Here is a 57,671-nt window from a genome sequence, read left to right on the forward strand (position 1 = left end):
ACTGCTGCACGTTCCAGGGCGTTTCATCCTTTCACGAAAAACGATGAAGCGCCCTAACCTTTTTATATTGGCGCGCGTCCGGCCCGAAACCCGTAAAAACCACGTTTCGGCAAAGCGCTGTGGTTTATATTGGCGCGTTTTGTCCGAAACCCGGGAAAATCGCTTTTCGGAAAAAGCGCTCTGGCACAGGGGACCTTCATGGCGGACTTTCGGCAAAAAGCCGTGCCTTCACCGCTTTCGCCCTTCCTGACGATCTTTCGCTGGCCGATCACCATGGCGACCTCCATCATCCACCGCGTTACCGGGGTGGGCCTGGCGGGCGGCGCGATCGTGCTGGCCTGGTGGCTGGTTGCCATCGCCGGTGGGCCCGAAAGTTACGGACAATTCTATCGTCAGGCGATCACACCGCTGGGCAGGGTGTTTCTCTACGGCTTTGCCTGGGCCCTGAGCTATCACTTTTTCAACGGCATCCGCCATCTATGCTGGGACTTCGGTCGTGGCTTCGAGATAAAAAACGCCAACCGCTCGGGACTGATTGTCATTGTGGCATCGGTTGTGGCGGTGATCGCGATCTATCTGATCGTCCATTTCGGCCTTACGGGGTACTATGATGAGCCTTGAAACGCCGCTGCATAAGGTGCGTGGTCTGGGGTCAGCCCATTCTGGTGTCGGCTCCTTCGCCTATCAACGTGTTACCGCACTGATCCTCATCCCGCTGACGCTGTGGTTTGCCATCACGGTGATCGGCCTGATCGGTGTCCGCGAGGTCTCGGCCCTGATATTCCTGTCCAGCCCGATGCATGCCATTCTGATGGCGGCGTTCGCACTGGCGGGGCTGTCGCATCTGGCGCTCGGCCTGCGTGAGGTCATCACCGATTATATTCAACATGGCGGTATCAAACTGATCCTGCTTTTGGCGGTGTATTGCTTCTGCGCGGGCACGGGACTGGTCTGCTGTTTCAGTCTGTTGCGCATTTCTCTTTAAAGCGTCTTGTACATCAAGGCGTCTTGAGACGGGGACCCGACATGCACGCATATCCTTTTACCGATCATACCTTTGACGTGGTGGTGGTCGGCGCCGGTGGCGCCGGATTGATGGCGACGCTGGAATGCGCCCGCCGCGGCCTTAAAACGGCCTGCATCAGCAAGGTTTTTCCTACCCGCAGTCATACCGTTGCCGCCCAGGGCGGGGTCGCCGCCGCGCTCGGTAATATGGGCGAGGATGACTGGCGCTGGCACATGTATGACACGGTGAAAGGGTCAGACTGGCTCGGTGATCAGGATGCCATTGAATATCTGTGCAAGAACGCGCCCAGCGCTGTTTATGAGCTGGAACATTACGGCGTGCCGTTTTCGCGCACCGAAGAAGGCAAGATTTATCAGCGCGCCTTTGGCGGTATGACGGCCGATTTCGGCAAAGGCACCGTGCAGCGCACCTGCGCCGCTGCCGACCGCACCGGCCACGCCATTTTGCAAACCCTCTATGGCCAGTGCTTGAAGCAGAAAGTCAATTTCTTCATTGAGTATTTCGCCCTCGACCTGATTACCACCGATGGCGCCGTACGCGGATTAATGGCGTGGAATCTGGCCGATGGTTCGATCCACCGCTTCCGCGCCCATCGGGTTATTCTGGCCACCGGCGGTTATGGCCGGATCTATTTCTCCTGTACCGGGGCGCACACCCAAACTGGCGACGGCAACGCCATGGTCCTGCGTGCGGGCCTGCCGGTGCAGGATATGGAGTTCATTCAGTTCCACCCTACCGGTATTTATGGCGTCGGCACGCTGATTACCGAAGGCGTGCGCGGCGAAGGCGGCTTTCTGACCAATTCGGAAGGCGAGCGTTTTATGGAACGCTATGCCCCCCATGCCAAGGACCTGGCCTCGCGCGATGTGGTCAGCCGTGCCATCACAATGGAGGTACGGCAGGGCCGGGGCTGTGGCCCCAACAAGGACTATGCCAATCTGCATCTGGCCCACCTGCCCGCCGAACTGATCGCCGAGCGGCTGCCCGGCATTGCCGAAAGCGCCCGGATCTTCGCCGGTGTCGATGTCACCAAAGAGCCGATCCCGGTGCAGCCCACCGTGCATTACAATATGGGCGGCATCCCGACCAACCACTGGGGCGAGGTAGTCACGCTCAAAGACGGGGATCCCGAAACCATAGTGCCTGGTCTGATGGCGGTGGGCGAAGGGGCCTGTGTCTCGGTCCATGGTGCCAACCGGCTGGGCTCGAATTCGCTGATCGATCTGATCGTCTTCGGCAAGGCGGTCGGTCAGCGCTGCGAGGAAACCCTGAAAGGGCACGACCTGCCCCACCCCGACCTGCCCAAGGATGCCGGGGATGAATCGCTTTACCGTTTTGACCGCTTACGCAATGCCCGGGGCGGCACCCCCACCGCCCAGATGCGCCTTGCCATGCAGAAGGCGATGCAGGAAGACGCCGCCGTTTTCCGCACCGAAGAAACCATGGCCAGCGGTGTGAAACGCATCCGCGATATCTACGCCGGGTTGCCGGATATCAGCATTTCCGACCGCTCGATGATCTGGAACAGCGATCTGATCGAAAGCCTGGAATATGAAAACCTCATCGCCCAGGCATCGGTAACGATCAATTCTGCGCTGGCCCGCCAGGAAAGCCGCGGCGGCCATGCGCGGGAGGATTTCCCCAAGCGCGATGATGAAAACTGGATGAAACACACGCTGTCCTGGTTCGATGCCCGGACAGGTGGTGTCTGCCTCGACTACCGGCCCGTGCACACCTATACCCTGACCGGCGAGGCCCAGTATATCCCCCCTAAAGAACGGGTATACTAACCCCAGATTACACAGGGTTTACAACCACCACCGCGCTGTTCAGCGTCCGTTCAGACTGGTAAGTCCAATCTGGCGCTCTATGTTACGTGCATAGGGTCAACCGGTTAAGGAGCATGACTATGACCATAAAGTTTCGGGCCGCCGCCCTGGCAACCGCGATGGCTGTCACCATGATTGGCGGCAGCGTTCTGGCAGCACCAGCCAAAAGCGCGGCCCCGCCGGATCAAGACCCCTATGGCTATTATAGCAAATATGACCATGACGGCTATTACGACCGCGATGGCAATTATGTGCGCTATGCCGATCAGAAGCGCCGCCCCCCGGCCCCGCCGCCGCAAGCCAGCAGCGAGCCGCCTCCAGCCGTAGTCTATGAAGATACCCAGTATGCCGAGCAATGCCGCAAGAGCAACAATGCCGCCGGAACTCTGTTCGGCGCACTGGCTGGCGGCCTGATCGGCGGCGCGGCCAGCCATGGCGGTGGCGGCGCGGTGGTCGGCGGCGTCATCCTGGGCGGGCTGGTCGGCAACGCACTGACCCGCGATATGCCGTGCGAGGACCATCCCCGTGCCATGCGGGTCTATGCCGAAGGGCTCAACGGCCCGGTCGGCGGCACCTATCGCTGGAGCAATGATGACGATTACGGCGATTTTGTCCCGCGTGAAGAGTTTGTCCGCCGGGGCTACACCTGCCGCAGCTTCACCGAAACCAGCTACATCCATGGCCAGCGCTACACCCGCTCGGGCACAGCCTGCCGGATGAACGATGGAAACTGGCATTTCGACTAATGGCCCAGTTAAGCATAAACACGTTTAGGATAGGATGGGCGGCGGTGGATTGATCGCCGCCCAATATCACGTTAAGCCAAGGTGCAGTTCAGTAAACTTTTTCAAAGCCGTGTTGGACTATCATAGGACCAGCAGCGCGGCGCGGATCGTAAAACCATGGCGGATAGTTGGACCATCAATGTCGGCGGGCAGATTTATGGCCCCTATACGACGCAGGAAATGGGCAGCTTCACCAGCGAAGGAAGGCTGGCCCCCTATTCTCAGGTCGCCCCCAGCGGCAGCAACGACTATCACCCGGCCAACAGCTTTGCCGAACTGGCTGCGCTGTTCATGGCGGTGGGGGCCAGTCAGACCACCCCAGCGGCCACAGCTGAGGATGCTGGCGGGCTGGCCCGCTATGTTATCGTCGCTGACATGAAATCGCGCTCCATCGCCGGGATCGAAAGCGAGATTGCGCAGTTCGGCACGTCCTATCCGCTCACATCGCAATCTTGGCTGCTGGTCAGCGAAAGCCCGCTCAATCTGGTCCGCAATGCGCTGATGCAGCAGATCGGCAATGTCGATCATCTGTTCATTGTCGACATCACACACAATAAGGCAGTGTGGTTCAATTACGGCCCCGAAGCCGAAAGCCGCATCCGTCAGGCCTGGCTCAAGGTTTAAAACACATACTTCCAGTGTGATCGCCGCTATTTTGGGCGCGGGGCCGGTTCTTTAGCCAGCCCCCCAATAGATCCGCCTGCACGATTAACCATGGCGGCAATTACTGTGCCGCCATGGTGCACATGTCGCAAAAAATACACCTCCAGAACGTGGGCTTCTTGCTAAGATTCTTCCTGTCAGTGTGATTCTCATTGTTGGAGCAACCTGCGCAAAAGTGGAATCCGGTTTTGCGTCTAACGTTGCGACAAGACAGAGAACCAGAGCGGCAGACTGATCGCATATGAACGACCGTCGCTCTGGTCATTGGGTTTCTCATTTTGGCGACGGGGGGCAATGAGCAGACTTCGCCGCGGACATACCAAACAAACGGAGCTGGGCCATGTGGCCCTTGGTGCCCCGGTACACTGCCATCACCCCAAAAATCTGACCATATCGCTGCGCAAAAACGCGTTGATCTTCAACGCCATTTCCATCGAGGGTATCCCATGGCCAAGCGTCAGGCGCGCTATAAGGCGCGTGTGTTTTCCTATGCCCAAAGCGAAAATGTCCATTGTCTGTTTCCGCCCACGGTAACCCGCCGCGAAAGCGAGCCCCCCACCCGCGACCGCAAATATGTCAAAAACATCCGGGCGATGAGCGCCGTTCAGCAAGCGCTGATCGACGCCATCGATGAAAGGGCCGTGGTGCTGGCCTTGGGCCCTGCCGGAACCGGTAAAACCTATATTGCCATCGCCAAGGCGGTGGAGGCGCTGGAAGCGGGCCGCATCTCACGTGTGGTGCTGTCACGCCCGGCGGTGGAAGCGGGGGAAAGCCTGGGCTTTCTGCCCGGCGATATGCAGGAAAAGCTCTCGCCCTATCTCAGGCCGCTCTATGACGCGCTGACCGAGCGGCTCGGCACCAAGCGGCTCAAAACCATGCTGGCCGAGGGCGTGATCGAAATCGCCCCGGTCGCCTATATGCGCGGGCGCACACTCAACGACTGCTTCGTCGTCATCGACGAGGCACAGAACTGCACCTACACTCAGCTCAAGATGCTGCTGACACGGCTTGGCTGGCGCTCGACCATGGTGCTGACCGGCGATCCCGATCAGACCGACCTGTTACCCGGCATCTCGGGACTGGCCGATGTTGCCAGCAAGCTTGAGCAGATTGAGGATATCAGCGTAATAAGGTTAGGCGAAAACGATATCGTTCGCCACCCGCTCGTCGCGGGGATGCTGACGGTACTGTAACTGTTATTGCGTGGCACCCGGAAACCGCGTTTTTCCGGGTGCCACGCGCTTACAACCGAAGCGAAATCATGAGTTATTCCGACAATAGTGGCCTGGATGGCGAAGAGGTTTTTCGTAAGCGTTCGGCCTGGATTCTGCCCCTGGGCGTGATGGTGACCGTGTTTGTGCTCGCCGCTGCGATGCTGCTCTATTACCTTGCGCCGGGCGGGGCGGATCTGTTTCGCGAACCCATCGCCCCGACATCCGGCACCACGGATGTCGAGCTGATCCTTGCCGGAAAACACTTACGTATCCCCGAGAACTATCTGGAATATGCCAGCACGCGCAAAGGCGGCACGGTGCGCAAGATCGACTTTTTCGCCCGCGCCCCGCGCATGACGGGCTGGTCCAACTGGCGCTCGGAAGATTTCACCGATAACAGCCCGGATTCCCCGATTGTCTTCCTCACCTTACGCGAGGATAGCAACCGCCTGAGCGAAGCTGAGCGTCTGAAACGGGTCTATGGCGACTATCTCATCCCAAATTCGGCCCACCCCGGCCCCTTTGGCCTGACCCAATATGGCGTCAAAGCTGATACCGGCTATCGCGGAGATGATTTCTATGTCGGCGAGGGCAGCAATGGCCCCATCGTGCTGCGCTGCAACCGCCAGAGCGCCGCGGTGCCCAGCCCCAATTGCCTGCGCGAAGAACTGGTCGCTGGTAAACTGGCGCTGACCTACCGCTTCAAACGCACCCAGCTGGCGCATTGGCGCCATATCACCGAAGATATCGACACGCTGGTGAACGGCTTTCTCGCCCCGGCACATTAGGTCACAATCCAACATACAAAAAACACCCCGATGCATCAGCATCGGGGCGTTTCCTTTTAAGCTTGGAACAAGCGCTTACTTCGCGACCAGACCGCGCTGAACCAGCAGCGGATGGATCAGCGGATCACGGCCGGCAAAGGCGTGATACATCTGGGCCAGATCTTCCGAATTGCCTTTCGACAGGATCATATCGCGATAGCGCTGACCGTTTTCACGGGTCATGCCACCATGGCTCATGAACCAGGCATAGGCATCGTCATCAAGCATTTCAGCCCACAGATAGGCGTAATAGCCCGCCGCATAGCCATTACCCCAGATATGCAGGAAATAGCTTGAACGATAGCGCGGCGGCACCTCGGCCAGCGCCAGCTTGGTGTCTTTCAGCGCCTTGGCTTCAAAGGCATCGACATCGGCCACCTTGGAGCCTGCCGCAATCGTATGCCACTGCATGTCGAGCGAGGCTGCCGCCAGCAGTTCCGTCAGCATATAGCCCTGATTGAACTTGGCCGCTTTCTGGATCTTGGCCACCAGCGCTTCAGGCATCGGTGCCTTGGTCTGATAGTGCACGGCATAATGCTTGAACACATCCGGATCCGAAGCCCAATGCTCGTTGAACTGCGACGGGAACTCGACAAAATCGCGCGACACATTGGTGTTGGCGATGGTCGGATAGGTCTGGTTCGAGAACAGACCATGCAGCGCGTGACCAAATTCATGGAACATGGTGGTCACGTCGTCGAACGAGATCAGCGCAGGCTGCCCCGCCGCCGGTTTGGCAAAGTTGGCGACGTTATAGACAACCGGCTTGGTGCCCAGCAGCTTGGACTGGCCCACCAGATTGCTCATCCAGGCGCCACCCTGCTTATTGTCACGCTTGAAATAGTCGAAATACATCAGGCCGATGGAGGAGCCGTCCTTATCGATCACCTCAAACACGCGCATATCGGGGTGATAGGTCGGAATGTCCTTACGCTCTTTGAAGCTGATGCCGTACATCTTGTTTGCGGCATAGAACACGCCATTTTCGAGCACATTATTGATCTCGAAATAGGGCTTCACCTCGTCCTGGTTCAGATCATACTTCGCCTTGCGCACTTTCTCGGCGTAATATTCCCAGTCCCACGGCGCCAGTTTGAAGGTGCCGCCGGTCTTTTTGATCATCGCCTGAATGTCGGCGGCTTCGCCTTTGGCCTTTTTCACCGTGGCCGGCACCAGCTGCGCCAGCAGCTTATCCACCCCGGCCGGGGTCTTGGCCATCTGATCGGCCAGCGCTAACCCGGCAAAAGTGTCAAAGCCCAACAGCTTGGCCTTCTCGGCGCGCAGTTCGGCAATCTGGATGATGGTGGCGCGGGTATCGGCATCGTCACCACGCTCGGCACGATTTACCGAATGTTCGAACAGCTCAGCACGCGTATCGCGATTTTCCAACCGCTCCAGTACGGGTTGCTGCGTGGTGTTCTGCAGCGACAAAACCCACTTGCCTTTCAGGCCACGGGCCTCGGCTGCCGCAGCGGCCGCCGCGATCTCACCATCGCTCAAGCCCTTGAGCTTGGCCGGATCATCAATCACCAGTGCGTTATTCTTAGCCGCTGCCAGCAACTTCGTCGTGTAGGACGCACCAAGCTGGGCCAGCTTACCGTTAATTTCTTTCAGGCGGGTCTTGTCGGCCTCGCCCAGCTTTGCACCGGCAAGCACGAACTGCTGATAGTACACTTCAACCAGATGCACCGCATCGGGGGTAAGCCCGAGTTGGTTGCGCTGGTTGTAAATCGCCTCGACACGGGCAAACAGCTTCTCGTTCAGATAGATCGCATCGCTATTGGCGGTCAGCTTGGGCGCCTCGACATCCTGAACCTTCTCGAGCGCCTCGTTCGAGTTGGCACCGATGACGGCAAAAAAGACCTGCGACACACGGTCCAGCAGACGGCCCGACTTTTCCAGTGCCACGATGGTGTTATCGAAGCTCGGCGCGGCAGAATTGTTGGCGATGGCGTCAACATCGGCCAGACGCTGCTTCATCCCCTCTTCCAGGGCTGGTTGATAATCGCTGTCCTGAATCTTATCGAATTCAGGCGCCTCGAAAGGCAGCGGGCTCTTTTCCATGAAGGGATTGCTGCGTACCGGCGCCTGGGGCGGCGGTGGCGGCGGCACGGCGCAGGCTGTTAAAAGCAGCGCCCCGACCGCCGTAACGGTCAACATTGGCATCCAAGACATGAGTGTCCTCTTGTGTTAAGATCGCGGCCAGCCCTGACGGAAAAGCCGGCCAGGCCCGCACCCCTTTGGGGCCGAACCAGCTGGGGCGAGAGATTACCGGCAGGCAGATGGATCTGTCTGCAAGAAAATCAGCAATTGACCAGACGCTTTACCATCGTTACAACCCCCAACCTCAACGGATCATGTAGGAAAGCCTATGCCTAATATCGCCTCCGCCAAAAAGCGCGTCAGCACAGCGGCCAAACGCACAATTATTAATCACTCCCGCAAGATGCGCATCGGTACCTTCGTGCGCAAAGTCGAGGAAGCTATTGTTTCCGGCGACAAAGCTGCGGCGGTGACGGCTATGAAGGCTGCCGAGCCTGAAATCATGCGTGGCGTCACCAAAGGCGTGCTGCACAAGAACACCGGCGCCCGCAAGGTTGCCCGCTTGACCAAGCGCGTCTCCAAGCTGTCGTAATCCTTAAGCTAATACGACGACACTCCTACGCCCCGCTGCCAAGATTTTGGCAGCGGTAGGCGTGTTTTGTCATTTATCAATTACCTTAACCATCCGTGAATACATTGGGTTTTATTTACAGAATAGCAAAATGTTACATTAACTAGAAATTGTAACACAACCTACAGGCAGTACTTTTGGTTAAGTGACTGATTCGTTTTGCAGAAGTGTCACCGTTCATTTTTCCGTATAAAGAACATACGCTTAGCTACCCACAGGAAAATATTTTTTACGGTTGATTCGTTCCCGTTCCCTTTTTATCCTCTTGCGGTCAGACAGCCATTGCGCATATGTTTGACTTGCGAAGGACGACAAGAGAACAAGTCATGTTGAAGAGAAATACCAATAAAAAACTCCGAAATGACTGTTCTCGTGGGATTTTTCCGTCACGTTCCAGTAAAGTCTCTTAATTACTAAAGTTAACCGTGCAGTAATCGAGCATGTACGGTGCGTGATTTCTATTGGGGGAATGCGATGACGGATACAGGCATTTTCTTGGCGTCACACGGTGATGCCAGAACCGGCGTCATTGCCGGTGTGCAGACCGGGGGCAAATTACAGTCAATGTGAGAATTTTGTGGCGCTTTAGTATCAAGCGCCGAAGGAGGAAGCCGTCATCGGACCGTAAAGGTTCGCGGCCATACGTATCAGTTAAGTAACAGCTTCATCTCAGCACATTCAGCAGCATTACTTCGAATTTCAGCACTGGGGGCATGTCGCGTGATGATGCTTGGCAAAGCAGCGGATAGCATAATGGGACATTTTGTAGGAAAACCGGCCAGTGTAAATTGGCAGAACGTCTGGGGCAGCGCGCGTGAGCGTTTACGCCGCGAACTGGGCGATCCGGTTTTCGATGCCTGGATCAGACCTTTGACGCTGGAAGGTTGCGATCGGGATGAACTTCGGATTGGCGCCACCAAACCCTTCGTACGCAACTGGGTCGCCAACCATTACGTCGCCCGGATTGAGCGCGCCTTCATCGCTGAGGGGGCTGAACCGGCCTCGCTGTCGATTGTTGTGGCTGCCCGCCAGCCCGATGCCAAGCCGGAAATTGTCCGCGCTGCCCCGGTTCAGCTGCGCCCGGTGAGCGTGCCCAACTATACCCCGGCCCCGCCGACGGAAGAACCGCCCACGGCCCAGCAAGGCCTGTGGACCCGGATGCTGCACCCCCAGCAAACCTTTGATACCTTTATCCCCGGCCCGTCGAACGAATTTGGCTACAGTGCGGCCCGCACCTTTGCCGAAGGCCGTGGCAACGAATTTCTCCTGCTCTACATCCACGGCAGCTTTGGCTTTGGCAAAACCCATCTTCTCAATGCTGCGGCGCTGGAATTCCGCCGCCATGACAAGAAGGTGCTGTTCCTGCGCGCCGAAGACTTCATGCGCCATTTCCTGGGTGCGCTTTATCGCAAGGATACTCTGGCCTTCAAAGAAGAGCTGCGCTCGGCCGATGTGCTGATCATCGATGATCTGCAGCATATCTGCCGCTCTTCAGCTACCTCGTCGGAGTTCCTGTTTACCGTCAACGCCTTTGCCGATCTGCAGCGCAAGGTGATCATTGCTGCCGACCGCGCCCCTTCCGCGCTGGAAGGCCTTGGTGCCGATGTCCGCTCGCGCATCATGGGCGGGCTGGCGGTTGAGTTGAAGAAACCCGATCGGGAGACCCGGCTCAATATACTAAAGACACGCGCGGTGGATTTCATGAAGCACCGTCCGACGGTGTCGATCCCCGGCGATATTCTGGAACACATTGCCGAAGCCGATTACTCGCCGCGTGAAATGATTGCCGTGCTGACCAAGCTGTGCACCTATGCCGATCTCACCAAGAAGCCGGTGACGATGGAGATGGCCGACGAGACCATCGGCATGCGTGGTACCGCACCGTCCGCCAAAACCTCGATCGAAGACATTCAGCGCAAAACCGCCGAATTCTATAAGCTTGAAGTGCGTGATTTCCATTCGGCCCAGCGTGCCCGCCGTGTTGCCCGCCCCCGTCAGGTGGCGATGTATCTGGCCCGCAAGCTGACCACCCGCTCGTTGCCCGAAATCGGCCGCCGTTTTGGCGGGCGTGATCATACCACCGTGCTGCATGCCTGCCGCCGCATCGAAGCCTTGTGCAACGAAGACGCGATGTTCAAGCAGGAAGTCGAATTCCTCAGTCAGATGCTGTCCAAGCATCTGTAAGAGATAAAAAATCAGGAACGCCCTAAAAAACGCGGCTCTTTAAGGGCCGCGTTTTTGTTTGCCCGCCTTATACGTCCGCGGCCTAAGATGCGCGCTTGACAGTTGCAAACATCCCTTGTGAAACTCGTGAGATGTTTTTAACCGGCTTCAAGGAGCACAAACGATGCGTAGCACGCGGATGGATGCCAGAGCGGCGGCGATTGTAGTAACGGCGCTTTTGTCCAGTGCAGCCCTGACCGGCGTGGCCGCCCAGGCGGCCCCGGCAGCCAAAACTGCCCCCGTAGCCAAAACCGGCAATGCCGACGCCCAGCTGATTGCAGCGGCCCAGAAGGGTGATCTGGCACAGGTGCATCAGTTGCTGGCCGCCGGTGCCAACGTCAATGCCAAGGCCGCCAATGGCACCACCGCGCTGATGATCGCCGCCCAGTATGGCAAGCGTGACGTGGTCAAGGCGCTGCTCAAAGCCAAGGCCGATGTTGCGATCAAGCGCGCCGATGGTGTCACCGCCCTGTTCTGGGCGGCACAGCTCAATCACGCCGATGTCGTCAAGGATCTGTTGGCCGCCAAGGCCGACCCCAATGCCAAAAACAGCGATGGCGACACGGCTTTATTTGAAGCGACCCAGAATGGCAATCTGGCGCTGGCCCAGGCGCTGATCCACGCCAAGGCCGACGTTAATGCCCAGATGTACAACGGCTATACCCCGCTGATGACTGCGGCGACCGGCGGACAAAGCCCCATTCTCAAGCTGCTCATCGCTTCGCACGCCAATATCAATGCCCGCGCCAAGGATGGCTCAAGCGCGCTGATGCTGGCGTCCTATTCGGGCTATTACGACGTCATCGCCGATCTGATCGAAGCCGGGGCCGACATCAATGCCAAGCGCCCCGATGGCCAAACGGCGCTGAAACTGGCCATTGCCGGGGGCCATAGCGAGCCGATCAAATTGCTGAAGCAGAAGGGCGCCAAGTAAGCCCTCACCTGCAGCGAATCAGCATGACAAGCCAGCCCAAAGACCACCGGATTCCCGCCGGGCGCGTACAACAGCGTTCTAGCCTTATCCGACGGTCTTTGTTATGGTTTCCTACTTTCGAGTCTCGTCACTGTAATGGCACACAGATGCCCCTGCAGGCAGGCGGACCAAAGGCTTCCAAGGCCCCGGAAGGTTTAAGGGGCGGCATTTCGTGAACGGGCGGCAGACCCATGAAGATTAACGTCGAACGGGGCGCATTCCTTAAAGCGCTCGGCCATGTCCAGAGTGTCGTCGAACGGCGCAACACCATCCCGATTCTCTCGAACGTAATGATCGAGGCCAGTCAGGGGCAGATGAAGCTGACCGCGACGGACCTTGATATCGAGATCGTCGAAACCATTCCCGCCGACGTGATCAAGCCCGGCTCGATCACCGCACCAGCGCATATTTTCTATGACATCGTGCGCAAGCTGCCCGATGGTTCGCAGGTTCAGGCCGAACTGTCTGATACCGAAAACAATCGCCTGTCGGTTTCGGCCGGTATGGTGCGCTTTGAGCTGGCCTGCCTGCCCAAGGAAGATTTCCCCCAGATGGCGGCGGGCACACTGCCACACCGTTTCCGCCTGGGTTCGGAAGAGCTGCGCTGCCTGATCGACAAAACGCGCTTTGCCATCTCGACCGAGGAAACCCGGTTTTACCTCAACGGCATTTACGTCCATGCTGCCAAGGATGGCGCACAGCCGACCTTACGTGCGGTGGCGACCGACGGCCATCGTCTGGCCCGCTATGAGCTTGAGCTACCCGAAGGCGCCAGCGATATGCCCGGCGTGATCGTGCCGCGCAAGACGGTGAACGAGCTGTTGCACCTGATCGACGATGTTGAAGGTGCGATTGAAATTGCGCTGTCCGACACCAAGATTCAGTTCTCGCTCGGCGCGGTTGAACTGACCTCGAAGCTGATCGACGGCACCTTCCCCGATTACCAGCGGGTTATCCCGGCGGGTAACGACAAGGTGCTGGTGCTGGATGCCAAGGAATTCGGCCTGGCGGTCGACCGCGTCTCGACTATCTCGGCCGACAAGACCCGCGCCGTGAAGCTGGCGGCATCGACCGACAAGGTGACGCTGTCGGTGGTCAACCCGGAATCGGGCACCGCCACGGAAGAACTGACCGCGACCTATAGCGCCACACCGCTCGAAATCGGTTTCAATGCCCGTTACCTGATCGACATCACCGGCCAGATTGAAGGCAAACAGGTCCGTTTCCTGCTGTCCGACGCCGGTTCGCCCACCGTGATCGAGGATATTGACGATCCCCGCACGCTGTATGTGCTGATGCCGATGCGGGTGTGATGACACCTGACACAGAACCATCTGTAACCGCTGCCGGGGTCGATGCCCCGGCAGTTGCACATCATCACCCCAGCCCTGATCATCCCGGCTCAGATCACCCGGGCCTGGCCGTCAAAGAACTGCGCCTGACCAATTTCCGCTCCTATGGCGATGCGGCCCTGAATGTCAGTGGCCGCCCGGTGGTGCTGGCGGGCGCCAATGGCGCGGGTAAGACCAATGTGCTCGATGCCCTGTCGCTTCTGGCCCCCGGGCGGGGCTTACGCGGGGCCAAGCTGGCCGAACATACCCGCCGCGGCCCGATTGTAACCGGGGATGCCACCGAGGCTGGGGCGACGTTGTGGGCCGTGTCGGCCAGTGTCAGCCGTGGTGCAGAAACCTTTGACATCGGCACGGGCCTGACCATCGGCCCGGGCGGCGGCGAAAAACGCGTTGTACGCCTCAACGGTGCCCCGGCGGCCAGCTCTGCCGACCTTGGTGAGATTGTCCAGATGGTCTGGCTAACCCCTTCCATGGACAGGATTTTTACCGAGGGGGCGAGCGGTCGGCGCAAGTTTCTGGACCGCCTGACGCTGGGTTTTGATGCCGGCCACGCCCGCATCGCCGCCCGCTATGAAACCGCCATGCGGGAACGGGCCCGGCTTCTGAAATACGGCCCGCGCGATCCGGTCTGGCTCGACGGACTGGAGGCGACCATGGCCGAAACCGGCGTCGCGCTGGCCCGGGGCCGGGCGTCGGCGGTTGCCCGGCTCAACGCCATGCTGACGACGCGGCGTGAAGCCGGGGCTTTCCCCGCCGCCGCGCTCAGTCTGGAGGGGGACGCCGACCGGGTGATTGATGAAGCGGGTGATACCGCGCCCCAAATCGTGCGCAAAAAACTGGCGGCCAACCGCATCGGTGATGCCGAGGCCGGACGCACAGGATTTGGCCCGCATTTGAGTGACTTAAGCGTACGCCACACCGCCAAACGGGCCGAGGCGCGCGCCTGCTCCACCGGCGAGCAGAAGGCGCTGCTGATTTCTATCGTGCTGGCCGATGCGTGGGAAATGGCCGCCACCGCCGGTCACCCGGCCCCGGTGCTGCTGCTGGATGAAATAGCCGCCCATCTTGACCGGACGCGGCGCAAAGCCCTGTTCGACGAAGTGCTAGCCCTTGGCGCACAGGCGTGGATCACCGGCACCGACATGGCGCTGTTTGAAGACCTTGTACCCTACGCTGATGTCTTCACGGTCGAAAACAGCCGGTTCACCAGGGGGTAACCCGCGGACAGATCATTACCGGCGACGTTACAACTGTGTAAGTATATTTCAATAACCCGTATTTTATTTGCGCGAAACGCCCTGTTTTCTGTGTTTTTTGCCGGTAAAAAGTTCATCCCGGCATACCAGCCCCACAGACGCGCCGGAACGCACGCCATCTGCCGATGCTGTCACAGAGCTGCTGCGTGGAAGCCGAAAATTTGGTGTGGGTCAGCCTGTAAAAAAAAGCTGCGGCAGCACGTGCCGCCGCAGCCACCGATGCAGTTATTTTGGGGTTATAACACACTGGCTCGGTTTAAATTTTAAATCATCATTCGTCCATTTCAGCTTGTCGGTTACGTCACCCATCAAACCTTTCATAACATCCTCATCCTCGGACAGATCCATCCACGCTCGTTGAAGGGACAGAGCAAAATTAATCTTTTTAAGATCCACCCACATCAAAGCCGGATGGAAAGTCAGATCGACGAAATAGCGCATATCGGTTGGATCGGCGATGGTACGGAAACGGGTTAGCGACGCATACGGAACAAGCGAATTCTCAGTCGTAAAAGGCTGTGCGACATTGCGCATGACAGACTGAAGTTTCAGCACCGTCTCCATGATACTTTGTTCTTCATCTTTTAAACTCAGTGAATTCTTTACCTGAGATATCGGCAGATTGCGCTGCAGGAACGTGGCGCGGACGAACCGATCATCGGAAGCGCTGGTCGCGGGGATCGGCCAGCGCCCACCGAAACCGATATAATTGTGCAGATTGGTTTCCTGATCGGGATATGGTGGCGAGTTTGTCATCACCGCCGGATATTGCGGATTCTTCCATTTAGCCGGATCAGAATTTTCGATATAATAGTAGTGAATCTCGCCATCATTAACGATTTCTATAACGGCGGAATCGCCGCTGGCATCAGCGACCGCTATATGCATAGTGGCGGGCTGATCTCCGTTAGGCCTAGGGATCATGCCGCTTTCGATCTGAAATTTTCCGCTCTTCATCTCATTGATGACAGCTTCGACCGATGTAAAATTATCGAGAAAATATTGCGCACCAAGAGCCAGAGATAATCCCGGCACCCCGGTATCGCAGTGCGCATAAGAGGCTTCGGTCAGCCACAAGGCATTGATCACCAGCCCCTTCTCGTTCATGCCATCGGCCACCCCCATATTGAAGGAACTGATGACGACACTGCCGTATTTTGATGTCCACGTGAATTTACCGCTGCCGAGGCCGGAACGCGTAATATGTCGCGGAAACGCCCATAGCTTAGAATGCATATCCTCAGGCCAATCCATATTGCGGCCAACCACAACTTTCTGATTGGCATCTTTCCACAGCACACGCGAGCAGGCGGCGCCGGGTATAGCCGTGACCATTGCGGCAGCTATCGCCACCGCAGCAAAAAGCAGATGTTTGGTTTTCATGTCGGTTTCTTTCGCAGTCAGAGGAAAACGCAATCACTCACGACGGCGCGACACTAGAATGCGATCACTGGAGAAATATGACTTACGTCAAAAGAGGTGCTGCATCTTTGCTGCTATGGATAACAGCCCCCCCTGCGATGGGTAAATATGATCTGATATTGGGTCAATGCAGCCAAAATGCCGTCAGTTTGCGGCGAACGATAAAATCCGTACAAAGATCATACCTTAGCGGCGCTGACTCGCTCCCTTGCGCCGCACGGGTTTGACGGGGGCGCGGGCAGCCGCCGCCATCCCCAGTCGGGCCCAGCGCAGCATCTCGTCCGGGTCAGCGGGGGCCGCATCCGGAATGGCGTAATAGGACAGCGCCACGGTACGCGGCTCGCCACCCCGGCTGGTCTGATAGGTCAGCGGACGAAGCCCTTCCGCTTCAAACAGCGGGCGGGATATATCATCCACTTTGATGAAGATGGCATCATCATCCACCAGCGCGAACATGCGCCCGGTGTGAAACAGTGCGGTGCAGCCAAACATCCGCCGCGGACTGACCGGCCCAAGCGGTGCGATACTATCCATCAGGTATTCGATAAATTCACGCGGGATCATGTCAGGGCACACCAAATTTCGGCCAAGACTAGCCCATCAGCGCCATGACAGACAGGGGGGAAACGAAGCTGATGCCACCACCCTTACGCAGCGCGTTTTCGTAACAACCCCCTGATGACTGCGGGGATATGCGGCGGCTTTTCAGGAAAATACGATCTGGCAAAAGCCGCAGGCCCTCTATAGTCTGAAACGATGAGCGAACTGGCCCCCGGTATTACGCGCATCCCGGCGCGATCTGAAGAGATTTGCGACGGCGTGGTCCATGCCATCGGTGTGTTGTTCGCCCTTGTGGTCAGCCCGCTTTTGTTGTGGCATGTCAGCGGCCTTGCGGCCCGGATCAGCCTGACGGTGTATTGCTGCGGCCTGATGGCGATGCTGGGGTTTTCAGCGGCCTATAATATGACGCGGCGCGACCACCCTTTGAAGAAAATTCTGCGCCGCATCGATCATGCCGCCATTTTTATCATGATCGCGGCCACCTATACGCCGCTGGCCGTCAACCTGCTGGCCCCGCCCTGGGGCGCGGTGATCCTGATCGCGATATGGTCGTCCGCCATCCTTGGCATGACCATCAAGCTGGCCTTTCCGCATCGCTATGAAAAGACCGGTATTGCACTGTATTTGCTGATGGGCTGGATGGTGGTGGCGGTGATCGTGCCGCTGTACCATGCCATGGTGCCGGTGAATTTCTGGCTGCTGATGGCAGGCTCGGCGGTCTATTCCCTCGGCGTGCTGTTCTTTGTGTTCTATCGGCTGCCCTTTAACCGGGCCATCTGGCATGGACTGGTTCTGTTGGCCGCAGTGCTGCAATTTTCCAGCCTGTGGGGCGAGTTTGCCCGTTAGCATTGGGTGAGGACAACGTGGTTACCATTTAAGGATGATCCATTCGCAGAGTAATAATAAAAAATCGCAGCATCTGCGTATTACTCGACTGATGAGCAACGCTCTAAAGAGTTTCCGCACTGATTTGGGGAGGCTAAATTGGATATAACAAACTGGTTAGTTCCAATTTTTTCGTTACTTGGTGCAGCTATAGGTGCCAGCATAGGGGCATGGTTGCAAAAGCGGTATAGCCAACCAATCGAAGAGCGCAAGCAGCTGGCGCTTCAGAAAGGGCAAGCCTTTACAGATTATTTTCGATCTATAGCCGCATCTGCACACGGTGTGCGCAATAGAGATATTTTATCAGCGGCTGCTGATGCTAAAGTTCGAATTTGTCTCTACGGCTCTTCAGATGTTATCGAACGTTTGAGTAAGTATGATGAGATAGGAGCCAATACAGCCGCCCCTGGAGCTAAAGAGATATTAATCTCCCTGCTCAAATCTATGCGAAAAGATATAGGCGGGGATGAGCTGAGTATTCCCACAAAAACTTTAGAAGTTGTCATGTTTGGCAAGTGAAGTTCAGCCGCCGCATTCTACGCCAAGGCGGGCACTGCCCGCCTTGGCGTACGGCAATAGCCTTATGCCTTCACCGAAAAATGCTGTCTGGCTTCGGCTTCAATGGCATCAAGGTCGGCGCGCATGCCCGCGACGACAGCTTCAACTTCTGCCAGCGTGTGGCATTCCGTACTGAGCGGAAAACTGCCAAAGCACCGGCCGGTAAACACCTGTTTGGCGTTGATGCAGTAGGTATTCTCGTCTTTTTTATTTTGCCATTTCGGCGTCAGTACCAGAATTCCGGCCTTATTCATTTTAGTCTCCGCAGGGTTTTAGAAAATATTTTCAATATACCGGGGCATTATAACAGACTTACTTTCGTTTCGGTTGCGCTATTGACGGTATCGCATAATAAAAAAGGCGGGCTGAGCCCGCCTTTTTTGCATCATGGATGTGTTAAGACTTAAACGTCGAGCGAGGCGTTCAGCGCATTTTCCTGAATGAATTCGCGGCGCGGTTCGACCACTTCGCCCATCAGCTTGGTGAACAGATTGTCGGCATCGTCGGCATGTTCGACCTTGACCCGCAAAAGCGTGCGGGCGTTTTCATCAAGGGTGGTTTCCCACAGCTGCGAGGGGTTCATCTCGCCCAGACCTTTGTAGCGCTGCATCGCGAGGCCCTTGCGGCCCCAGTCGATCACGGCTTTCAACAGCTCGCTCGGCGAGCAGATTTCGAGCACCTCTTCCTTGCGGGTGAGCTTGCCGAATTTTTCGTAATAGGTGCGCAGCTCGTCGGCCAGCTTGCCCAGCTTGCGGGCATCCGAGGAGGCGATCAGATCGCCGTCAATCGCCACCGATTCACGCACACCGCGCAGCTCGCGCCAGAATTTGAGACCGCCATCGGTGGTCGGCTCGCCAAACCAACCTTTTTCGGTTTCGTCGGCCAGCGTGTCGAGACGCGCGGCAATCTTTTGCGCGATCGCCTTGGCCTCGTCCGGGTTGACCAGACGGTCAGGATTGAACGCCCCGGCGATCGCCGCCTGTTCCAGCAGGAAGCGCGAATAATGCGGCGGGAAATTGCCCAAAACCTGCGACACCAGACGGGCCTTGTCGACCAAAGCTGCCAGATCGGCACCGGTCAGCACTTCGCCATTGAACAGGGTGAACGTCGCCCCGGTGAGACCTTCACCGATGAGATATTCTTCGAGCTCTTTTTCGTCCTTGATGTAGCGTTCGGACTTGCCACGCGTCACCTTGTAGAGCGGCGGCTGTGCAATGTAGATGTGGCCGCGTTCAATCAGCTCCGGCATCTGACGATAGAAGAACGTCAACAGCAGCGTGCGAATATGCGCGCCATCGACGTCGGCATCGGTCATGATGATGATCTTGTGATAACGCAGCTTGTCGGCGTTGAATTCCTCGCGCCCGATGCCGGTGCCGAACGCCGTAATCATATTGGCGATTTCCTGGCTGCCCAACATTTTGTCGAAGCGGGCGCGTTCGACGTTGAGGATCTTACCACGCAACGGCAACACCGCCTGATTGGCGCGATGGCGGCCCTGCTTGGCAGAACCACCGGCCGAGTCACCCTCGACCAGGAAAATCTCGCATTTGGTTGGATCGCGTTCCTGACAATCGGCCAGCTTGCCCGGCAGCGACACGCTGTCGAGCGCGCTTTTGCGCCGGGTCAGCTCGCGCGCCTTGCGGGCAGCTTCACGGGCCAGCGCCGCTTCCATCACCTTGCCAACCACGTTGCGGGCTTCGGTGGGATGCTCTTCAAACCACTGACCCAGCTTGTCAGTGACGATATTTTCGACCACCGGGCGCACTTCCGAGGACACCAGCTTGTCCTTGGTCTGCGAGCTGAATTTCGGGTCCGGCACCTTGACCGACAACACGCAGGTCAGACCTTCGCGGCAATCATCGCCCGACAGATCAACCTTGTCTTTTTTGCCGACCATTTCGCCGGCATATTTGGTCACCACGCGGGTCAGCGCGGCGCGGAACCCCGCCAGATGGGTGCCCCCATCACGCTGCGGAATGTTGTTGGTGAAGCACAGCATGTTTTCGTGATAGCTGTCGTTCCAGGTGATCGCCGCTTCGACCGTCATACCGTCGCGCTCGCCCATCATATTGACCGGGGTGGGGATCAGCGAATTCTTGGTACGGTCGACATAGCGCACGAACTGTTCCAGCCCGCCGATATAGTGCAGCTTGACTTCCTTGGGCTCGACCCCGCGCTTGTCGGAAAAATAAATCGTGACGCCGGAATTGAGGAAGGCCAGCTCGCGCAGGCGATGCTCCAGCGTGGCAAAGTCAAATTCGGTCTTGGTGAAGGTGCCGGTGCTGGGCATGAAGGTCACTTCGGTGCCGCGCTTATCGCCATTGGGGCCGACCAGCTTCAGGGGGGCTTCGGCATCGCCATGGCGGAAGCGCATATAATGCTCCTCCCCCTCGCGCCAGATGCGCAGATCAAGCCATTCCGACAGTGCGTTGACCACCGAAACGCCGACGCCATGCAGACCGCCGGAAACCTTGTAGGCGTTCTGTTCGAACTTACCGCCAGCATGCAGCTGGGTCATAATGACCTCGGCCGCCGAAATGCCTTCTTCGGAATGGATGGCGGTGGGAATGCCGCGGCCATTATCGCGCACGGTACAGGAGCCATCCGCGTTGAGGATCACGTCGATGCGGTCGGCAAAGCCGCCCAAAGCCTCGTCGATGGCGTTGTCGACCACCTCGTACACCATGTGGTGCAGGCCCGAACCATCATCGGTGTCGCCGATATACATGCCGGGGCGCTTGCGCACCGCATCCAGTCCCTTCAGCACCTTGATGCTATCGGCGCCATAATCCTGGGATTCCTGATCCGACAAGTCACTCATAGTTCTTAGATCCATTTCTGCGGCGAAAAAGTGTTTTTTCGGCCGTACCAAACTTAACCGGCGGCGATACCGATTCCGGCACCGATCATTACCACGGATGCGGCGCGATTGATGCGTTTGCGTGCCCGCTTATCGGCCAATTTTTCGCGCATGGTTGCGGCGCAGGCCGCATAGGTAAACATGATCGGTGGCATCACCAGAACGCACACCAGCAATAGCTGAAAATATCCGATAAGGCGAATTTGCCCGATATCGACCACCGCCGGCAAGAGGGCGGCGAAAAATGCAATCGCCTTGGGGTTGCCAAGCGAGATGCCCAGTTGCGAGAAGAAGCTCTGCCGGGGGCTTTCGGGGCGAAAAACCAGCGTGGCTTCGACCGGTGCCCGCCAATAGCGCACGCCAAGATAGACCAGATAGGCCCCACCGGCGATTTTAACCAGCAAAAATGCCTTACCCATGCCCTGGGCCAGCACGGCCATGCCCAGCACCGACAAGGTGATGAAGAAGATATGGCTCACCAGCACGCCACCAATGGCGGGTATGGCGGATTTTAAGCCGCTGCCGAGCGAGCGGGCAACAATCGACACCACCCCCGGCCCCGGAACGGCGATGAACATGGCATAGATGCCGCAATAGACCAGAAAGGCGTGCAGATGGAGCATCAGCTGACCGCCACGCCCACCCCTGCCCCAGCCATGATGACGGCGGCCCCCCGGTTTAGGCGGGTGCGGGCCTTGACGCTGGCCAGAACACCGCGCAACCGGGCGGCCAGCGCGGCATAGGTGAGGAAAATCGTCGGGATCAGCACCAATGTTGCCACTGACAGCTGCAAATAGCCGATCAGGCCGACATGGTTGACGTCGATCACCGTGGGCAGCAGCGCGACAAAGAACGCCATCGCCTTGGGGTTACCCAGCGTGACCATCAATTGGGCCGTAAAGCTTTTGCTGGCGGTCTCCGGCTCGATATCGGCCATGTCCTTGACCGGGGCGCGCCAGTAGCACCAGCCCATATAGATCAGATAGGCCGCGCCAGCCAGTTTGACGACCAGAAACAGCCCGCCAAGGGTTTGCGCCAGCACCGCCATGCCGAACGCCGACAGGGTCATATAGATCCAGTCACCCAGCACGGTGCCAAAAGCTGCCGGAATGGCACTGCGAAAACCGCTGCCCAGCGCACGGGCCACAATGGCAATGACGCCGGGTCCGGGAATGGCAATCGCGATGGCGTAAACGCCGCAATAGAGCAGAAAAGCGTGTAAGGAAATCATGGTGTTACAGTGGTGCGGGCGGTGGTCGGTGTCAAGGAGGCGGACAGCATACCTTTTTGCCGGGCAGGCAGAAAATGCCCGGAGAAGGTTGCCCGCGTCCCTTATGGGCGGTGGGGCTGGCCGGAATTCGTGGATTTCCCGCCAGGGTATAATTTGTGCATGAAGCCCCCCCCGAATGATGGGAGCGTCATGATGAGCAATGCATTTTACCTTTCTTTCACGGGTACGCAGTCTGCAGCTTCGTTATCCGCAATGCAGGCCTTTGAAAAACGCTGTGGTGTAGGTGGGCTGGAAAATCTGACCAATGTCGATTTTTCCGGTCTGTTGTCATCCCAGATGCAGGATGATCTGGAAACGATGGAGCAGACCAACCGCATCATCACCGGGCCGGAAGATCTGGCACGGACCTATTTTGAGTATGATGCGATCTCGGCCGAGATCAGTCCGAGAATTGCTGATGGTACCAGCATCCCCTACAGCCTGACGGCAGATGACTATGCCTTCCTGAAACAGGCAACGGGCTATAATTACGTGACGATACAGGGTTACGGTTCAATGTGGCTCGACGACAATGGCAACTACGCGAATATCACCGAGGCGCAGTTCTATCAGTTTGGCGTTCTGGCCGACCGCATTGATACTGCCCGTGGTTTCGGGGAGCTTTCCGGTGGCATAACGCAGGGATTTATCAAACAGGTTATCGCCAATATGAAGCAGTGTAGTTGCGGCATCAGCGCAGAACTGGAAGACCGTCTGTTGAGCCTGTTGCCAGACACGGATTCTGTTTTTCCGCCGCAAACGGTGTAGTTCTGATCTGCAGGGGTGCTTTAAAATCGTGATCCCCGCTGCCGGTATGACAGCGGGGAATGTCCGTACCAATCCTAACGATAGACCAGCCCGCCATCGACCAGAATGCCCTATAACAGCTACGTAATTCGGATGTACTGGCAGAAGACATTCCCACTGCCGTACTAAGTTTTAATTCCTATTCCTTACCATTTTTATCAAATATAAAACAGCTTTTGCCCGCTTGGTAACGGAACGTAGAAATTTTGCCGCTTATACATAAGGCCAAGCACCGAACCGGTCCCCGGTCTTTCAAAGTCGTATCACGTCATCAACTTCATATGTGTTTGGTTCGGAGCGATCCGGGTTGGGCTTTGCCGTAGAACGCGGCCGGAAATGGGTTTTCCGGTTTAGCGCTGGGACACGCTTGGAGACATTGTATGGAAGTGAGCGGAACGGAACATGACGAGCTTCTGACGGCGTATATCCGTGCGCATCGTCCGGCGCGGATTTTCGTTCAGGGCTACAAGGCGGCCTATGCGCTGGTAGCCGTTTGGGAGCACCGGCTTTATCTGGTGTTTGAAGGCGAAGTTGCAGGTCACCACATCCTTGGCGTGCTGCAGGAAGCCGTTAAAGCAGGCTTGCTGCCAGATGATAATTTTTCTGTCCTGGTCAACATGATGACCTTCACCGGAGCACTCGACTGGGCACAGATGGCCAAGATTTCCGATGTCATGCCCACAGGGACCTGCACCACCAACAAGAATGCCTATGTCGTGCGCGACGTCATTACCGCCTCGCTGACCAAGATCAATGCCACGCGCTTTCCACGCACCCAGCATCACGCCTTCCACGATGAAACCAAGGCGCTGGCCTGGCTCGGCTGGGACTGAGACCGAGCTTTGCATGCGCCCGATTGATCGCACCGGGTAAAGCAGTAATAGTGCGGTAATGACACACCCGCCCCACGGCCATCGCATCGGCCTGATCCAGATTCACACCGCCGTTCTGATTGCCAGTGGTGTGGCGTTGTTTGCCAAATATCTGCCAATTGGACCTAGCGGCCTCACCGCAGGCCGCACCGCATTTGGCGCCATCGCGCTGATGCTGTTTGCGTTTGCCACCGGCACGTCGTTGCGCATCCGCGACCGGCGCGATTTATTCCTGCTGATCCTGTCGGGCATATTGCTGGCCACACACTGGTTTGCGTTCTTTCAGTCGATCCAGATTTCCAGCATTGCCGTGGCGCTGATTTCCACCGCGACATTTCCGCTATTCACCACATTCCTGGAACCGCTGTTCTTCCACGAGCGTTTGCGCAAACGCGATATTGTCACCGCGCTGGCCACCTGCGGCGGGCTGGTGCTGGTCGCCCCCGGCTTCGATCTGGCCAACCATGTCACGCAAGGGGCGCTGTGGGGCGTGTTCGCCGCCTTTGCCTATGCCTCGCTCACCCTGCTAAACCGGGGCTATAGCCGGCGCCATGCGGCGGCTACGATCTCGTTTTACCAGCAGGCGGTCGCCGCGCTTTGCGCCCTGCCCTTTGCGTTTTCGGGCTTTGTCGCCATCCCGGCAGGCAGCGTGCTGCATGTCATCGGGCTGCTTATCATCCTGGGTGTGGTGTTCACCGCGCTGGCGCAGGGGCTGGTGGTGGCCAGCCTCAGGGTCATCAAAGCGCAAACCGTCGGCGTGCTGTTCGGGCTCGAGCCGGTCTATGGCAGCCTTTACGCGTTTCTTCTGCTGGGCGAGGTTCCCACCCTGCGCACCGTCATGGGCGGCGCACTGATCATGGCGGCGGGGATCTGGACATCCCTCGCCCGCCGATAAAGCTATACCGGGTCATAACACAAACGAAAACCTCGCCGGCAGCATCTGCCAGCGAGGTATCGAAAACTGTATACGTCAGAAGGACTTTAAGCGGCGGCGGCGACAGGGGCGGCCTTGGCTTCAATCTTCTTGACGATTTTGCGCTTCAGGTCCAGGGCGCGCGGCGACAGCACGTCGGCCTTGGCCTTGAGCAGGAAGGGATCGAGACCACCGATACGATCGAGCGTACGCAGGGTGCTCATGCAGATGCGCAGCTTGAAGCTCGCACCCAGGAGTTCACTGGCCAGCGACACCACCTGCAGGTTCGGACGGTAAATCCGCTTGGTCTTGTTGTTGGCGTGGCTAACGTGATGGCCGACCAACAGGGCTTTTCCGGTCAATTCGCAGCGGCGAGACATGGCATGCATCCTTGAAAGCTAAATAGGCAAAGGAGGCGTCCTAATAAGTGCGGGCGGGCGTAAGGTCAAGGGCAACCACCATCAATTTGAAGAAAAACGCCCTAAATGCACGAAAGGTTAACTTTACAGGCCGATTTGACTGCCTATTGTCGCCTGTGTCACCCTGTTACGAGGCCCAAATCCGTGTCCTATCCCCCCAATACGATTCGCCGTTACAGCCGCGTTGCCGGTTTGGTGCTTAGCTTTACCAGTCTGCTGGCAGCCCCGGCGCTGGCGGCAGGTGGTACCAGCACATCTCAGGGGATGGCTCAGGGGCCGGCCACCAGCCTGGAAATGGCGATGTCACTTTATGCTGGCGGTATAAGCCTGGGTAAGGTCGATATGGACGCCAAGTTTACCGGCACCCCTGCGGCGGGCAAATACCATGTTGTCTCCAACCTGCAGACCAGCGGCGTGGTTAACGTTTTCTGGCAATCGGAGATTCAGGCCACTGCATCGGGCAAGATCGAGGGGCATCTGCTGGCCCCCGAACTCTATGACTCGTTCTATACCGGCCATAACGAGAAGCATCAGGAAGTCGCCCTGACCTATGAAAACGGCTATCCCGCCCGGCTTTATACCAACCCGCCCTATCCGATCAAAGGCTACGAGGTAAAGCCAGAGGAGAAGAAGGGCACGTTCGATCCGCTGTCAGCAATGGTTTACATTGTTTCGGGCGCGGGTGCGGCGGGGAACCCCTGTGCGGTGACCGCCCCGGTGTTCGATGGTCGCCGCCGCTATACGGTGAGCCTGAGCAAGGTCAAGGATATCGAGATCAAGCTCGACAACGGCCTGTACAAAGGCCCCGGCGTACAATGTGAAATCATCTATAAGCAGATTTCCGGCTACAGCCCGCGCGTGCTCAAAGACGCCAACTTCCCCCATGTCTATGCCTGGATCGCCAGCTTCAACGCTGGTGGGCGAACCTTCAATGTGCCGATGCGGGTATGGGCCAAGTCCCCCTATGGCATCGTCGCGGCGGTGACGACCTCGCTTAAAATCAATGGCGCCACACCGAAATAACAACCAAAAGAAGTAGTCGACAGGCATTCCCCTTCCGTCTTACTCTGTGCCTAAAAGAGACGGGGGAATCATGCAATATCGTGTACGCTGCGCGGGAGCTGCCGCGCTGGCCGTGATGTGTTTCACGCTATCGGCACAGAGCCAAGAACAGGGACAAGCGCAATCGGCAACGCCCGCGCCAGTTAACCATCCGCCGATAGAAGCCTTCGCCCAACTGCCGGAACTATCACAGCCAGCCCTGTCGCCCGATGGCAAACATATGGCGGTCATCCGCCCCTACAAGGGGCGTCCTGTTGCGGTCATCTATGATCTGGAACACATAGAACACTTACCAAGTGTCATCCCTTATGACAAAGGTTTCATCTCTGCGGTACAATGGGCGCGCAACAACCGCCTGCTTGTCACCATCACCCAAAATCTCCGGGTCAGAGGGGACGACGTCAACGTCTGGGCCCGATTGATTGCTATCGACAGCGACGGAAAAAATCCGGTCATGCTGCTCAGCAAGATGGATGACAGCAATTATAACTACAACGTCGCAATTATTGATGATTTAAACAGCGACGATCCCGACAGCATCGTTATGCCGCTGACACGGTTTAGCGCCTATGATGGTAAAACCTATCGCGCTCTGTTCACTGTCAACCTGAACAGCGGTTATTCAAGCCCTCTCGTTCAAGGCGGACATGATACCAAAAGGTTCTTCATGGATGGCCATGGCCATGTTGTCGCCAGACTGGATCGGACAGAATCCCCGCTGGCAGAACACCTTTATCTCTACGAAAAGGAAAAATGGGTTGAGACCGCCAGCTTTGGTGCGGAAAGTGGAAGAACGTCAGGCATTGTTGGCCTGAATGAAACCGGTGATGGCTTTGTACGCATCATTACCAGCGAGAATGCGGCACCAACGCTAGCGTTAGAAAATGCACCGCTAACCGACAGCAACAAAGCATCCGTTATTTTTCAGGACCCACGTTACGATATTGACGAAGTCTTGACTGATCCATGGACCGACCGTGCCATCGGCGTCAGTGTTATCGCGGACACACAACAAGATCAGTATTTCAATCCGGAAATGAAGGCATTACAGCGTGGCCTTGAGGCCGCGTTCCCGGGGTTAGCTGTACACGCCGTAACCTGGGATGCCACAAAACAAATGGTTATCGCCGCGGCGGAAGGGCCGCAGATGCCACGCCATTACTTCTTGCTTGACCGCAAAACACATGTCGCCAAATCAATCACCGGAACATATCCGGGGTTGGAAGCCGATCAGCTTGGCAGTGTAAAACCTTATCCCTACAAAGCACGCGACGGGCTCGCCATTCCGGCCTATCTGACCCTACCGCCGGGCAAGGCCCCCGAAGCGTTACCAACGGTCATCATGCCCCATGGCGGGCCGATGGCGCGCGACGCCATGGGATTCGACTGGATGGCACAGTTTCTTGCCAACCGCGGTTACGCCGTGCTGCAACCCAATTTTCGGGGATCATCCGGGTACGGACAGAAATTTGAAGAAGCCGGATATGGCCAGTGGGGCCTGAAGATGCAGGACGATATCACCGACGGGGTGAAGAAGCTTATTGCCGACGGCATTGCCGACCCCAAACGCATCTGCATTGTCGGCGGCTCCTATGGTGGTTATGCCGCATTGGCGGGGGCCGCCTTCACGCCGGAACTTTATGCCTGCGCCGCCAGTTGGGCCGGCGTTACCGACCTGCGTCAATTCTTAAGAACCCGCGCGACAGATTATGGCCAGGATTCCTGGATGATCTCAAGCTGGTCGCATTATATTGGCGACCGCAGCGACGATGCCGACAAACTGGATGCCGTCTCGCCCGCGCTGCATGCCGACAAGATCAGGGCACCAATACTGCTGATGCACGGTACAGACGACAGCACCGTGCGCATTGATCAGAGTGAGGATATGGCCGCTGCGCTCAAAAAAGCGCATAAAACCTATACTTTTATTCCGATTAAAGGCGAGACCCACTATTTTCAAACCGCCGAAAGTCGGGTGCTCTATCTGACCGAGCTGGAAAAATTTCTCAAGGCCAATATCGGTAACTGACGCAAACCCCGTCGCCACGAAATGCTGTGGCGACGGGTTTTTCGCACCATTCTTACGGATCAAGCGCCGCCAGCAGCGGCACCACCGTGGACGAAACCGGTGTGGCAATGCCATATTTAACCGCCTTGCGCACGATAACGCCGTTGCGCGCATTCCATTCCATCGCCCGGCCCGCCATGCGGTCGGCATAGATCGAATTGCTGTTACCCGGCTCGCGATCAGCCTCGGTTAAAAAGGCGGCAACCTGCCGGTCGATCAGATCTGTCGCGATCTTAGCCCCTTCGGCCTGAGCGACAGCGACACATTCGGACAGGATGGCCCGCGCCAATCCGGTAATGCCACGCTTGCGGAACACGCCCATGGTCTGACCGGTCAGCGCCAGAATAGCCCCCGGCGCGTTGACGCACATTTTTGTCCAGGCGGCGGTGATCCAATCCGCCGACACCTGTGCATTTATAAAAGTACCACCAAATAACGCAGCGAATTCCGCACTGGGGGGATCTTCTGGTGCGGTCAGGATAGCGCGGCTGTGCCAGACCACCGTGCCGGGCGCGGTGCGATCCACCGGCAGATTGACCACCACCGGCACCACCGCCGCATCATCGGCGACATAGGGCCGGACGGCCTCGCGATGCTCGACACCATTTTGCAGCACCGCCAGCTTTTCCGCCCCATGTAACCAGGGTGCCGCCGAGGCCACCTGATGGGCTTTGACGCACAGCAGCACCCAATCGGGTTTGCCTTGCTCGCCAGGGTGCAGCACGGTGCGGACGGGATAGGTTTTCACCGCCTCGCCACGTTTTTGCAAAGACAGCTGATCAAAAGGGTGACGCACACAAAACGTAACCTGATGACCAGCCTCGATCAGGGCTGCGCCAACCACGCAGCCAACGGCACCGGCACCGACAATGGCGATCTCGGCCATGATGACCCAGCCCCTTCCTTTCGGATTTCCAGGGGGTAGTCTAGCCGAATTCTTCTTTTACGGGAAGCGCTTGACCGATTTACGAAAGGATGCCGCCAATTCAATATGGTTTGACCACAGGAACTGATCCACCGCGATCAGATCGGTCAGCCGATAGCCGCCCGCGATCAGAATGGCCGCATCGCGGGCAAAACTCGCCGCATCACAGGAAACATAGGCCAGATAGCGCACCGACGACGTGGCCAACACCCTGGCCTGCGCCTCGGCCCCACCCCGTGGCGGATCGAGACAAACACCGTCATAGGCCTTCAGCTCGCGCTCGGTCACCGGCTGCTTGAACAGATTGCGCTTTTCCACCGTAACCGGCTTGAAACCGGGCTGACGTGCCGCCACCGCCAGAGCGGCCAGATGGTCGCCCTCCAGTTCAACGGCATGCACCGAAACCTTTTGCGCCAACGGCAGGCTGAAAGTGCCACAACCGGCAAACAAGTCGGCGACCTTCCTGGCCTTGACCAGTGCGGCCAGAACAAAGCCCTGCAAAGCCTGCTCGCCGGGCAAAGTCGGCTGCAAAAAGGCTTCCGGCGGCAGGGTTACTGCCGCAAGCCCCAGTCGCACCGTTGGAGGGACAAGAGAAATCTGTGCCACGCCATCGCGGCTGAGACGGGCAATTTTCAGCTTCTGTGCCCAGCGGGCCAGCAGCGCCAGCGTCTCTGTATCATTCTTGCGCGCCCAACGCAGCGAGACATCCATGCCGCCGTCCAGCTGGGTCAGCTTCAGTTCGGCACTTTCGCCGTTGTGCAGCAGCTCGTCCAGCATCGCACGCAAACCGCCGATAAAATCGACCAGCGCCGGGGTCAACACCCGGCATTCCGTCATATCGACAATGTCATGGCTGCGGGCGGCATGAAAACCGATTTTGGTGCCGGCCTCGGTTTTGAGTGCCTTCACCGTGGCACGGCGCCGACTTTGCGGCGGCACGATCACCAGATCTTCCACCTCGGCAGCCACGCCGGAACCGGCGAGCGCCGCCGTTACGGCCGCAAGCTTCAGTGCACGATACTCGGTCTGCGACTTATCCTGAAAGGCGCAGCCGCCACACACGCCAAAATGGCGGCAAAGGCTCACGCTTTGACCGCCGCGACGAGGAATTCGGTATTGCCGCCACCGCCCTTGATCGGGCTTTCCATTGTGCCCAGCACCTTCCAACCCGGCTGCGACGACAACCAGGCCGACGTATCATGCACAGTATCTTCCTGCGCCTGTTCGTCGGTGACGATGCCGTTCTTGCCAATCAGCTCACGACCAACCTCGAACTGCGGTTTGATCAGGGCGACCAGAAAGCAACCCGACTGGGCAAAATGCAGCGCCGGGGCCAGTACCAGCTTGAGACCGATAAAGCTGACATCGGCAACAATGCCGTCCAGCGGGCTGGTGACCTGCTCGGCGGTCAGAAAGCGGGCATTAACGCCCTCCAGTTTGACCACGCGCGAATCATGCGCCAGCTTTTCACGCAGCTGACCATGGCCGACATCGACCGCGAAAACCTTATCGGCCCCACGTTCCAGGAGGACCTCGGTGAAACCACCGGTTGACGCACCAATGTCAATACAGACCCGCCCCTGGGGCGAAATCGAGAAATAATCAAGCGCACCAAGTAACTTCAGTGCGCCACGTGAGACATAAGGGTGGGCCCGTTCATAGCTCACGGCGGTACCCGGTTTTATCGTTTGAGATGCTTTTTGCACAGTGTTTCCGTCGATAGAGACCTTCCCGGCATGAATCGCGGCTTGCGCCTCAGCTCGGGTCGAAGCGTAACCATTCTGTACCAGATAAACGTCGGCACGTAAGCCCGTCATGCAATCTGACTGATCGATGCGGCTTCATCTTCACGCCCCAGCGCACTTAACACCGCCGCAGCGATGCCGTTGGCATCAAGCCCTGCATCGGCATACATGCGGGCCTGGGTATCCTGGCACTGGAAACGGTCAGGCAGCGTCAGCGGGCGGAATTTGACCTTGTCGAGCAAGCCTTCCCACGCCAGGAAATGCATCACCTGAGTGGCGAAGCCGCCAATGGCGCCCTCCTCCACCGTCAGCAACACTTCATGTTCACGGGCCAGACGGCGGACCAGATCACGGTCAATCGGCTTGGCAAAGCGGGCGTCGGCCACGGTAACCGGCAGACCATAGGCCGAAAGCTTATCGGCCGCAGCCAATGCCGCTTCCAGACGGGTACCCAGACTGAGGATCGCGATGGAATTACCTTCGCGCACAATCCGGCCCTTACCAATGGCCAGCGGCGTGCCCACAGCCGGGCGCTGCAAGCCCATCCCTTCGCCACGCGGATAGCGCACCACACTGGGGCCATCATCAATCGCGGCCGCGGTGGCCACCATATGCATCAGCTCGTTTTCATCCGACGGCGCCATCGCCACGATACCGGGCAAAGACGTCACAAAGCCAAGATCGAAAGCCCCGGCATGGGTGGCGCCATCGCTGCCGACCAGACCGGCACGGTCAAGGGCAAAGCGCACTGGCAAGGACTGGATCGCCACATCATGGACCAGCTGGTCATAAGCCCGCTGCATAAACGTGGAATATATCGCGCAGAACGGCTTCATCCCCTCGGCTGCCATACCGGCTGCAAAGGTCACCGCATGTTGTTCGGCAATACCAACGTCGAAGAAACGATCCGGGAATTCCTTAGCAAAACGGTCAAGGCCGGTGCCCGACGGCATTGCCGCGGTGATGGCGCAGATGCGCGAATCCCGCTGCGCCTCGGCCACCAGAGCCTCTGAAAACACCTTAGTATAAGACGGTCCGCGCGAGGCCGGGATCTTCTGTTCACCGGTCAGCACGTTGAACTTGTTCACGCCGTGATATTTGTCAGCGCTTTTTTCGGCGGGCGGATAGCCACGCCCCTTCTTGGTGACGACATGCAGCAGGATCGGCCCATTGGGCATATCGCGCACATTCTCAAGCACCGGGATGAGATGGTCGAGATTGTGGCCATCGATCGGGCCGACATAATAGAAACCCAGTTCCTCAAACAGCGTGCCACCAGCCAGAAAGCCACGGGCATATTCTTCGACCTTGCGCACGCGATAGGCCAAGGGTGCCGGTAGTACGCTGGCCGCCTTCTTGGCGAATTTCCGAATCCCGCGGTAGGACCGACTGGAAACCAGGCGGGCCAGATGGGCGCTCAGCGCGCCGACCGGCGGTGCAATCGACATATCATTGTCGTTCAGGATGACGATAAGGCGGGCATCCTGCGCCCCGGCATTATTCATCGCCTCATAGGCCATGCCGGCACTCATCGAACCATCGCCGATGACGCAGACAACATTATGCTTCTCGCCCTGTAGATCGCGGGCAACCGCCAGACCAAGGCTGGCCGATATAGAAGTAGAAGAGTGGCCCGCGCCGAAAACGTCATATTCGCTTTCGCTGCGCTTGGTGAAACCGGAAATCCCGCCACCCTGACGCAGGGTGCGCATACGCGCCCGCCGACCGGTGAGGATTTTATGGGCATAAGCCTGATGGCCAACGTCCCAGACCAGTTTATCGCACGGCGTATTAAAGACGTAATGCAGCGCCACCGTCAGCTCGACCACACCAAGGTTAGACCCCAGATGGCCGCCCGTTACGGAAACCAGATTGATCAGCTCTTTGCGCAGCTCATCTGCCAGCACGCGCAAATCGGCCCGCGACATGGCGCGCAGCTCTTCCGGCGTATTCACTTTATCAAGGTGCGGAGTATTGTTTGTTGCACCCATATTATGTCTCTCCCTACCTGCGCCCGCCAGCAGCGCAAGTCTTGCATTAATAACGTTCCCTTCCCGGCAAGAAAGTCAGACTTTCTCCGAAACAAATCAAGGCTGGGACGGAGGTCAAGCCGGCTGGCCCTATCTGTTTTCCCGATCCGGAACCAGAATGTCACACTTTGATGTCACACTCAGATGTCACAATAGGGGTGATAAGGTGACTTTTTGGTTTAATCAAGGCTGGCTGGCGCGCTAACCGGGGCACCACCAGCACTGCCGACAATTTTTTCAAGGCGTAACGAGGCATCCTTAAGCTTTTCTTCGCAATAGCTTTTCAGGCGCTGCCCGCGTTCGTAGAGTGCAATCGACTCTTCCAGCTCTGCCTGCCCGCGCTCCAGACGTGAAACGATTGATTCGAGCTCGCGCAGCGCCGCCTCGAAACTCGGCATATCTTCGTTTGGTACTATATCGGCCACCGGCACACTCCTGACGCTTCAACGCACACCTTATTACCCTTCAACGTGGCGTCACGCAAAGCCCTCATAATCCCGAATCCCGCCGGGGAGATTCCCTGCACTACGCGATACATTTGGTAATTGTGATATTTCAACCGCCAGCAATACGATTACTTTTTAACCACATCGATTACCATACAAGCACAACGTATCCTCTAAGAGTTGTAACCTATTGTTTTTAAACAATTTTCTACTCACATCCAAATACGTTGTAAAAATTACAATTTTGCATTATATTACGTAATTAAGTTTTCCAAAATTGTGCCTAAAGTTTAGCTTAGTGTCCAGTCTGCTGCTTTTTGCAGCATATATGCAACATGCACGTTTTACCATCACACAGGCATGCAGACAACTTTTGACGGCACCCGAAGGCACAACCTAACCTCGTGAGTAATGGGTACTGTTTTGCAACGACGAATTGCTTAGCTACGGCCCCTCGAAGTGGGGGGGGGCCGTTTACCCGAAACTTTATGACATGGGGATACACGTGCAAAAATCTCATCTTAAATTCCGTTCAGCGCTTTTAGTGAGCGCAGCAACCCTGGCGGCAGTTGGCCTGTCAGTGGCGAGCATGAACGCGGCAGACGGGGAACTGGAAACGGTCGTGGTGACCGGTTCCCGCTTACCCTCGCCAAACCTTTACAGCGCAACGCCAATCACGGCGATCAGCCAGGATGAAATTAAATATCAGGGCACGACCAGCGTCGAAACGATGCTCAACAGCCTGCCATCGGTATTTGCAGGCCAGACTTCGGCCGCATCAAACGGCGCATCAGGCACGGCGGAGGTCAATTTACGCGGCCTTGGGGCCTCCCGTACACTGGTTCTTATCGATAGCAAACGCCTGATGCCTGGCTCGCCGGATGATCCGGTTGCCGACCTGAACTTCATTCCGACCCCCTTGGTTGAACGTGTTGAAGTAGTGACCGGTGGCGCCTCGACGGTTTATGGTTCTGATGCCATTGCCGGCGTCGTCAACTTCATCATGCGCAAGGATTTTGAAGGCGTTGAATTTGACCTGCAGGGCGGCATTGCTCAGCACGCCAATGGCAACAAAATGATGCGCGGCATCCTGGCCGACTCGGGCTACGATGCGCCAGCTGGCACGGTGTGGGACGGCGAAAATACCGAAATGACGGCTATTTTCGGCGCCAACACCAAAGACGGTCGCGGTAATGTTACCGCCTATTTTGGCTATCGCGCCCAGCGTGCGGTGACCGAATCCCAGCGTGACTGGTCGGCCTGCGCCACCTCCGTCAACTACTACACGATGTCGAGCTACAGCTGCGGCGGTTCGGGCACCATTCCGGCTGGCCGTTTCAAAGTTGCCAGCCAGAGCAGCGGCGTCAAGGCCGTGGGGTCATCAACCTCCAAATACAGCAGCAGCACAGATGCCTGGAACTATGCACCGTACAACTATCTGCAGCGTCCCGATACGCGGTATATGGGCGGTGCCTTTGCCCATTATCAGGTCAACAAATATCTGAACCTGTCCAGCTCGTTCATGTTCATGGACGACCATACGGTGGCCCAGATTGCCCCCTCGGGCATTTTCTACGGCACCTATTATTCGGTGAACTGCGACAACCCCTACCTGGCGATGAACAGCAGCCTGCAGAGCTATATGTGCGGCTCAAACGCTGGCAGTGACACGGACGTTTCAACCTATATCGGTCGCCGCTTTACCGAGGCTGGCGGGCGTCAGGATGACCTGCGCCACACCGATTATCGTTTAGTGCTCGAAGCCAATGGCGAAATTCTCGACGGCTTCAGCTATGACATCTCGGGCCAGTATGCCACAGCGATCTATACCGAAAACTATCTGAACGATATGTCTTCTGCCCGCATTGCCAAGGCACTGCAGGCAACAAAAGATGCAAGCGGCAATATTGTCTGTAAATCCTACATGGACGGTACTGACACCAGCTGCGTTCCGGTCAATGTGTTCACAACGGATTCACTGACCTCCGACATGATTAACTATCTTAAAGCCCCAGGCTTTAAGCAGGGCCACACCACAGAAACCGTGATCAACGCCAACATCACGGCCGATCTGACCCAGTTTGGTGTCAAGTCGCCGTGGGCAGCTTCGGGTCTGGCACTGAACTTCGGCACGGAATATCGCCGTGAAGAACTGGTTCTGAAGAACGATCTGGAATTCCAGACCGGCGACCTGACTGGTCAGGGCAGCACCCAGCCCAACGTTTCGGGTGGTTTCTCGGTGGAAGAAGGCTTCATCGAAGGCCGTCTGCCGCTGGTCAGCGACAAGCCGTTTGCCCGCGATGTCTCGGTCGAATTTGGCTATCGTTACTCCAGCTATAACGTGCAGGGTAACGTCGATTCCTACAAATACGCCCTCGACTGGCAGGTGATTGACGATATCAAGCTGCGCGGCTCCTATCAGCGTGCCGTGCGCGCCCCGAATGTCAACGAACTGTTCTATCCCAACTCCACAGCCCTGTGGAGCGGTACGGATCCCTGCGCCGGTGCGACCCCGGGGTATTCGCTGGCCCAGTGCGAACGCACCGGGGTTTCGTCTTCGGATTACGGTAAAATCGAACAGTGCTCATCGGGCCAGTGTGGTGGTTATTACGGCGGCAACAAAGCCCTCAAGCCGGAAACGTCTGACACGGTCACACTTGGCTTTGTCTTCACCCCGACCTTTATCAATGGCCTGACCGCGTCGGTCGACTATTACCACATTAAGGTGAAGAAGCTGATCGGCACGATTCCGGAAAGCATCATCATCTCCAAGTGCGCCAACACCGGTGACAGCCAGTGGTGCGACCTGATCCATCGCGGCACCAATGGCGTTCTGTTCGGTTCGGGGACCGGTTCGGGCTATGTTGAAGCCACCAACATCAACACCGGCTATCTGCTGACGGAAGGGCTGGATATTTCTGTCAATTACCAGTTCGATCTGGAACAGGTTGGTCTGCCGAACTACGGCACTTTGTCGACCAGCCTGATCGGCACCTATCAGCCGCGTTACATGGACCAACCCTATGACGGTGGGCATACCTATAATTGCGCCGGCTATTTCGGCCTGACCTGTGGTACGCCGAATCCGAAATGGCGTCATACCATGCGCGCCACGTGGGAATCGCCATGGGACTTCAGCGTGTCGGTGGCCTGGCGCTATTTCGGTCGCGTTGACTTTGATGGCAACAGCACCGACGTTTCGCTGAACGATGGTTACGCGTACGACAAAATCGACTCCCATATCTCTGACTACAACTACTTTGACATCGCCGGTCAGTGGGCGATTGCCAAGGGCGTGACGGTCAGCGCCGGTATCAACAACATCCTCGACAAAGATCCGCCGATTGTTGACTCCGCCAACCTGGCAATTTCCGCACCGTCGGGCGGTAACGGCAACACCTACCCGGGCGTCTATGATGCGCTGGGCCGGACGATGTTCCTTAACCTCACGATCAAACTCTGATCCTGACGCAAATATCTCTTCAGACGGCGGCCCAATGGGCCGCCGTTTTTTTATGAAAGACTTTCAGCGACCGGCACCGTCGCGCTACAAGCGATCAAAACGTACAAGGAAATGATTTCATGCCCAGCCCTATCGAAGACAAAGCCCGTGCATTGGCCGCCGCGCAGGACGCCGTACGAGAGGGTGATATCAACCGAGCGGTAGCAATCGCAACAGAAGCACTGAGCCGCGGCCATGAAGACGCGCTGTTCTTTAACCTGCGCGCCTTTGCGTTGGAGCAGCAGGGACGGCTGAATGAAGCCTTAAGCGATCTAACCGTGGCGGCCAGGCTAGATCCGGCGGACGCCATGGTGCAAAACGCGTTAGGGTTGTGCCTGACCAAACTGGAACGTTGGCAGGATGCCATTGCCGCATTCCAGAACGCCATTCGTGTCGCCCCCGATTTTCATTTTGCCCATTTCAATCTGGCCATGGCGCAGGAACGGATTGGCGAGCTGGAAGACGCCCGTCAAAGTTATGCCCGCACCCACGAACTGGACCCGAAAGCCGCCGAGCCGCTGGCACGGCTGGCGGCGCTGGCATCCCGCCGCGCCGACTGGACGGAAACAGAAAGGCTGGCGAACGAAGCGCTGAGCATTGAACCCAAGCACGCGCTGGCCAAAACATCGCTGATTAAAGCGCGCATGGCCGCCCATGATTATGGCACGGCGGAAACGATGATCGAAGCGCTGCTGGCGGATCGGGCCACGCCGCCGTTTGATCATAGTTTTGCCCTTAGTCTGAAGGGCGATCTGTGCCATACGCAAAAGCGCTATGCGGAAGCCTTCGCCGCCTACACCAGAAGCAATGAAGAACGGCGCAGATTATTCGCTGCCAATTTTACCCGCGATGATGGGGTTACCGCCTACAATTACAGCCGCTGGCTTTACGATTATTTCAGCAAGGCCGATACGAACTGGCAAGTTGCCAGCAAGCCACGCCCCGCGAGCGCCGTACGTGGCCATACCTTTCTGATCGGCTTTCCCCGCTCAGGCACTACATTGCTGGAAAATATTCTGGCGACCAACCCTGCCATTGTTAGTCTCGAAGAAAAAGAGGTTCTGGTCGATGCCGTACGCGCATTTCTGACCCAGGACGGCGGGCCGGACCGCCTGGAAAAAGCAGGCGAAACCGAGCTGGACCACTACCGTAAGGCTTACTGGAAACGCGTTGCCGGCCATCTTGATGTTGCCGGAAAGATCTTCATCGATAAAGAGCCACTCGCCACGATTAAGCTGCCAGTGATCGCCAAACTGTTTCCCGGTGCCAAGGTATTGTTCGCCATCCGCGACCCACGCGATGTGGTGCTAAGCTGTTTCCGGCGCCAATTCGCACTTAATCAATCGATGTATGAGTTCCTGACACTTGAAGGGGCGGCGAAATTTTATGCCTCGGTGATGGAGCTAGGCGAAGTTTACCGCGAAAAACTCGGCCTTGATTGGCATGTAGTCCGGCATGAAGCTGTGGTTGACGATTTTGAGGGCGAAACTCGTAAAGCCTGCGATTTCCTCGGTGTCGACTGGACAGAAGAAATGCGCCACTTTGCCGAGCGGGCCCGCAAAAAGCCGATTGCTACGCCCAGTGCCACACAGGTGCTACGCGGGCTTAACCGCGATGGTATGGCGCAGTGGCGCCATTATACCAAAGAATTAGAACCCGCCCTTCCCCATCTCAAACCATGGATCGAAAAATTCGGTTACCCGTCGAAGTAATACCGATTTTCTATAACAAAAACCGTAACGGCAAGGCCGTTACGGTTTTGATGCATCAAGTCAGCGATAAAGACGCTTAGCCGCCCACCTTCCCCGCTTGCCCACCACGGGTTTGAATATCCTCGATGGCTTTTTGCGAACGTTTTTGGATTTCGTCCCACTGGGCTTGGGTATGGCACTCCCGACGGACACCCAACCGGGTACCGGTAGGCGCTGGTAACTGATGGCAAACCTGCGTCTTGTTATCAGCCGCCGCAGAAGGCGATGGCGGCACACTGGCAACAGGCTCGGCCAGCTTTTGATGATCGTCATCAGCCCAAGCGCTACCAACAAATGCCCCTGACAAAACGCAAAAAACACCAGCACACAAAACAGCTTTCAACATTAGCCCCTGTCCATTTAACGGTCTGAAGACTATTCCACCAAATTTTGCCAATGAAAATAGACCTCAGCAGCCATAGCCATGAAATCTGGCAACCAACATTTCCTCAGCCGTAAAGCGCTCCCCTCCCTCCATGCCCAACAAAGAGGATTTTCTGTATCAGGCTGGTCATCCACGCATTGCCTTTAAGCACGAAACCAAACGCTACAGGCAACCTTCGCATGTGCAGCATGATTTTACATTTCCCGGAGGAATAATGCTCAAATATAGTGCATTAAAAGTTACTACCGTCCCAAGATTGCAGCAATGATCCCACGCGCAGAGCAACACAAACGGATTATAATTTCACCATATCGCACATTATTTAGACACGGTCAGCCCACAAACTAACTAAATCATTGTTATAATTAGTAAATTCAACGCATTGGTGCAAAAACATTATTTCACATTTACTATTTTTTGTGCAATTTAAAAACTACAAAGTGCACTATTTTTAGTCTTTCATTTCTATACAGCCTATTTTTGCATCATAAATACAACATGCCCCATTCCATACCATGTTGCAGTGCATTCATGTTTTGACCATCCCGGGCTTGGGCCATAGCCTTTTAGGCAATGGGTCGTGCAGTGCGTCAAAAAAATTGCACCTCGGCCAGACGCGTTAAACCGGCCGAAAAAACGCCCGTAACACTAAAGCCATGGGGATACATGTGAAGAAGTACAACATGAACATTCGTTCAGCGCTCCTGATGAGCGCGGCGACAGCGGCAGCGATCGGACTGTCCCTGACGAGTACAAGCGCCGCATCCGATACTATGGAAACTGTGGTGGTAACGGGTTCGCGCATTGCCTCCACCGATGCCATGTCCGCCTCGCCGCTGACCGTCATCACCACCGACAGCATCACCAAAAGCAAAACGGTTAGCTTAGATCAGGCGCTGAACAAATTGCCGGAAGTGAGCCAGGTCAGCGCAGACCAGAACTCCATTTCGCCCGGCGGTGCCGCCACGGTTGACCTGCGCGGTCTGGGTTCCAACCGCACCCTGATCCTGATCAATGGCGAGCGTATGGTCTCGACCTTTGCCAATGGCGGCCAGGCCCAGGATATGGCCGGCGTTCCGATGGGCATGATCGATCATGTCGAAGTACTGAAAGACGGTGCGTCGCCGATTTATGGTGCGGACGCCATCTCGGGCGTTATCAACGTCATCACCAAGACAGATTTCACCGGTGCACAGCTCAATGTCGGGGGCGGCATCTCGAACCACGGCGACCACGCCACCAAGCAGTTCTCGGGCACCTTTGGCGTTGCCAGCGACAAGGGCAACATCATTGCCAGCCTTGACTATTACACCGAAGACCCGGTTCGCCAGTCGGCGCGCAGCTGGGCCCACGGCACCTACACTTCGTCGAGCTATGTCCCGCAGGGTCAGTATGCCTATGCCGATGATACGGGTGTCACGCATTATCTCAGTGGTAATGATGATGGTTCTCTCACCAGCGAAAGCGGCAGAAGCCATTTTAACACTGGTATGAATCCGTACCTGATCCAGGCCCGTTCTGTGATCAACGCCACGGTCAATGCCAACTACAAGGTCAACGAAAACCTGACCCTGTTCGTCGAATCCTATTTCACGAACCGTAAGGCAGCGGCTGACCTGAATGCAGAACCCGTCGGCGCAGCCACCACAGCCAAATGGCAGGACGGCCTCATTCTGCCGTCGACCAACCCGAACAACACCACGGGCGAAGATCTGACGATCTACAAGCGCCTTACGGAAGTTGGCGATCGCTATTTCACCGATAACGTCAACACCTTCCAGGAACGCGTTGGTGCCAAGGGCAATCTGTTCGGCTGGACCTGGCAGGCCGGTTACATCTACGGTCAGTCCGACAGCTCGGATAACGAACGTAATGCCATTAACCTGACCAAGTTGCAGGAACTGGTTGGCAATGCGACCTGCGAAACCGGTGCGCCGTCCAATTGCGGCAGCGTTACCCTGTCGGGCACCAGCAGCCTGACCGCAGAAGATATTTCCTATATCAGCTACACGTCGTCATCGTCGTCGCATTATGTGCAGCAGATTGCCTATGGCGATATTTCGGGTGAACTGCCGATCACTTTACCGGGTGGTAAGGTCGGGCTGGCCGCGGGCATTGACTACCGCAGCGAATATGTCAAATCGATTCCGGATGCGATTGCACAGATGGGTGATGCAGCCGAAAGCAATTCGCAGGTCACCCAGGGCGGTTACAACGTCAAGGAAATCTACGGCGAAGTGCGTCTGCCGGTGTTGAAGAATGCTCCCTATGCACAGGAGCTGAGCTTCGACTTCGCTGGCCGCTTCTCGCACTATTCTTCCTCGGGCGACGGCACGGTCTATAAGGGCAGCGTGAACTGGGCCGTCAACGACACGGTGCGTTTCCGTGGCTCCTATGGCACCGGTGAACGGGCACCGCAGGTTGGTTCGGAAATGTTCCTCGGCAACAGCACCAGCGCTGACGCCTATACCGATCCTTGCGAAAGCCCGTCCAATGCAACGGTTATCGCAAACTGCACCACCTCCTTCTCCAAGGCGGGTTTGACCTACAACAAGGGCGCCTTCAGCCAGACCACCCCGCAGCTGACCGCCACGCTGAGCGGCAATGCCAATCTGAAGCCGGAAAAGTCGGTTCAGTATAATCTGGGTGTTGTGCTGACACCGGACTTCCTGGTGCCAAACCTGTCGATCACCGTTGACTATTACAACATCCACCTCAACGACATGATCGGTACAGTGGACGCCAATACGGCTCTGTCGATGTGCTATAAGAGCGACGGATATTCGAGCCCGTATTGCAGCTATTTCGCACGTTCGTCGTCGGGGCAGATCTCGTCCTACAGCGAACCCTATGTCAATCTGGGTTGGGCCCATACCGACGGTATCGATTACGGCGTCAACTATGCCACGGAAGATCTGGCACCGTTCATTGGCCTGCCCGATGGTACGCTGTTCAACTTCGGCCTCAAGGTTAGCTGGCTGAACAAGTTCCGCGAACAGAACGCCGATGGTTCGGTCACCGAATATGCCGGCAAGTGGGTCGACAATGCCTCGAGCTATGCCAATCCGAAGTGGAAGGGTAACTTCGACCTTGGTATCACCCTGCCGTCTGGTACGTCGTTCGACATCACCGAACGCTTTATCGGTGCCCAGAGCTATTATGACGCCGAGTATCGTTCGGATCCGGATATGCATGTCCCGGCGCTGCTGTACACTGACCTGTCCTTCACCCTGCCGTGGGATAATTATTCGGCCACGGTCGGTATCGACAACGTGTTCGACAAGGATCCGCCGCTGGTCGAAGACACCTATGTCCAGACCGTCAGCAACCAGTACGACATGGTTGGCCGCTATTTCTATCTGAAGCTCAGCGCCAAGCTGTAAGCCTCGCTTCAGGCACGTAAAAGAAAAGGCCGCAGATCATTCTGCGGCCTTTTTGTTTTCTGTTGCTTTGGCGGCAGATTTTAGCGTGGCACCTGCGCTGTAAGCGATACCCCCGGCGGAATTTCTACCGCTTCACGGACATCGCGCACCATCGGGGCATCCAGCAGCACCGACAATTTGCTTAAGGCCTGCACCGAGGCAGAAGCCCCACTGAACCACTGGCGCATAGTCTCGAACAGCCCCTTGTGATGGGGGTAACGTACCAACACCAGACGGGTATCTGGCCCGATCTTGGCCAGTTTCTTGGCCGCCTTCACCGCCTCATCAAAGCTGCCCAGCGCATCAACCAGACCGATGGCCTTGGCATCTTTGCCGGACCATACCCGCCCACGGGCAATGTTCTGCACCCTGGCCAAGGGTAAATGCCGCCCAGCCGCCACTTTACCGGTAAAATCGGCATAAATCGCATCGGCTTCGGCATTCACTGCGGCCCATTGTTCGGGGGTATAGGCGGCATAAGGCGAGTTCATCAGCGCATTATGACCGACACTGATCTGTTCGGTCTTGATGCCCAGTTTGGCCAGCGTTCCGTCTACAGACATTTTGCCGGTAAACACCCCGATCGAGCCGGTAATCGTGCCCGGCTCCGCGATGATACGATCAGCAGACAGCGAGATGTAATAGCCGCCCGAGGCCGCCACCGCCCCCATACTGACCACTACGGGTTTACCCGCCTTCTGGGCCTTTTTCACCGCGTCCAAAATCTGATCGGAAGCCGTGACCGAACCGCCTGGCGACGCCACGCGTAAGATGATGGCCTTGACCTGATCATCAGCGGCCGCATCGCGAATAGCTTCGGCAATGTCATCACCACCAACATTTTCGCTCTTGCCGAACGGATCGCTGGCCGCATGGCCATCGATGATCGCCCCGTTCACCTCGATCAGTGCGATGCGGCCTTTGCCTAAGGAAGCCCCGCCATGTTTGGCACCCAGATAATCTTCAAACGCCACCGTCTCGCCATTGTCGGTGCGGGCCAGTGCGGCATGTTCGGCATCATCGTCATAGCCGATCTTGTCAATCAGCCCGGCCTTTTGCGCGGCTTCTGTCATCTGCGGGCTTTTTTCCAATGCCGCAGCCAGCTTGACCGGCGTGAGGTGGCGGGCATGGGCCGCCTCGCCCACCGCACTGTCGTACCAGGCATGCAGCAGCGCATTCATCTGCTCGCGGTCGGCCGGGCTCATCCCCGCCGCGGTGTACATGTCGGCGGCACTTTTATATTCGGCGCGCTTGGCAATTTCCGGCTTCACCCCGATCTTGTCGAACAGCCCGCGCAAATACATCCGCCCGGCCCCGACACCCGATGGATTGAACGGCGATTTGGGCTGCATCCAGATCTCTCCGGCGGTGCTGGCCAGCAGATAATCGCCCAACCCTTCACCGGTAAAACCCTGGGCGTGAACGACGACGAACTTGCCACTGTGGCGCAAACGCTGGAACGCGGCGCCCAACTCCTCGGCCGTCGCGATGGGCATACCGGCCCCGCCCAGACGCACCGACACCCCCTTGACCCTGGGATCACGCGCGGCGGCATTTAGCCCGGTGACGATATCCATGACCGAGGCGTGATGCGGGCCAAAACTGTACGCAATCGAGGTGGAATCTGTCGGGGTTTCGCGCAGATCAAGGCTCAGCACCATATTTTTGGGCAGGCCATCGCCCTGGGCCAGACCGTACAGCGCCGCGGCGGCCACCAGGATCACAATACCCAAAAACAGTTTGATCAAACCGTTTAGCGTGCCGGTCAGGATTGATGCGGCCCATTTCAGGAATTTGATCATATTTTTGCCTTTTAATTCCTATTGATGAAAACAATCAGGGGGCTAGCTTGGCGCATCTTGCCAAAGCCCCGCAAGCCCTGCTGCCTCGTTCCGGCGCGGTTTTTCGCGATTTTTCTTGTCAGACGCGCGCACTTACGATAGTGAGGCGCCTTCAAACCGGCTTGCGGTCGGAAAGCCACCCCATTTCGATGGGGTGTGTTGCGCATGGTGCGCCGTCTTTTCCGATCCATTGCGAAAGCTGCTTTTACCCGGCAGTGACGCACCGCGGGCCATTGAAGGGACAAGGATATGGCTCTTTACGAGCATCTCCTGATCGCGCGCCAGGATATCAGCGCGCAGGCGGTCGACGCCCTTGCAACCCACCTCAAAACCATCGTCGAAGGCGAAGGTGGCGTGGTTGAGAAGCAGGAATACTGGGGCCTTCGTGGCCTTGCCTATCGCATTAAGAAGAATCGCAAGGGGCATTATGTGCTCCTGAACATCAATGCGCCTTCCAAGGCCGTGGTCGAGCTGGAACGTCAGCTCAAGATCAATGAAGATGTGCTGCGCTTCATCACCGTCAAGGTGGAATCGTTCGAGCAGTCCTCGAACAAGGCCCGTCGTGACGACAAGCCTGAAGCCAAGCCGGAAGCTGAAACCGAGGAGGCTGCAGTATGAGTTTTCAAAGTGGTGGTTTTTCGGGTGAAGGCGCCGGCGCGCGTCGTCCCTTCTTCCGTCGCAAGAAGACCTGCCCGTTCTCCGGTGCCAATGCGCCGAAGATCGATTACAAGGACACCAAGCTGTTGCAGCGCTTCATTTCCGAGCGTGGCAAGATTGTGCCCTCACGCATAACGGCAGTTTCGGCCAAGAAGCAGCGCATCCTCGCCAAGGCGATCAAGCGCGCCCGCTTCATGGCGTTACTTCCCTATGTCGTGGAATAGGAGCTAAAACACATGCAAGTGATTTTGCTCGAACGCATCGAAAAGCTCGGCCAGATGGGCGACGAAGTGAAGGTAAAGGACGGCTTTGCCCGTAATTTCCTTCTGCCCGAAAAGAAGGCCCTGCGCGCGAATAAAGAAAACCGCGAATATTTCGTTACCCGCAAGGCTCAGCTCGAGGCGGAAAACCTGCAGCGCAAGTCGGAGGCCGAAACGGTCGCCGAGAAACTTGCCGGCAAGTACTTCACCCTGATCCGCCAGGCCGGTGACCGCGGCCAGCTCTATGGCTCGGTGTCCACCCGTGACATCGCCGAAGCCATCACCAAGGGCGGTTTCACTGTGAACCGTACCCAGGTGCCGCTGGATCGTCCGATCAAGGATATCGGCCTGGTGCCGATGACCGTGGTGCTGCATCCGGAAGTCAAAGTGTCCGTCACCATCAACGTGGCGCGCAACGAAGACGAAGCCGAACGTCAGGCCAAGGGCGAAGACGTCCTGACCACCGAGCAGATCGAGGAAGCGGCTGAAGCCGCCGCCGCGGCTGCCGCAGTCTTTGAAGAAGGCGCTGAGCCTGAAGACGCCGTGGAAGAAGACACCGAAGCCTAATCGGCTACTCTGTTAAAAAGCCGCGTACCTTAAGGTACGCGGCTTTTTTTATGCCGGAATGGGTGGCGGGTTAGTGCATGAACAGCGGCGAAGCGCCGGTCCACACCGCCGGACCACTGCGGTCGAGCGTAACCAGCGCGCCGGACGCGCCGAAGCGATATTTCAGGCGGAACATATAGGCGCTGACATTGGTCTGACCAAATTTCTGATAGTCATAAGAAGCCCTGAGACTGAGCGGAAAATCGCGGAAGAACAGATATTCCGCCGCAACATGGCTTTCGCGCACGTTGAGGCCTTCAACCGAGGTGTAATCCCCACCCAGCGACAGCCCAAGATCAGGAATGAAGTAATATTCTGCCGCAACACCGGCAAAGCCACCGGTGCTTTTGCCGTCGCTCTCATTGAGCGAAGTCCAGCCACCTTTAGCCCGTAGCGTCAGTTCCGGCCAGAAATACCATTCACCGAACAGACCATAACTCTGGCTGTGCACGCCATCGGCCCATTCGGGCACGCCATGGGCGGCGGTAAAGCCGAAACTGCCCTTGCTGTCACGCCAGAAACCATCCAGCGCGCCACTCCAGCCGTCGGTATTCTCCCCCTCAATGCGCAGGCGGTCGCCGCCGACATCAAGCTGAACATTGAGCCCCGGATTACCGAAGGACGCCAGCACCGAGCCGGTCGCGCCAAAACTGTGGGCCGCTTCCCCTTCACTGCGATCACGGGAATAATCGACGCTGAGCGCGCCGGATAACTGGACATCGCCCAAGGATGCCGCCTGCCCCGCACTGAAAGAGCCCGCCAGGGAAGCCGCCCAAACGGCGGCCGCGGTAACCAGAAAGCGCTTCATGACATCCTCGTTTTCAGAATTTCGCCATCCAGGGTCAGCGCGATTCGCCACCACCGGATAAGGCGGACTATGGGCCAAATTTCCCCGTAAGGTAAACCGGAACCTCGCCTTGCCATACGGCAGCGATCCATGCCGATAGCCCACCCCACCCCGATAAATTCACTTTCCACCGGGCCGGGCAGCCCGAAAGCGGGACAAAGGATTAAAACTTAAGCCATAAAGGCCGTTTTCATGGGGTAAAAACATGGTAAGGCATAGCCCCTCCGTTGCCATTAGCCCGCGCGCGGGTTAATTAACATGCCCGCTCAAGGCCCAAGGTCTTAAGTTAAGCGCTTCAATTGTATCCGTTACTCACGCGAAAGGATTAAGTTCCGTGTCCGATATCTTCCGCGAAGTCGAAGAGGATGTTCGCCGCGAACGGCTGGAAAAGCTGTGGAAGCAGTATGGCGACTATGTCATCGCTGCCGTGGCCGTGCTGATCATCGCTGTGGCCGGGTATAAAGTCTGGCAGCATTATCATGCCTCCCAGATCCAGAAAGCTTCGGCCTCATTCGTGCAGGCCATCGAAAGCGCCAATGGCGGCAAGACCAAGGACGCGATCAGCGACTTTGCCCAGATTGCCAAAACGGCACCCCACGGCTATGCCGTGACTGCCGAATTGTCCGAGGCCAACGCCTTGCTGGCCAGTGGCAAAAAAGCTGAAGCCATTGCCCTGTATAAGAAAATTGCCGACAAGAATGACGATGAGCTGGGCCAGACCGCGCGCGTCCGCGCTGCGTGGGCGATGTCTGAAAACGCGTCCCGATCGGATCTGCAGGAGCTGCTCGCCCCGATCAACACCGACAAATCGGGCTGGCGCTTCATGGCGCGAGAGATTCTCGCCTATGTCGATTTCCGCGACGGCCGGCTGAAAGGGTCGCTCGCCGGTTATACCGCCCTGGCCAAAGATAAGGACGCGCCGGATGCCATCCGTCAGCGCGCCGAAGCAATGACCACCCTGATGCGTAACGGCGTTGGCGATTATGGCACACTGCCGGTCGATCCCGACGCAGCCAAAGCCGCCGCACAGCCAGAACAACCCCAGGCGACCCCAAAGGATCAGGCGAAGAAATGAAAACGCGTACTTTAAGCGTACTAGCGGTCCTGGCCATCACGGGGATGATGCTGGGTGGTTGCGATACTTTAAGCAGCTGGTTTGATGGCGGCGGACGTGTTTCCAAGCTTAAAGGCACCCGCGTACCGGTGATGGCGTTGAACGAGGCGGTGACGCCCGATGCCACCATAAAAGAGCTGCCGGTGCAGCTGCCTGCCCCCTATGTCAACGCTGAATGGCCGACCCAGGGTGGTTATGCCTCGGGGGCGATGTACCACCTGTCCGCCACTGGCCCGCTCAAAAGGGTTTGGTCCGAGGATGCCGGTACCGGCTCCAGCACGGCGTCGCGCCTGACCGCCGCACCCGTGGTCGGGGCTGGCCGGATCTATACCATGGACGCCGAAGCGCAGATTTCCGCCTTTGACGCGACCAGCGGCAAACGCATCTGGAAGAAAAGCGTTGCGCCGCAGGGCTATCGCTCTGTCAGCAATATTCTGACCTTTGGTTTGTTCGGTACCGATAAACGCATTGATGCCACTAAGGGCTTCGGTGGCGGCATTGCCTTTGATAACGGCAAGCTGTTTGTTTCCGACGGTTTCGGCGATCTGATCGCACTGGATGCCGCCAGCGGCAAACAAGCGTGGACGATCAATCTCGGCGTACCAATATCGGATGCCCCGATTGCCAATGGCGGCCGGGTCTTTGTCGCCTCGCAGGATAACCACTTCCATGCTTACGCCGCCGATGACGGGCGCGAGCTGTGGGACCACCAGGGCATCACCGAAACGGCAGGGATTCTGGTTAGCACCAGCGCAGCGGTTTCCGGCCAGTTTGTGGTCATTCCCTACACCTCGGGCGAACTCTACGCCATGCGTGTGCAGAACGGTCGCCCGGCGTGGAGCGATATGCTCACCCGCACCGGCAACACCACCGCACTGTCGACGCTGGATGATATTGCCGCCCGCCCGGTCATCGACCGCGATATGGTCTTCGCCATCAGCCATTCCGGCGTCATGGCCGCCATCGCCATCGACAGCGGCGAACGGGCCTGGACCCGCGACATTGGCGGGATTCAAACCCCGTGGGTGGCGGGCGATTACCTCTATGTCCTCAACAGCGACGGCCAGCTTTTGTGCCTGACCCGCAAAGAGGGCCGGGTCAAATGGATGACCGAGATGCCCAAACTGACCGACATGACCGATCCGACCAGTGATCCGGTCACCTGGTCCGGTCCGGTGCTGGCGTCCAACCGGCTGCTGCTGGTTTCGTCCGGCGGCAAGATGATGTCGGTTTCGCCTTATACCGGCAAACTGATGGGTGAGGTCGAAATTCCCGACGGCACCTTCATCGCGCCGATTGTTGCCAACAACATGGTCTATGTCCTGACCAATGATGCCGATCTGGTGGCGCTGAAATAAGCCCTACCGTGCAGGAATAACGTCTTACTTTCAGGCAAGTCGGCGTTATTTCTAGGTATCTTTACCTTGTCTGAGATCGGAGAACCGCCAGCAAAAGCGGTTTTCCGATTATTTTTATTGTGTTATCGCGCAATCTGCCGGAAAACCCGCTCTCGCACTCGTTTCCGGCTGCGCATGTAAAGGTTCCCTCGATGACTTTGATGGTCGCCATCGTTGGACGGGCCAATGTCGGCAAGTCCACGCTGTTCAATAAACTTGTCGGTCGCCGGCTTGCGCTGGTGCACGATACGCCCGGCGTTACGCGCGATGCCCGCGAAGCCCCCTCCAACCTTGATGGGTTGGAAATGACGCTGATCGACACCGCCGGGATCGAGGATTCGAATAAGGACAGCCTGACCGCCCGCATGGCCGAAGGCAGCCTGCGTAGCGCCCATAAGGCCGATCTGTGCCTGTTTGTTATTGATGGGCGCGAAGGCGTCACTGCCGCTGACGAAATGGTGGGCGCTTCGCTGCGCCGCCTTGGCAAGCCGGTGGTGCTGGTGGCCAACAAATGCGAAAGCCGCAACGCCACTTTCTCGGCTCACGAAGCGTGGAAGCTGGGCTATGGCGAACCGGTGACAATGTCGGCCGAACATGGCCTGGGCTTTCTCGAACTGGTCGAAGCGCTGCAACCCTATGCCGACAAAAAAGAGGCTGAGGCTGCCGCCGAAGAAGACGAAAAGCCCTTACGCATTTCGATTATCGGCCGCCCCAATGTCGGCAAGTCGAGCCTGTTCAACCGCATTCTGGGTGAAGAGCGTTCGCTGACCGGACCGGAAGCTGGCATTACCCGCGATGCCATCGCCATGCCATGGAAAGCGGGCGACCGCACCATCTTGCTGCATGATACGGCGGGCTTACGCAAAAAGGCCCGCGTTGCCGGTCACACGCTGGAAGAAATGTCGATTGGTTCGACGCTGGAAGCCGTGCGCTTTTCCGATTGCGTCGTGGTCATGCTGGATGCGGCACAGGCCTTCGAGAAGCAGGATCTGATTATTGCCGATCTGATCGCCCGCGAAGGTCGCGCCGTGGTCTTTGCCATCAATAAATGGGATCTGGTCGAGAACAAGGCCGGGGCTATCGGGCGCTGGCGCAAGGTTGCCGACGAGGCCCTGCCCCAGCTGGTCGGGGCGCCGCTGTTTGCGGTGTCCGCCGCCACCGGCGAAGGGGTGGAGCGGCTGGTCCCCGCGGTGATGGAAGCCGATGCCGCCTGGAACAAACGCATTCCGACCGCCCAGCTCAATCGTTTTTTGCAGGATGCGCTGGTCCGCCATGCCCCGCCGGCAATTCATGGCCGCCGGGTCCGCATCCGCTATATGACCCAGGCCAAAAGCCGGCCACCGACCTTTGCCCTGTTCGGCAATCAGCTTGAGTCGCTGCCCGAGGCCTATCAGCGCTATCTGATTGGCGGCTTACGGGAAAATTTCGGTCTGCACGGCACGCCGATTCGATTCTCGCTGCGCACCACCGATAACCCTTACGACTTAAAGAGTAAGGGCAATCGCAAGCCCAAGAAAAAATAGAGCATCCACGCAACCCGCCTTCAGACAGAAACGGCGGGTTGCTCATACACTTTGTTTTGTCCGAACATTGCGCGCAAAACCGGGTTCCACTTTTGCGCACGTGACTTAAAGGCGGGGTTTTCCCGCCTTTTGTGTTTTTCCTGGGTGCCTGGCACGCCAGCGGCCGTACCAGACTTCGGTGCGGCGACGGAAGCGTCGAATCGGATGGAACTCCACCGACAGAATCAGAATGCCCAAAGGCAGCATCCAAAACCCCAGAATCGGCAGGAAGCCGAGACAGCCCCCCACACAGAGCACAACGCCCAGTGTAACCCGCTGCCATTTCTGGCCTGGGACAGGAATCGAGAAGCGTCCGAAGCGAACTTTTGGTACGGAATTCCTTGGTTCAGTCATAAGACCTCAAGAAAAATGTTTCGCGGCATCAATTTGATATAGCTATTCCCGTTAAGACGCGCTAGAGAACGCGGCCTCAAGAGCACACCGTTCCCCGGTAGCTCAGCGGTAGAGCAACCGGCTGTTAACCGGTTGGTCGCTGGTTCGAATCCGGCCCGGGGAGCCACTTCTTTCTTGTAGGCAAGACGATTGGGTAGGCAGCCGAAAATGGCTCACGAAGCGCCCCTCGTATCAACCTCCTGGCTAGCCGATCATCTGGGCGAGGTTATCCTTGCAGATGCATCTTGGTACATGCCGGGCGAGGCCAGAAATCCTAAAACCGAATATCAGGCCCATCACATTCCCGGCGCGATCTTTTTCGACATCGACGCGCTGTCGGATCACAGCACTGATTTACCCCATATGCTGGCCCCACCGGGCGACTTTGCCAGCAAGGCTGGCGCGCTGGGCCTTGCCGATGGCAGGATGATCGTCTTCTACGATGGCGCCGGGCAGTTTTCGGCCGCACGGGCCTGGTGGATGCTGCGGGCCTATGGCCATGGTCCTGTCGCGGTGCTGGATGGCGGCCTGCCCCGCTGGCAGGCCGAGGGACGCGCAACGGCCAGCGGAACCGAAACACTCCCCCCTGCCCGCTTTACCGCCCGGCTGATGCCCGGCATCGTGCGCAACTGGCGTCAGGTGCTCGACAACCTTGAGAGCAAAACCGCGCAGGTGCTGGACGCCCGCGGGGCCCCGCGCTTTACCGCGTCCGAGGCCGAACCACGCCCCGGCGTACGCGGTGGCCATATCCCCGGCAGCACCAATGTGCATTACAAAAGCCTGCTGCAGGACGATGGTCGCTTCAAAAGCACCGCCGATTTACAAACGCTGTTTGCAGCCAAACAGGTCAATCTGACCGCCCCGATCATCACCAGCTGCGGCACCGGGGTGACGGCGGCGATTCTGATGCTGGCGCTGGAACTGGCCGGGGCAAAGGATGTCGCCCTCTATGACGGCTCCTGGACGGAATGGGGCGGGCGTGATGACACACCGGTGGAAACCGGTCCATGACCAAGCCGAAGGCGCCCCCGCCCGATAAAACACCCAATAAAGTGCCCAATAAGGTACTAGGCAAAGCCGACGACAACGCAGCCCCAAAGACGGTTGCGATGACCGTGACGTTTCTGCATATGCACCAGCGCTCGGTCATGGTGGCGCCGAACGCCCCCAAGGAAAAAGTCGCGATTCTGCGCGCTGACCATCCGCCGGTGCACTTCTATCGTTATCTCTATAATGCGGTGGGGGGCCCCTGGCTCTGGGTTGAGCGCCGCAAGATGAGCGATGAAACCCTTTCGGCCATCATCACCAACCCACTCAACGAGCTGTATGTGCTCTATGTCGCCGGTTGCCCGGCCGGCATGGGCGAGATTGATTTTCGCAAACCCGACACAGCGCAGATCGCCTATTTCGGGCTGGTGCCGGATTATATCGGCCGCCGTCTGGGGTATTTTTTCCTGTACCACGTGGTCGCCAACGCCTGGTCACGGGCGGTGCACAAAGTGACGGTCAACACCTGCACGCTGGATCATCCACGCGCGCTGCCGCTCTATCAGCGCATGGGTTTTACGCCCTATTCGCGCGAAGACCGCTATATCGAACTGCCTTAAAAACTCTCAGCCTGCTTAGAAGCACAGCCGCGCGGTCCACACCAAGATCGCGCTAAAGGGAGAATTGCACCTTTTACGCACCAATGGGCGGCATTTTAGTGAACCTGTCCCGCGCAAGGTTATTTTCTTTCCCGCCGGGATGTGCAAACTGCCGCACGGAATATTTCAAGGCGTTACTATGAACGAGTCCACCGCAAAGCCTGCCCTTGTTTCTGATGACCGATCCTGGTTCGGCCATCCGCGTCTGCTGTCCATTCTGTTCACCACCGAAATGTGGGAACGTTTTGGCTATTACGGCATGCGTGCGGTGCTCGTTCTGTATCTGGTCGAGCATTTTGTCTTTGCTGACCGGGTCGCCAACGGCCTCTATGGCGCCTTCACTTCGCTGGTCTATCTGACCCCGCTGATCGGCGGCTTCATTGCCGACCAGATCATCGGCTCGAAAAAGGCGGTGAAATTCGGCGCCATCCTGATGTCGGTCGGCTATCTCATGCTGGCCTTCACCGGCGGCAGCCCGGCCAAGCCCTTCGTCAAGATTGACGGCCAGAAATACGAAATTGCCATTTCCGGTTCGGGCGACACCGCCACGCAATACGTCGTGGCAAGCGGTCATCAGTACAAGATCGTCGGCAACCAGGACAAAAGCATCACCCTGCAGGGTGCCAGCGGGGCACTGCCCGGCCATGTGACCGCCAGCCATTACGAATTCGGCGCGGACCGCAATCCGGCTAACGTCATGCTGCTGTTCCTGTCGCTGGCCCTGGTCATCATCGGTAACGGCTATTTCAAGCCCAATATCACGACGATCCTTGGCACGCTGTACGAACGCATCGACCGCCGCCGCGATGCCGCCTATACGATCTTCTACATGGGCATCAATCTGGGCTCGATCATTTCACAGGCGCTGGTGCCGCTGATTGCCATCTGGTGGGGCTATCGCTGGGGCTTTGCCTTTGCCGGTGTCGGCATGTGTCTGGCCTGGGCCCGTTTCCAGCTCGCGGGCAAAAAGCTTGAGCATTATGGCAATGCACCAGAGACGGCGAAGAAAAACGCCAAGCTGTGGGTGATTGTCGGCACCATTATCGCCATTCCGGTGGTCTGGTTCCTGCTCAACAACGCCATGACCACGGCGGAAATCGCCCGTGAAGTCGCCGGGACCGGCCTGATGGCCTTCCTCGCCAGCCAGCCCTTCCTAGGTCAGGTGATGTTCGTGGTGTTCTTTGCCGCCATCATCGGTATTCCGGTCTGGGCGCTCTATTCGCTGAAAGCCGAAGACCGTGACCGTATGATCGTCGCCTGTGTGATGACGGTGTTCTCGGTGGTGTTCTTCACCCTGTTCGAACAGGCCGGCTCCTCGATGACGCTGTTTGCTGACCGCAACACCGACATGCAGATCACGTCGAGCTATGTCATGCCCGCCGGTCAGGCCCAGATCTTCAACCCGCTGTTCATCGTCACCTGCGCGCCGCTGTTCAGCATCATGTGGAACTGGCTTGGCAAGCGCGGCTGGGAACCCTCGGTCCCGATCAAGTTTGCCATCGGCCTGATGCTGGCGGGCTTAGGCTTCCTGGCGCTGGTCTTTGGCGGACATTTCCACGATGCCGCTTTCCGCGTGCCACTGTTCTGGCTGGCGTTTGCCTACTTCCTGCATTCGATGGGTGAGCTGTGCCTGTCGCCGGTTGGTCTGTCGATGATTTCGAAACTGTCGGTACCGAAGATGGTCGGGCTGATGTTCGGCGTCTGGCTGCTGGCCTCGGCCATGGCGCAGTATGTCGCCGGTATCATCGCCCAGTTTGCCTCGACCGAAACGGTGGCGGGCAAGGTGCTGAACGCGCAGGTCTCGCTCGACACCTATCTCGGCGTGTTCCAGACCATCGGCATCGCTGGCATTCTTTCCGGCGTCATCCTGCTGGTTCTGGCCCATTGGCTGAAAAAGGGCATGCACGGAATCAATTAATCTGCGTCTGCTGCATCAACTAATCTGCTTTTACGGCAAGACCTAATCTGCTTCTATAAAGGCGGGCTCCTGACGGGGCCCGCCTTTTTCATGGCCTGCAAGCCTTTAACCACAAGCGGGTAAACGCGTTGAGCACATCAGACGAACGTTCTAAAGCCGAAACCACACTGGTTGCCGCCGGGCGCATGAGCGCGGCACATTTCGGCACGGTCAACACCCCGGTCTATCGCACCTCGACCATCCTTTATGACAGTCTGGCGGCGCTGAAAGCCGAAGACGCGCCCTATACCTATGGCCGCCACGGCACACCAACCACCCGCAGTCTGGAGGAGGCATTGGAAGCCTTGGAAGGGGCTACGCGCACGGTCACCCTGCCCTCGGGGCTGAACGCCATTGCCACCGCCGTGATGGCTGTGTGCAGCGCTGGCGACCATTTGCTGATGACCGACAGCTGCTATTGGCCGACGCGCCATCTGTGCGAAACCCAGCTGAAGAAATTCGGTATCGAAACCACCTATTACGACCCGACCATCGGGGCCGACATCGCGGCGCTGATCAAGCCCAACACCAAGGCGATCTATTGCGAAAGCCCCGGCTCGCTGACTTTCGAGGTGCAGGATATTCCCGCCATTGCTGCGGTGGCCCACGCCCATGGCGCGGCGGTGCTGGCCGACAGCACCTGGGCAACGCCGCTGCATTTTGCAGCACTGGCCCATGGCGTTGATCTCAACATCCATGCCGCCACCAAATACATCTGCGGCCATTCCGACGTCATGATGGGCACCATCAGCGCCAATGCAGACTATGCCGAACGGCTGGCCGCCACGGTCAGCGATCTCGGCCTCTATATCGCGGGCGATGATTGCTATCTGGCCCTGCGGGGCCTGCGCACGCTGGCGGTGCGCTTAAAACGCCATCAGGAAAGCGCCTTCGCCCTGACCGACTGGCTGGCCGAACGGCCGGAAGTGGCCCGGATACTGTTCCCGGCGCGCCCGGATGATCCCGGGTTTGCCCTCTGGCAGCGTGACTTTACCGGCGCCTGCGGGCTGTTCGGGGTCGAGCTGAAAGCGGGGGCTGATCTGGACGCCTTCTTCGCCGGTTTTCAGCATTTTGGCATCGGCTATTCCTGGGGCGGCTATGAAAGTCTGGTGATTCCTGCTAGATTTACCCGCACGGCCCGCCCCTTTGCAGCCCAGGGCCCGGTTATCCGGATGCATGCCGGGCTGGAAGATATCGGCGATCTGATTGCCGATCTGGAAGCGGCGTTGCAACGCGCCTATCCGAGCCGTTGATCGGAAGGCCTGAACCTTTAAGGAAACAGCGGTGGGCAAAGCCCCACCCGTTAAAACAATGACCGACACAATCTTACGCGATGCGTTTCTGGCCGCCGTCAAATACAACGACGCCGGTCTGGTTCCCGTAATTGCCCAGCGTGTTTCGGATGGCGAAGTCCTGATGCTGGCCTGGATGAACCGCGATACGCTGGAAGAAACTCTGGAAAGCGGGCAAGTCGTCTACTGGTCGCGTTCGCGCATGAGCCGCTGGCGCAAGGGCGAAACCTCCGGCCATGTTCAGCATCTGAAAGAAGCCTATATCGACTGCGACGGCGACACCGTGCTTTTGAAAATCGAGCAGACCGGTTCGGCCTGCCACACCGGCGCGCCAACCTGCTTCTTCCGTAAGCTGGAACAGTAACAAAAAAGGCGCTGGTAACAGCGCCTTTTTTAAGCGTTACACCCTGCAGATCAGGACTTTTTCGCGTTGGTACTTTCGGTACCGGCGATGATGGCGTTACGCAACTGTTCGGCGGTATCGGTCATGCCGCCGGGGGCATGGGGGATCAAAATCACCTTGGAATCCGCCGAGATACCGACTTCTTTCAACGTATCGAAATACTGCGTCATCAGCACCAGATTCAATACTTCATGCTCGTTGACGCCACCAATCTTGTCGGTGAAGGCGGCGATAGATTCCCGCAAACCATCGACAATGGCGCGGCGCTGCTTGGCGATACCCTCGCCCTGCAGGCGTTTGGATTCCGCCTCGGCCTCGGCATTTTTGACCACCAGAATCTTGTTGGCCTCGCCCTTGGCGGCGGCGGCAACCTGCAGCCGCTGCTGGGTCTGAATTTCGTTCATCGCCGCTTTGACATTGTCGGCGGGATTCACATCGGTGACTAAGGCATTAGGAATCTCGAAGCCGTAAATCTTCATCGAGACGTCCAGCTCGGTCTTCACCGCGACGCCGATATCATCCTTACGCTCGAACACCTCGTCGAGGTTCATATTCGGCACTTTGGCGCGCACCACGTCGAGGACATAGGACCGGATCTGCTCCTCATGGTTTTGCAGCTTGTAGAACGAATCCGCCTCGCTGCCCGGCACAACACGGTACTGCACCGCCACCGACAGCCGCACAAAGACATTATCCTTGGTCTTGGTCTCGACATCGACGATCAGCTGCTGAACCCGCAAGCTGACGCGCTGCACCACCGCATCAATAAAGGGCACCTTAAAATTCAGCCCCGGTGCAGCGGTACGTAAATATTTGCCGAAACGCTCGATAATCGCGCCGGTCTGCTGTTTGACGGTCACCACCGTCCCCTGCACCACGATCAACGCCACGATGATAACAACGACCAGAAAAATCATTCCGAACCCAGCCATAACGCTTCCCCTCCCGGGAATTTACGCGCCGATTT

51 protein-coding genes and 1 tRNA gene (1 of these 52 only partly in view) are annotated in these 57,671 nt (G+C 57.5%); 34 read left to right on the plus strand and 18 right to left on the minus strand.

Going from position 1 to position 57,671, the window contains the following annotated elements:
• The first annotated feature begins 198 nt into the window (after nt 1-198).
• The 7 genes from sdhC (at nt 199) to ACZ5RI_RS11530 (ending at nt 6,306) form a co-directional block, all read left to right on the plus strand.
• Entirely contained in the window at nt 199-621 is a 423-nt protein-coding gene (gene sdhC, locus ACZ5RI_RS11500; protein WP_464513321.1) for a succinate dehydrogenase, cytochrome b556 subunit, read from the plus strand.
• Complete coding sequence (gene sdhD / locus ACZ5RI_RS11505) at nt 608-985, plus strand: succinate dehydrogenase, hydrophobic membrane anchor protein (RefSeq protein WP_464513322.1); 378 nt, start codon at nt 608-610, stop codon at nt 983-985. The genes sdhC and sdhD overlap by 14 nt, the downstream gene beginning before the upstream one ends.
• Before the next feature lie 41 nt (nt 986-1,026).
• Nucleotides 1,027-2,817, plus strand: a complete 1,791-nt coding sequence (sdhA, locus tag ACZ5RI_RS11510) for a succinate dehydrogenase flavoprotein subunit (protein WP_464513323.1) — start codon at nt 1,027-1,029, stop codon at nt 2,815-2,817.
• Between the two features lie 119 nt (nt 2,818-2,936).
• Nucleotides 2,937-3,602, plus strand: coding sequence for a hypothetical protein (locus ACZ5RI_RS11515; protein WP_464513324.1), 666 nt, complete (start codon nt 2,937-2,939; stop codon nt 3,600-3,602).
• Nucleotides 3,603-3,758: 156 nt separating this feature from the next.
• Nucleotides 3,759-4,265 carry a DUF4339 domain-containing protein gene (locus ACZ5RI_RS11520; protein WP_464513325.1) on the plus strand — a complete coding sequence of 169 codons (507 nt, stop codon included), beginning with the start codon at nt 3,759-3,761 and terminating at the stop codon, nt 4,263-4,265.
• A gap of 485 nt (nt 4,266-4,750) precedes the next feature.
• A complete protein-coding gene (locus ACZ5RI_RS11525) occupies nt 4,751-5,497 on the plus strand; it encodes a PhoH family protein (RefSeq protein WP_464513326.1) in 747 nt (248 codons plus the stop codon).
• A 68-nt stretch (nt 5,498-5,565) separates the two neighbouring features.
• The gene (locus ACZ5RI_RS11530; RefSeq protein WP_464513327.1) at nt 5,566-6,306 is read left to right on the plus strand and encodes a hypothetical protein; all 741 of its coding nucleotides are present in this window, start codon (nt 5,566-5,568) and stop codon (nt 6,304-6,306) included.
• A gap of 75 nt (nt 6,307-6,381) precedes the next feature.
• On the opposite strand, the gene ACZ5RI_RS11535 is transcribed toward ACZ5RI_RS11530, so the two are convergent.
• Nucleotides 6,382-8,520 carry a M3 family metallopeptidase gene (locus ACZ5RI_RS11535; protein ID WP_464513328.1) on the minus strand — a complete coding sequence of 713 codons (2,139 nt, stop codon included), beginning with the start codon at nt 8,518-8,520 and terminating at the stop codon, nt 6,382-6,384.
• A gap of 196 nt (nt 8,521-8,716) precedes the next feature.
• Between ACZ5RI_RS11535 and rpsT the strand changes: the two genes are divergently transcribed.
• The 5 genes from rpsT to recF all read left to right on the plus strand — a co-directional run bounded on the left by rpsT (nt 8,717) and on the right by recF (nt 14,784).
• Complete coding sequence (gene rpsT, locus ACZ5RI_RS11540) at nt 8,717-8,980, plus strand: 30S ribosomal protein S20 (protein ID WP_464513329.1); 264 nt, start codon at nt 8,717-8,719, stop codon at nt 8,978-8,980.
• A gap of 792 nt (nt 8,981-9,772) precedes the next feature.
• Nucleotides 9,773-11,203: a chromosomal replication initiator protein DnaA gene (gene dnaA, locus ACZ5RI_RS11545; RefSeq protein WP_464513330.1), complete on the plus strand. Its 1,431-nt coding sequence runs from the start codon at nt 9,773-9,775 to the stop codon at nt 11,201-11,203.
• Between the two features lie 163 nt (nt 11,204-11,366).
• Nucleotides 11,367-12,176: an ankyrin repeat domain-containing protein gene (locus ACZ5RI_RS11550; RefSeq protein WP_464513331.1), complete on the plus strand. Its 810-nt coding sequence runs from the start codon at nt 11,367-11,369 to the stop codon at nt 12,174-12,176.
• Nucleotides 12,177-12,406: 230 nt separating this feature from the next.
• Entirely contained in the window at nt 12,407-13,528 is a 1,122-nt protein-coding gene (gene dnaN, locus ACZ5RI_RS11555; RefSeq protein ID WP_464513332.1) for a DNA polymerase III subunit beta, read from the plus strand.
• Complete coding sequence (gene recF, locus ACZ5RI_RS11560; protein WP_464513333.1) at nt 13,528-14,784, plus strand: DNA replication/repair protein RecF; 1,257 nt, start codon at nt 13,528-13,530, stop codon at nt 14,782-14,784. Before dnaN ends, recF begins: the two co-directional genes overlap by 1 nt.
• A 264-nt stretch (nt 14,785-15,048) precedes the next feature.
• On the opposite strand, the gene ACZ5RI_RS11565 is transcribed toward recF, so the two are convergent.
• Entirely contained in the window at nt 15,049-16,206 is a 1,158-nt protein-coding gene (locus ACZ5RI_RS11565) for a linear amide C-N hydrolase (protein WP_464513334.1), read from the minus strand.
• Nucleotides 16,207-16,431: 225 nt separating this feature from the next.
• Nucleotides 16,432-16,809: a TfoX/Sxy family protein gene (locus ACZ5RI_RS11570; protein WP_464513335.1), complete on the minus strand. Its 378-nt coding sequence runs from the start codon at nt 16,807-16,809 to the stop codon at nt 16,432-16,434.
• 192 nt (nt 16,810-17,001) lie between these two features.
• On the opposite strand from ACZ5RI_RS11570, the gene trhA reads away from it, so the two are divergent.
• Together trhA and ACZ5RI_RS11580 are read left to right on the plus strand one after the other, a co-directional pair.
• On the plus strand, nt 17,002-17,652 hold the full coding sequence (gene trhA, locus ACZ5RI_RS11575; RefSeq protein ID WP_464513336.1) for a PAQR family membrane homeostasis protein TrhA: 651 nt from the start codon (nt 17,002-17,004) through the stop codon (nt 17,650-17,652).
• Between the two features lie 138 nt (nt 17,653-17,790).
• Nucleotides 17,791-18,210: a hypothetical protein gene (locus ACZ5RI_RS11580; protein WP_464513337.1), complete on the plus strand. Its 420-nt coding sequence runs from the start codon at nt 17,791-17,793 to the stop codon at nt 18,208-18,210.
• 62 nt (nt 18,211-18,272) lie between these two features.
• Here ACZ5RI_RS11580 and ACZ5RI_RS11585 read toward each other — a convergent pair whose 3' ends face one another.
• From ACZ5RI_RS11585 to ACZ5RI_RS11600, 4 genes are all read right to left on the minus strand, one after another.
• The gene (locus ACZ5RI_RS11585; protein ID WP_464513338.1) at nt 18,273-18,503 is read right to left on the minus strand and encodes a hypothetical protein; all 231 of its coding nucleotides are present in this window, start codon (nt 18,501-18,503) and stop codon (nt 18,273-18,275) included.
• 149 nt (nt 18,504-18,652) lie between these two features.
• A complete protein-coding gene (gene gyrB, locus ACZ5RI_RS11590) occupies nt 18,653-21,073 on the minus strand; it encodes a DNA topoisomerase (ATP-hydrolyzing) subunit B (protein WP_464513339.1) in 2,421 nt (806 codons plus the stop codon).
• Nucleotides 21,074-21,126: 53 nt separating this feature from the next.
• On the minus strand, nt 21,127-21,735 hold the full coding sequence (locus ACZ5RI_RS11595; RefSeq protein WP_464513340.1) for a LysE family translocator: 609 nt from the start codon (nt 21,733-21,735) through the stop codon (nt 21,127-21,129).
• Entirely contained in the window at nt 21,735-22,343 is a 609-nt protein-coding gene (locus ACZ5RI_RS11600; protein ID WP_464513341.1) for a LysE family translocator, read from the minus strand. The genes ACZ5RI_RS11595 and ACZ5RI_RS11600 overlap by 1 nt, the downstream gene beginning before the upstream one ends.
• A 189-nt stretch (nt 22,344-22,532) precedes the next feature.
• Between ACZ5RI_RS11600 and ACZ5RI_RS11605 the strand changes: the two genes are divergently transcribed.
• The 3 genes from ACZ5RI_RS11605 (at nt 22,533) to ACZ5RI_RS11615 (ending at nt 24,956) form a co-directional block, all read left to right on the plus strand.
• Nucleotides 22,533-23,150 (plus strand): hypothetical protein, encoded by a 618-nt coding sequence (locus ACZ5RI_RS11605; RefSeq protein WP_464513342.1) that lies wholly within the window; start codon nt 22,533-22,535, stop codon nt 23,148-23,150.
• Between the two features lie 419 nt (nt 23,151-23,569).
• Nucleotides 23,570-24,022 (plus strand): hypothetical protein, encoded by a 453-nt coding sequence (locus ACZ5RI_RS11610; RefSeq protein ID WP_464513343.1) that lies wholly within the window; start codon nt 23,570-23,572, stop codon nt 24,020-24,022.
• 58 nt (nt 24,023-24,080) lie between these two features.
• Entirely contained in the window at nt 24,081-24,956 is an 876-nt protein-coding gene (locus ACZ5RI_RS11615; RefSeq protein WP_464513344.1) for a DMT family transporter, read from the plus strand.
• Between the two features lie 86 nt (nt 24,957-25,042).
• On the opposite strand, the gene rpmB is transcribed toward ACZ5RI_RS11615, so the two are convergent.
• Entirely contained in the window at nt 25,043-25,354 is a 312-nt protein-coding gene (rpmB, locus tag ACZ5RI_RS11620) for a 50S ribosomal protein L28 (RefSeq protein ID WP_464513345.1), read from the minus strand.
• 183 nt (nt 25,355-25,537) lie between these two features.
• Here rpmB and ACZ5RI_RS11625 point away from each other — a divergent pair, with 183 nt between their 5' ends.
• Both ACZ5RI_RS11625 and ACZ5RI_RS11630 read left to right on the plus strand, forming a co-directional pair.
• Nucleotides 25,538-26,416, plus strand: coding sequence for a DUF3108 domain-containing protein (locus tag ACZ5RI_RS11625; protein ID WP_464513346.1), 879 nt, complete (start codon nt 25,538-25,540; stop codon nt 26,414-26,416).
• 70 nt (nt 26,417-26,486) lie between these two features.
• The gene (locus ACZ5RI_RS11630; RefSeq protein WP_464513347.1) at nt 26,487-28,484 is read left to right on the plus strand and encodes an alpha/beta hydrolase family protein; all 1,998 of its coding nucleotides are present in this window, start codon (nt 26,487-26,489) and stop codon (nt 28,482-28,484) included.
• A gap of 52 nt (nt 28,485-28,536) precedes the next feature.
• Here ACZ5RI_RS11630 and ACZ5RI_RS11635 read toward each other — a convergent pair whose 3' ends face one another.
• From ACZ5RI_RS11635 to ACZ5RI_RS11655, 5 genes are all read right to left on the minus strand, one after another.
• Nucleotides 28,537-29,409, minus strand: a complete 873-nt coding sequence (locus ACZ5RI_RS11635) for a 2-dehydropantoate 2-reductase (protein WP_464513348.1) — start codon at nt 29,407-29,409, stop codon at nt 28,537-28,539.
• A gap of 57 nt (nt 29,410-29,466) precedes the next feature.
• Complete coding sequence (locus tag ACZ5RI_RS11640; protein ID WP_464513349.1) at nt 29,467-30,534, minus strand: class I SAM-dependent RNA methyltransferase; 1,068 nt, start codon at nt 30,532-30,534, stop codon at nt 29,467-29,469.
• Nucleotides 30,531-31,265 (minus strand): TlyA family RNA methyltransferase, encoded by a 735-nt coding sequence (locus tag ACZ5RI_RS11645; protein WP_464513350.1) that lies wholly within the window; start codon nt 31,263-31,265, stop codon nt 30,531-30,533. Before ACZ5RI_RS11645 ends, ACZ5RI_RS11640 begins: the two co-directional genes overlap by 4 nt.
• Nucleotides 31,262-33,184, minus strand: coding sequence for a 1-deoxy-D-xylulose-5-phosphate synthase (dxs, locus tag ACZ5RI_RS11650; protein ID WP_464513351.1), 1,923 nt, complete (start codon nt 33,182-33,184; stop codon nt 31,262-31,264). The genes ACZ5RI_RS11645 and dxs overlap by 4 nt, the downstream gene beginning before the upstream one ends.
• Nucleotides 33,185-33,402: 218 nt before the next feature.
• Nucleotides 33,403-33,648: an exodeoxyribonuclease VII small subunit gene (locus ACZ5RI_RS11655; RefSeq protein ID WP_464513352.1), complete on the minus strand. Its 246-nt coding sequence runs from the start codon at nt 33,646-33,648 to the stop codon at nt 33,403-33,405.
• A 565-nt stretch (nt 33,649-34,213) separates the two neighbouring features.
• Here ACZ5RI_RS11655 and ACZ5RI_RS11660 point away from each other — a divergent pair.
• Nucleotides 34,214-37,132: a TonB-dependent receptor plug domain-containing protein gene (locus tag ACZ5RI_RS11660; RefSeq protein ID WP_464513353.1), complete on the plus strand. Its 2,919-nt coding sequence runs from the start codon at nt 34,214-34,216 to the stop codon at nt 37,130-37,132.
• Nucleotides 37,133-37,251: 119 nt separating this feature from the next.
• On the plus strand, nt 37,252-38,883 hold the full coding sequence (locus ACZ5RI_RS11665; RefSeq protein ID WP_464513354.1) for a tetratricopeptide repeat-containing sulfotransferase family protein: 1,632 nt from the start codon (nt 37,252-37,254) through the stop codon (nt 38,881-38,883).
• A gap of 76 nt (nt 38,884-38,959) precedes the next feature.
• Here ACZ5RI_RS11665 and ACZ5RI_RS11670 read toward each other — a convergent pair whose 3' ends face one another.
• The gene (locus ACZ5RI_RS11670) at nt 38,960-39,268 is read right to left on the minus strand and encodes a hypothetical protein (RefSeq protein ID WP_464513355.1); all 309 of its coding nucleotides are present in this window, start codon (nt 39,266-39,268) and stop codon (nt 38,960-38,962) included.
• A gap of 722 nt (nt 39,269-39,990) precedes the next feature.
• On the opposite strand from ACZ5RI_RS11670, the gene ACZ5RI_RS11675 reads away from it, so the two are divergent.
• On the plus strand, nt 39,991-42,690 hold the full coding sequence (locus ACZ5RI_RS11675) for a TonB-dependent receptor plug domain-containing protein (protein ID WP_464513356.1): 2,700 nt from the start codon (nt 39,991-39,993) through the stop codon (nt 42,688-42,690).
• Nucleotides 42,691-42,770: 80 nt separating this feature from the next.
• On the opposite strand, the gene sppA is transcribed toward ACZ5RI_RS11675, so the two are convergent.
• Nucleotides 42,771-44,531, minus strand: a complete 1,761-nt coding sequence (gene sppA, locus ACZ5RI_RS11680; RefSeq protein ID WP_464513357.1) for a signal peptide peptidase SppA — start codon at nt 44,529-44,531, stop codon at nt 42,771-42,773.
• 288 nt (nt 44,532-44,819) lie between these two features.
• On the opposite strand from sppA, the gene rpsF reads away from it, so the two are divergent.
• From rpsF to rplI, 3 genes are read left to right on the plus strand one after another with little or no spacing between them, the layout of a single operon-like run.
• Nucleotides 44,820-45,188, plus strand: a complete 369-nt coding sequence (gene rpsF, locus ACZ5RI_RS11685; RefSeq protein ID WP_464513358.1) for a 30S ribosomal protein S6 — start codon at nt 44,820-44,822, stop codon at nt 45,186-45,188.
• On the plus strand, nt 45,185-45,451 hold the full coding sequence (gene rpsR / locus ACZ5RI_RS11690) for a 30S ribosomal protein S18 (protein WP_464513359.1): 267 nt from the start codon (nt 45,185-45,187) through the stop codon (nt 45,449-45,451). The genes rpsF and rpsR overlap by 4 nt, the downstream gene beginning before the upstream one ends.
• Nucleotides 45,452-45,463: 12 nt before the next feature.
• Nucleotides 45,464-46,054 carry a 50S ribosomal protein L9 gene (gene rplI, locus ACZ5RI_RS11695; protein WP_464513360.1) on the plus strand — a complete coding sequence of 197 codons (591 nt, stop codon included), beginning with the start codon at nt 45,464-45,466 and terminating at the stop codon, nt 46,052-46,054.
• 70 nt (nt 46,055-46,124) lie between these two features.
• Here rplI and ACZ5RI_RS11700 read toward each other — a convergent pair whose 3' ends face one another.
• Nucleotides 46,125-46,901 (minus strand): hypothetical protein, encoded by a 777-nt coding sequence (locus ACZ5RI_RS11700; RefSeq protein ID WP_464513361.1) that lies wholly within the window; start codon nt 46,899-46,901, stop codon nt 46,125-46,127.
• Between the two features lie 373 nt (nt 46,902-47,274).
• On the opposite strand from ACZ5RI_RS11700, the gene ACZ5RI_RS11705 reads away from it, so the two are divergent.
• From ACZ5RI_RS11705 to hisI, 9 genes are all read left to right on the plus strand, one after another.
• A complete protein-coding gene (locus ACZ5RI_RS11705) occupies nt 47,275-48,015 on the plus strand; it encodes a tetratricopeptide repeat protein (RefSeq protein ID WP_464513362.1) in 741 nt (246 codons plus the stop codon).
• On the plus strand, nt 48,012-49,412 hold the full coding sequence (locus tag ACZ5RI_RS11710; protein ID WP_464513363.1) for a PQQ-binding-like beta-propeller repeat protein: 1,401 nt from the start codon (nt 48,012-48,014) through the stop codon (nt 49,410-49,412). Before ACZ5RI_RS11705 ends, ACZ5RI_RS11710 begins: the two co-directional genes overlap by 4 nt.
• 191 nt (nt 49,413-49,603) lie before the next feature.
• Nucleotides 49,604-50,974 carry a ribosome biogenesis GTPase Der gene (der, locus tag ACZ5RI_RS11715; protein WP_464513364.1) on the plus strand — a complete coding sequence of 457 codons (1,371 nt, stop codon included), beginning with the start codon at nt 49,604-49,606 and terminating at the stop codon, nt 50,972-50,974.
• Between the two features lie 484 nt (nt 50,975-51,458).
• Nucleotides 51,459-51,533, plus strand: a tRNA-Asn gene (locus ACZ5RI_RS11720).
• A gap of 41 nt (nt 51,534-51,574) precedes the next feature.
• Complete coding sequence (sseA, locus tag ACZ5RI_RS11725) at nt 51,575-52,417, plus strand: 3-mercaptopyruvate sulfurtransferase (RefSeq protein ID WP_464513365.1); 843 nt, start codon at nt 51,575-51,577, stop codon at nt 52,415-52,417.
• Nucleotides 52,414-53,013 carry a GNAT family N-acetyltransferase gene (locus tag ACZ5RI_RS11730; protein ID WP_464513366.1) on the plus strand — a complete coding sequence of 200 codons (600 nt, stop codon included), beginning with the start codon at nt 52,414-52,416 and terminating at the stop codon, nt 53,011-53,013. The genes sseA and ACZ5RI_RS11730 overlap by 4 nt, the downstream gene beginning before the upstream one ends.
• 178 nt (nt 53,014-53,191) lie before the next feature.
• Nucleotides 53,192-54,970, plus strand: coding sequence for a peptide MFS transporter (locus ACZ5RI_RS11735; RefSeq protein WP_464513367.1), 1,779 nt, complete (start codon nt 53,192-53,194; stop codon nt 54,968-54,970).
• A gap of 185 nt (nt 54,971-55,155) precedes the next feature.
• On the plus strand, nt 55,156-56,262 hold the full coding sequence (metC, locus tag ACZ5RI_RS11740) for a cystathionine beta-lyase (RefSeq protein ID WP_464515593.1): 1,107 nt from the start codon (nt 55,156-55,158) through the stop codon (nt 56,260-56,262).
• A gap of 58 nt (nt 56,263-56,320) precedes the next feature.
• Nucleotides 56,321-56,665 carry a phosphoribosyl-AMP cyclohydrolase gene (gene hisI / locus ACZ5RI_RS11745; protein ID WP_464513368.1) on the plus strand — a complete coding sequence of 115 codons (345 nt, stop codon included), beginning with the start codon at nt 56,321-56,323 and terminating at the stop codon, nt 56,663-56,665.
• 50 nt (nt 56,666-56,715) lie between these two features.
• Here the strand turns inward: hisI and ACZ5RI_RS11750 are convergent, their stop codons facing one another.
• Together ACZ5RI_RS11750 and aroC are read right to left on the minus strand one after the other, a co-directional pair.
• The gene (locus tag ACZ5RI_RS11750; protein ID WP_464513369.1) at nt 56,716-57,636 is read right to left on the minus strand and encodes an SPFH domain-containing protein; all 921 of its coding nucleotides are present in this window, start codon (nt 57,634-57,636) and stop codon (nt 56,716-56,718) included.
• 21 nt (nt 57,637-57,657) lie between these two features.
• Nucleotides 57,658-57,671, minus strand: the final stretch of a protein-coding gene (gene aroC / locus ACZ5RI_RS11755; protein WP_464513370.1) for a chorismate synthase. Its footprint extends 1,090 nt past the window's final position; 14 of the gene's 1,104 nt are visible here — the last part of the coding sequence; its start codon lies off the right edge, out of view; its stop codon occupies nt 57,658-57,660.

This window comes from Micropepsis pineolensis (genome assembly GCF_055392125.1).

Bases quoted from the DNA above. Each gene is read 5' to 3' on its own strand.
- sdhC (WP_464513321.1), top strand. From the start codon at position 199: ATGGCGGACTTTCGGCAAAAAGCCGTGCCTTCACCGCTTTCGCCCTTC.
- sdhD (WP_464513322.1), top strand. From the start codon at position 608: ATGATGAGCCTTGAAACGCCGCTGCATAAGGTGCGTGGTCTGGGGTCA.
- sdhA (WP_464513323.1), top strand. From the start codon at position 1,027: ATGCACGCATATCCTTTTACCGATCATACCTTTGACGTGGTGGTGGTC.
- ACZ5RI_RS11515 (WP_464513324.1), top strand. From the start codon at position 2,937: ATGACCATAAAGTTTCGGGCCGCCGCCCTGGCAACCGCGATGGCTGTC.
- ACZ5RI_RS11520 (WP_464513325.1), top strand. From the start codon at position 3,759: ATGGCGGATAGTTGGACCATCAATGTCGGCGGGCAGATTTATGGCCCC.
- ACZ5RI_RS11525 (WP_464513326.1), top strand. From the start codon at position 4,751: ATGGCCAAGCGTCAGGCGCGCTATAAGGCGCGTGTGTTTTCCTATGCC.
- ACZ5RI_RS11530 (WP_464513327.1), top strand. From the start codon at position 5,566: ATGAGTTATTCCGACAATAGTGGCCTGGATGGCGAAGAGGTTTTTCGT.
- ACZ5RI_RS11535 (WP_464513328.1), bottom strand. From the start codon at position 8,520: ATGTCTTGGATGCCAATGTTGACCGTTACGGCGGTCGGGGCGCTGCTT.
- rpsT (WP_464513329.1), top strand. From the start codon at position 8,717: ATGCCTAATATCGCCTCCGCCAAAAAGCGCGTCAGCACAGCGGCCAAA.
- dnaA (WP_464513330.1), top strand. From the start codon at position 9,773: ATGGGACATTTTGTAGGAAAACCGGCCAGTGTAAATTGGCAGAACGTC.
- ACZ5RI_RS11550 (WP_464513331.1), top strand. From the start codon at position 11,367: ATGCGTAGCACGCGGATGGATGCCAGAGCGGCGGCGATTGTAGTAACG.
- dnaN (WP_464513332.1), top strand. From the start codon at position 12,407: ATGAAGATTAACGTCGAACGGGGCGCATTCCTTAAAGCGCTCGGCCAT.
- recF (WP_464513333.1), top strand. From the start codon at position 13,528: ATGACACCTGACACAGAACCATCTGTAACCGCTGCCGGGGTCGATGCC.
- ACZ5RI_RS11565 (WP_464513334.1), bottom strand. From the start codon at position 16,206: ATGAAAACCAAACATCTGCTTTTTGCTGCGGTGGCGATAGCTGCCGCA.
- ACZ5RI_RS11570 (WP_464513335.1), bottom strand. From the start codon at position 16,809: ATGATCCCGCGTGAATTTATCGAATACCTGATGGATAGTATCGCACCG.
- trhA (WP_464513336.1), top strand. From the start codon at position 17,002: ATGAGCGAACTGGCCCCCGGTATTACGCGCATCCCGGCGCGATCTGAA.
- ACZ5RI_RS11585 (WP_464513338.1), bottom strand. From the start codon at position 18,503: ATGAATAAGGCCGGAATTCTGGTACTGACGCCGAAATGGCAAAATAAA.
- gyrB (WP_464513339.1), bottom strand. From the start codon at position 21,073: ATGAGTGACTTGTCGGATCAGGAATCCCAGGATTATGGCGCCGATAGC.
- ACZ5RI_RS11595 (WP_464513340.1), bottom strand. From the start codon at position 21,735: ATGCTCCATCTGCACGCCTTTCTGGTCTATTGCGGCATCTATGCCATG.
- ACZ5RI_RS11600 (WP_464513341.1), bottom strand. From the start codon at position 22,343: ATGATTTCCTTACACGCTTTTCTGCTCTATTGCGGCGTTTACGCCATC.
- ACZ5RI_RS11605 (WP_464513342.1), top strand. From the start codon at position 22,533: ATGATGAGCAATGCATTTTACCTTTCTTTCACGGGTACGCAGTCTGCA.
- ACZ5RI_RS11610 (WP_464513343.1), top strand. From the start codon at position 23,570: ATGGAAGTGAGCGGAACGGAACATGACGAGCTTCTGACGGCGTATATC.
- ACZ5RI_RS11615 (WP_464513344.1), top strand. From the start codon at position 24,081: ATGACACACCCGCCCCACGGCCATCGCATCGGCCTGATCCAGATTCAC.
- rpmB (WP_464513345.1), bottom strand. From the start codon at position 25,354: ATGTCTCGCCGCTGCGAATTGACCGGAAAAGCCCTGTTGGTCGGCCAT.
- ACZ5RI_RS11630 (WP_464513347.1), top strand. From the start codon at position 26,487: ATGCAATATCGTGTACGCTGCGCGGGAGCTGCCGCGCTGGCCGTGATG.
- ACZ5RI_RS11635 (WP_464513348.1), bottom strand. From the start codon at position 29,409: ATGGCCGAGATCGCCATTGTCGGTGCCGGTGCCGTTGGCTGCGTGGTT.
- ACZ5RI_RS11645 (WP_464513350.1), bottom strand. From the start codon at position 31,265: ATGACGGGCTTACGTGCCGACGTTTATCTGGTACAGAATGGTTACGCT.
- dxs (WP_464513351.1), bottom strand. From the start codon at position 33,184: ATGGGTGCAACAAACAATACTCCGCACCTTGATAAAGTGAATACGCCG.
- ACZ5RI_RS11665 (WP_464513354.1), top strand. From the start codon at position 37,252: ATGCCCAGCCCTATCGAAGACAAAGCCCGTGCATTGGCCGCCGCGCAG.
- ACZ5RI_RS11670 (WP_464513355.1), bottom strand. From the start codon at position 39,268: ATGTTGAAAGCTGTTTTGTGTGCTGGTGTTTTTTGCGTTTTGTCAGGG.
- ACZ5RI_RS11675 (WP_464513356.1), top strand. From the start codon at position 39,991: ATGAACATTCGTTCAGCGCTCCTGATGAGCGCGGCGACAGCGGCAGCG.
- sppA (WP_464513357.1), bottom strand. From the start codon at position 44,531: ATGATCAAATTCCTGAAATGGGCCGCATCAATCCTGACCGGCACGCTA.
- rpsF (WP_464513358.1), top strand. From the start codon at position 44,820: ATGGCTCTTTACGAGCATCTCCTGATCGCGCGCCAGGATATCAGCGCG.
- rpsR (WP_464513359.1), top strand. From the start codon at position 45,185: ATGAGTTTTCAAAGTGGTGGTTTTTCGGGTGAAGGCGCCGGCGCGCGT.
- rplI (WP_464513360.1), top strand. From the start codon at position 45,464: ATGCAAGTGATTTTGCTCGAACGCATCGAAAAGCTCGGCCAGATGGGC.
- ACZ5RI_RS11700 (WP_464513361.1), bottom strand. From the start codon at position 46,901: ATGAAGCGCTTTCTGGTTACCGCGGCCGCCGTTTGGGCGGCTTCCCTG.
- ACZ5RI_RS11710 (WP_464513363.1), top strand. From the start codon at position 48,012: ATGAAAACGCGTACTTTAAGCGTACTAGCGGTCCTGGCCATCACGGGG.
- der (WP_464513364.1), top strand. From the start codon at position 49,604: ATGACTTTGATGGTCGCCATCGTTGGACGGGCCAATGTCGGCAAGTCC.
- sseA (WP_464513365.1), top strand. From the start codon at position 51,575: ATGGCTCACGAAGCGCCCCTCGTATCAACCTCCTGGCTAGCCGATCAT.
- ACZ5RI_RS11730 (WP_464513366.1), top strand. From the start codon at position 52,414: ATGACCAAGCCGAAGGCGCCCCCGCCCGATAAAACACCCAATAAAGTG.
- ACZ5RI_RS11735 (WP_464513367.1), top strand. From the start codon at position 53,192: ATGAACGAGTCCACCGCAAAGCCTGCCCTTGTTTCTGATGACCGATCC.
- metC (WP_464515593.1), top strand. From the start codon at position 55,156: ATGAGCGCGGCACATTTCGGCACGGTCAACACCCCGGTCTATCGCACC.
- hisI (WP_464513368.1), top strand. From the start codon at position 56,321: ATGACCGACACAATCTTACGCGATGCGTTTCTGGCCGCCGTCAAATAC.
- ACZ5RI_RS11750 (WP_464513369.1), bottom strand. From the start codon at position 57,636: ATGGCTGGGTTCGGAATGATTTTTCTGGTCGTTGTTATCATCGTGGCG.